A 42,405-nucleotide genomic window follows, 5' to 3' on the forward strand; every position below is an offset into this window, starting at 1 on the left:
GCTCAGGGAGGGGGCTCGGGGCGGGGACGCAGAACGGCCCCCGCGCCGAAGCGCGGGGGCCGTTCAGGGCACGAAGATTAGATCTTCGACGAAGCGTCCTTCAGGACGCTGCGCAGGATGCCGCCGATTTCAGCGAACTCAGCCGGACCGATGGTCAGCGGCGGAGCGAGCTGGATGACGGGGTCTCCCCGGTCGTCAGCGCGGCAGTACAGGCCTGCCTCCCACAGTGCGGGGGAGAGGTAATCGCGGAGGAGTCGGTTCGACTCTTCCTCGTTGAACGTCTCCTTGGTGGCCTTGTCCTTGACGAGCTCGATTCCGAAGAAGTAGCCCTCGCCACGCACGTCACCAACGATGTCGATGTCGAGCAGCTTCTCGAGCTCGGCGCGGAACAGCGGGCTGTTCTCGCGCACGCGGCCGTTGAGGTCCTCTTCCTCGAAGATGTCGAGGTTCTCGAGAGCCGCAGCAGCTGCCGCCGGGTGACCAGCGAAGGTGAAGCCGTGGTAGAAGGTGTTGTCCTCCGAGTTGAAGGGCTCCGACACCTTGTCCGAGACGATCATGGCACCGAGGGGGACGTAGCCCGAGGTGATGCCCTTCGCCGAGGTGATGATGTCGGGCTCGTAGCCGAGTGCCTTCGAAGCGAAGAACTCGCCGACGCGGCCGTAGGCGCAGATGACCTCATCCGAGACGAGCAGCACGTCGTACTGGTCGCAGATCTCGCGGACGCGCTTGAAGTACCCGGGGGGAGGCGGGAAGCAGCCGCCCGAGTTCTGTACGGGCTCGAGGAACACTGCAGCAACGGTCTCGGGACCCTCGAAGAGGATCGCCTCCTCGATGCGGTTTGCAGCCCACTGGCCGAATGCCTCGAGGTCGTTGGACGGAGCGCCCATTTCCTCAGCGCGGTAGAAGTTCGTGTTCGGAACGCGGTGACCACCCGGGGTCAGCGGCTCGTAGAACTTCTTCATGTCGGGGATGCCGGTGATCGCCAGGGCGCCCTGCGGGGTGCCGTGGTATGCCACGGACCGCGAGATCACCTTGTGCTTCATGGGCTGGCCCTTGATCTTCCAGAAGTGCTTCGCCAGCTTGAACGCCGACTCCACAGCCTCGCCACCACCGGTGGTGAAGAAGACCTTGTTCATCTCGCCGGGCGCGTACGAGGAGAGGCGCTCCGAGAGCTCGATCGCTGCCGGGTGGCCGTAGGACCAGATCGGCATGAAGTCGAGCTGCTGCATCTGCTTGGCAGCTGCCTGCACGATGCGCTCGCGGCCGTGGCCGGCGTTGACAACGAACAGACCTGCGAGGCCGTCGATGTACTCCTTGCCAGCAGCATCGTAGATGTGGTGGCCGTTGGCGCGCGTGATGACGGGGATACCGTCGTTCAGCACCTTCCGGTTGGTGAAGTGCGGCCACATGTGGCGCTTGGCCGAAGCCTGCAGCGCTGCGGTGTCAACCGCGGCAGTGGGATCGTATGACATGGTTATCTGGTTCCCCAATCGTATTTCTGTTTGGTGAGTTGGAGGTATACAAACGTCTCCGTCGCCGAGACGCCCTCGACCGCACGAATCTTCTCGTTGAGGAGTTCGATGAGTCCGTCGTCGTCCTCACAAACAACCTCGACGATGATGTCGAAGGAGCCAGCGCTGAGCACGACGTAGCTGATCTCGGGAATGGCGGAGAGTTGATCGGCGACGACACGAGTGTCGCCGGAGACCCGAATACCGAGCATGGCCTGGCGGGTGAAGCCGAGGCGCATGGGATCAGTCACGGCAACAATCTGCATGACCCCGGTATCCGTAAGCTTCTGGACGCGCTGGCGCACGGCGGCCTCGCTGAGGCCGACGGCCTTCCCAATTTCAGCGTACGAACGGCGACCATCGCGCTGAAGTTGCTCGATGATCGCTTTCGACGTGGCGTCGAGAATCTGCGCCGGGCGTTTGTTGCTCACGTCACTGATTCTTGCAGTGTGAACCTGAAAAAGCAAAGGAATCCGAAGTTACGGGCAGGGAAACATGATGTTTTCCCCCTTCTTGGGGATATTTGACGGCGCGGGATCAAAAACCTGGCTTCGATGGCGGACCCGATTTCGTCGCAAAACACGGCAGAGTCAGTTTCGATGACATTCTCGGTGATTGTCGAATATTTCGCAGGATTCCCTGCTTGGGTAACTGTTCCGTGAAGAATTCTGGTTCCAGAGGTTCAGGTCGTTGCGGTGGGGGAGTGTCTGTGCCATTCTCATGATCACCACCCGGCAGAGTCGCCGTTTGTGCGCGTGCCGGTTCACCACTGAGAAACCAAGGGAGATCTCTCATGGTCCGTCGTTCAGAAGACCCGATTGTCCGAAATATCGTGCAGCTGATTCGCGGCGCGCAGATGAACCGCCGCCAGCTACTTCGCGGTGCCGGGGTGGGGGCCGCGGGTGCCGGCGCTCTCGGCCTCGCAGCCTGTGCCCCGAGCTCTGGCGGAGGTGGCGGTGGCGGTGGCGGCGAGGGCGAGGGCATCGTCTGGGGGAACTGGACCTACTACCTCGACTTTGACGAGTCGACGGGTAGTTTCACGTCGCTGGACAACTTCATGGATCAGGCGGGGTTCACCGTCGATTACATCGAGGATATCGACGACAACAACACCTTCTACGGCAAGATCAAGGATCAGCTGAAGCTCGGACAGTTCACCGGCTACGACACGGTCACGTTCACCGATTGGATGAACGGTCGCCTGATCAACGACAAACAGGTGCAGGAGTTTGACTACGCGAATCTCCCCAACGTGGAGGCGAACCTCGTTGACGCGCAGTGGGACGCACTCGATGTGGATCAGGGGCGCAAGTTCACGATTCCGTGGCAGCTGCCGGCATCCGGCTGGGTCTGGAACACGGAGGCGGTGCCGAAAGGAATCAAGACTCTCGAGGACTTCCTCCGCCCGGAGCTGAAGGGCAAGGTTGTGGTGCTGAGCGAGATGCGCGACACCATGGGCATGGTGATGGCGGGCCTTGGTACGGACCCGAACAGTGACTGGGGAGATACCGAGTTCGACGCGGCGCTCGCGTGGCTCGACGACGCACTGAAGAGCGGCCAGATCGGCAATGTGAAGGGCAACAGCTACACCCAGGACCTCATTACCGGCGACGCACTCGCGGCGATGGCGTGGACGGGTGACGTGGTCATGTTGAACGCGGAGAACGACAATCAGTGGACGCTTGAAATCCCGGAGTCCGGCGGCATGATCGCGGCCGACTCGTTTACCGTTCCCAACGGCACGAGCGCCGCGGCGAAGGCGCAGGTCGAGGAGCTCATCAACTACTACTACGACCCCGTGGTGATGGCGGAGGTCGCGAATTACGTGACGTTTGTGCCCCCGGTCAAGGGGACGCAGGAGGAAATGCGCAAGATCAACCCGGAGAACGCGGACAACCCGCTCATCTTCCCGGCCGACAAGGACTGGGAACACCTCCACAACTTCCGTACGCTCACTGCCGAAGAGGACAAGAAGTACTCGACGGCCTTCCAGAATGTGTTGGGACTGTAAACATGGCAGCACACGGCGCCTTTGCCGAGTCCGGTGCCGACCTCGAACTCGTCGGCATCCAGAAACGATTCCCTGGTTTTACCGCCATTGAGCACCTGGACCTCACGATTCCGGCCGGGTCGTTTTTCGCCCTCCTCGGCCCGTCGGGCTGTGGCAAGACGACAACCCTGCGGCTCGTCGCGGGCCTAGAGGATCCCTCCGCGGGCAAGATCCTGATCGGTGGCACAGATGTGAGTGCGCTGAAACCGCACAAGCGCCCGGTCAACACGGTGTTCCAGTCCTATGCGCTGTTCCCGCACATGTCGGTGTTGGAGAACGTCGCGTTCGGCCTGCGCCGCCGCAAGCTGGGCGACCCAGTTGCCAAGGCACACGAGGCGCTGCGCCTCGTCGAGCTGGATCATGTCGCTGATCGGAAGCCAGCTCAGCTCTCGGGCGGCCAGCAGCAGCGTGTGGCGCTCGCACGCGCCGTCGTGAACCGTCCTGCCCTCCTGCTGCTCGACGAGCCGCTCGGTGCGCTGGATCTGAAGCTGCGGCGCCAGATGCAGCAGGAACTGAAGCAGATCCAGCAGGAGGTCGGGCTGACGTTCTTGCACGTCACCCATGATCAGGAGGAGGCCATGACTATGGCCGACACTGTCGCGGTGATGAATAAGGGCCGGATCGAACAGATGGGCGCGCCCGAGGAACTCTACGAGCTGCCACGCACAGTGTTTGTCGCAAACTTCCTGGGGCAGTCCAACCTGTTCCAGGTTGACGTTGTGGGGAGCACCGATCAGGTGATCCACACGGATCTCGCAGGCACCCGACTCTCGGTTCCGCGCAGCCGCAGCGAGCGCGATAGCGGCATCATCACCATCGGGGTGCGGCCGGAGAAGCTCATGCTCACCCGCGAGCAGCCCGCGGCGGATCCGAACCGGAACATCGTCGGCCCCGGCCGAATCACGGACGTGTCCTTTATCGGTGTGAGCACCCAGTACACGGTCCACGTGCCGGGCTCGGATCCCGTGCACGTGTTCGCACAGAACCTGCAGGCGGGCCCTGCGGCCCAGCTTGGCGATGAGGTCTGGCTGAGTTGGTTCACCGAGCACACCTTTGGCCTTGCCGACGACAAGCTCGACACGGGGGCACTGACCACCGAGTTCTCGACGCGGGCCATCGCGACGCAGGCTGCGCTCGCGGAGTAGGGGAGGCGACCATGGCTTTTACTGCCTTTTCCGGCGGCCCGACCAAAGTTGTCGAGCAGGCGCCGCGCAAACGGGGTTGGATTGCGCTGCTGTTGCTCGCACCGGGCATTGCGTACATGCTGCTGTTTTTCGTGGCTCCGTTTGTGCAACTCGCGATCACGTCGCTCCAGGCCCCTGCGGACAGCGGCGGGATCGGCCAGTACGTCGCCGCCGCGCAGTTCTCGAACTACTGGGTTGCGTTGCAGGAGTACTGGCCGCACTTGCTGCGCTCCTTTATCTACGCGATCGTGGCGACACTCATTGGCCTCTGCATCAGCTATCCCGTGGCGTATCTGATCGGTGTGAAAGTACGCTCGCGCCCCATGCTCCAGGGAATCCTCCTGATCCTGGTCGTGGCACCGTTTTTCATCAGCTTCCTGCTGCGCACGCTCGCGTGGAAGTCGATCCTGCCGAGTGAGCTCGTGGGGACGCACTTCTCGGTGATCTTCGGTCTGGTGTACAACTTCATTCCGTTTATGGTGCTGCCGATGTTCTCGTCGCTGCAGGCGCTGGATCTCCGGCTGCTCGAGGCGGGGTCGGATCTGTACGCCTCGCCGGTGACGACGTTCCGGCGGGTCACCCTGCCGCTGTCCATGCCGGGTGTCGTATCGGGTACGCTCCTGAGTTTCATCCCGATGTCGGGTGACTACGTGAACGCGTCACGAGAGTTCTTGGGTGGCACCTCGACCACGATGATCGGCAATGTGATCGAGTCGAACTTCCTGCAAACCCAGAACTATCCGATGGCGGCGACGCTGTCGATCATCCTGATGGTCGTGATTCTCGTGATCGTGGCTACCTATGTGCGCAAGAGCGGGGCGGAGGATCTGCTGTGAAAGGCTTCAGTCTCGGAAAGGCTTTTGTGCCCGTCGTTGCGACGATCGCGCTTGTGTACCTGCTGCTTCCGATCGCACACGTCATCATGTTCTCGTTCAATGATGCGGGTCGGAACAACATCATCTGGCGCGGCTTCACCCTCGACAACTGGCAGAACCCATGCGGGGCTCCGCAGGTGTGCACCGCGTTTGGCAACAGCATCCTTGTCGGAGTGGTGGCGACGGTGATCGCCACCGTGCTCGGCACGATGATCGCGCTCGCGCTTGTCCGGTACCGTTTCAAGTTCCGCTCCACGATCAGCCTCCTGCTGTTTACGCCGATGGCGACCCCCGAGGTCGTTCTGGGCGCGGGTCTTGCCGCGCAGTTCCTGCTCGCGGGCGTGGAGAAGGGGATCGGAACGATAATCCTCGCGCACACGATGTTCTGTATTTCATATGTGGTGGTCGCGGTGAAGGCACGGGTCGCGAGTCTCAATCCCGCGATTGAGGAAGCGGGGCGGGATCTCTACGCGTCCCCCGGTCAGGTGTTCTGGCGGATCACCCTGCCGATGCTGATGCCGGGCATTATCGGTGCGGCACTGCTCAGCTTCGCCCTGTCGTTCGATGACTTCATCATCACGAACTTCAACTCCGGCACCGCGACGACGTTCCCGAAGTTCATCTACGTCTCCGCGCTCAAGGGTGTGCCGGCGCAGGCGAACGTGCTCGCCTCGATCGTCTTCATTGGGGCGCTGCTGCTCGTGATCCTCGTGCAGATTGTCAATATCAATAAGCAGAAACGGCTCGCTCGGCAGTGAGCCCTGGGCGACCCTGGAACGGGTCGACGTATCCAAAACCCGCATCCTCACCGAAGAATCTTCGGTCCGGGGGTGCGGGTTTTGGCGTGGGGGAGGGAAGCAGAGGAAGATGTCTCCCGTGGCGGGGCACGATCCCGTCGAACTGCATGTCGCATCGGGGCGAATACAGGCCCGGTGCGACTCTCGCTGTTGAGGAGAGCACATGACAAAGACGTTGATGCCGGCCGCCAAGCGCGGTGGGTCCCTGAAGCGCAACCTGGGGCTGTGGGCCATTGTTGGCCTCGGGCTCGGATATATGACCCCGACGGTGGTGTTCGACACCTTCGGCATGGTCGCCCGCGACACGAACAACGTGGTGCCGCTCGCGTACCTCGTCGCGTTGATCGTGATGGTGTTCACGGCGGTGAGCTACGGCAAAATGGCGGGCGCGATTCCGAGCGCGGGATCGGCGTACACCTACGTCAAGGAGTCGATCCATCCCAACGTCGGCTTTATGGTGGGCTGGACTTCCTTGATCGACTACATGCTGCTGCCCATGGTCAACTGTCTGATCATCCGCAGTTACCTCGAGGCCGTATTCCCGGGGGCGCCGGGATGGATCTGGGTCGTGCTGTACTGCGTGCTGGTGACCGGCGTGATCTACTTCACGATGCGCGGCACCTCCAACCTCAACATGCTGCTGCTCGTGTTCTCGATCATCGTGATGGCTGTGTTTGTCGTGATGGTATGGGCTCAGCTCGCCGCTGGTGAGGGAAGTGGCGAAATCGCCTCGGTGCAGCCGTTCATTCACGACGGCGTGACGATGGGCGCGGTGCTCATGGGGGCGACGATCGTCTGCTTCTCGTTTATCGGCTTTGACGCCGTGACGATGTACGTCGAAGAGGCGAAGAGCCCGAAGATTGTGCCGCGTGCGATCCTGCTCACCGTGATCCTCGGCGGCGCGATCTTCTTGATCGCTGGCTACTTCACCCAGCAGCGTTTCCCCGACTGGAACGTGTTTGCCCCCGAGGGCGACATGCAGTTTGTCGAGGACAGCACGCTGCCGCTGATCGGTCAGTTCGTCGGTGGGCCGGTGCTGCAAGCGGTGCTCACGGCTGCCGGTTTCGCCGCGACCCTCGCCTCGGGTCTGGCCTCACACGCCTCGGTCTCCCGCATGCTGCTGGTGATGGGCCGCAACGATGTTCTCCCGAAGAAGTTCTTCGGCTACGTCAACCCGAAGACGCACACCCCGACCTTCAACATTGTGCTGACTGGCGTCGTCTGCTTGCTGGCAATCGCGTTCACACTCGAGATGATCGCCGCGTTCATCAACTTCGGCGCGCTCATCGCTTTCACCGCCGTCAACGTGTCGGTAATCGCGTGGTTCGCGATCCGTCAGGGCCGGCGCCGCACGCCGAAGGACATCTTCAAGTTCATCGTGATGCCTGGCATCGGCATGGTGCTGACCGGAATCCTGTGGGCGAATCTGCACCTGGATGCGCTCATCGGTGGTGTCGCGTGGGCGCTGCTTGGATTCATCTATCTGATCGTGATGACGCGCGGCTTCAAGCGCAAGGTCGCGGGCTTCGACGAGAGCCAGCCGGTGACCGGCTATAACAAGGTCCCGGTCGACGACTAATCGAGCAGTACTGGGCGGCGGAGTTCTGCGGAACCCGCCGCCCGCCGTTCGCGGCGTAGCTGCGAATCGAACAGCGGCAGTGTGACCGCGCACAGTGGCCCGATGAGGATCGCGAAGGCGACGGTGCCGAGACCGACGTTTCCGCCCAGGATCCACCCGATCACGAGCACGGTGAGTTCGACGCCGGTGCGGCCGAGCCAGATTGGCGTTCCGAAGCGGGCGTGGATCCCGGTCATGAGGCCGTCGCGGGGGCCGGGGCCGAGCCGGGCGCCGATGTAGATGCCGCTCGCGACGGCGAGCAACAGCATGCCGAAGGTGAAGAACGCGATGCGGAGCCACATCGGCTCGGGCACAGGGAGGAGCCAGAGGCCGAGGTCGATGCCGGGGCCCACGAGCAGGATGTTCAGGACTGTGCCGATGCCGGGACGCTGCCGGAGGGGGATCCACAGGAGCAGTACGGTCAGGCCGATGATGTTCGTCAGGATCCCGATGCTGAGGGGAGTGTGCAGGGACACCCCCTGTGCGAAGACCGTCCAAGGGTCGACGCCAACGGTGGCGCGGATCATGAACGCGTCAGCGATGCCGTAGAGCAGGAGTCCGGGGATGAGTCTGAGGAGTCGAAGGATCACACTGATCAGTCCACCTGAAATTGGCCTGGTGCGCAAAGGGCCAATCTGTCTATAGTGGCCTCATGATTGCCCAGCGACTTTCGGCACGGCGCCTCCATCAGCTCCTCGGGCAGTGGCGCGGGGATGGTCACAGCTACCACGAACTCAGCGAAAGCATCGTGCTGCTTGTGCGCGATGGTGGCATCCCTTCCGGCTCGGTGCTCCCGGCCGAGCGCCCGCTCGCGGAGGAGCTCCGGGTCAGCCGCACCACGGTCGCGGCGGCCTATCAACGCCTGCGCGAGACGGGTGCCGCCGTGTCCCGGCGCGGTTCGGGCACGGTGATCCGTGCTCGGCGTCCCGCGGCCGAATCCGAGTGGGACCCTGCAGCAACCGGAGAAGTGGATCTGTGCCGCGCTGCGCCGAGCCCCTGGAGTGGGCTTCCAGCGCTCGGGCAGCGAGCTCTCGCCGAGCACGCAAGTGCGTTCCAGTTGGAGGGCTATGACACGATCGGTCATCCCGCACTCCGCAGCGCGATCGCGGAGCGGTACACGCGGCGGGGACTCCCCACGGATCCCACAGAGATCATGGTCACACTCGGGGCGCAGCACGCGATCTTCCTGATCGCTCGGGCCCTGCTCCGCCGCGGCGACCGGAGCCTGATCGAGTCTCCCAGCTACCCGCGAGCACGGGAAGCCCTTGCCGCCGCGGGCGCGCTTATTGGTGAACTTCCCGTGGGGCGCTCGGGCTACGATGCCGCGGGCATGCTCCGTATCGCAGCGACGACGGCACCCCGTCTGAGCTATCTGATCCCGGACCAGCACAACCCGACCGGACTCAGCATGCCGCCCGAGCTCCGCGCGCAGCTCATTGCCACACTGACGGCGCAGGGCGGGTATGTCATCGCCGACGAGACAACCGCGGAACTCGCACTCGGGCACCCGGGTCTCGTCACCCCGTTCGCCGTGTCCGCCCCGCACGCCCACCAGCGCGACATGATTCTCACAGTCGGCTCACTCGGAAAAACTGTCTGGGGCGGCCTCCGCGTTGGCTGGGTCCGCGCGACTCCCGATCTGATCGCCCAGCTCGAGTCTGCGCGGCGCGTGGGAGACCTGGGGACGGGAACCTGGGAACAAGTGATGGCGACGCTCGCGCTCGAGGAATACGAGGACATCTTGGCCGCACGCAGCAGCGAGCTCAGCGCGAGCCATCGCGTGCTCCTGGCGGAGGTGCAGGCGCGTTTCCCTGGCTGGCGGCTGTCACAGGCCGCGGGTGGGGTGAGTGTATGGGCGGATCTCGGTGAGGCGTGCAGCTCACGGCTCAGTCGATCCGCCGCACAGCTCGGACTGATCCTGCCCCCGGGGCCGAGGTTTGGAAGCCCCGGCGTCTTCGAGCAGTACCTGCGGGTGCCCTTCACACTGCCCGTCGCAGAGCTCGCGCCCGCGATGGCGCTCCTGGAGCAGGCTTGGGACGGGCGGGGGAATGCGAGGCCAGGGCCGGTGGACCGGGATTCGCCCGTGATCTGATCGGAGCGGGATCAGCTCCCGGGGCAGTAGACTCTGATGATTATGCTCGAACTTGACTTCAGCGCCCGGATCCGCGCGTTGCGCGCCACATACGCCGATATCGCAGCCGTGATGGATCTGCCGCGCCTCGAGCGCGAAATCGTCGAACTCGAAGAGCAGGCGGCGGCCCCGAACCTGTGGGACGACCCGGCGGCCGCGCAGATCGTCACGAGCGGTCTCTCGCACCGCCAAGCCAACGTGAAACGCCTGCGCGCGGTCGAAGCGCGGCTGGATGACCTCGAGGTGCTCGTCGAACTCGCGCTGGAGATGGACGATGAAGAGTCGGGGGCCGAGGCCACGGCTGAGCTCGTGGCCCTGGAAAGCGTGATTCAGAACCTCGAGGTGCAGACCATGCTCTCCGGGGAATATGACGAGCGATCCGCAGTGGTGACGATCCGCTCCGGTGCCGGCGGAGACGACGCGACCGACTTCGCGGAGATGCTGCTGCGGATGTATCTCCGCTGGGCAGAACACCGCGGTTACAAGACAAAGGTGCTCGACACGTCGTATGCGGAGGGCGCGGGCATCAAGTCGGCTACCTTCGAGGTCGACGCGCCGTATGCCTTCGGCACGCTCTCCGTCGAAGCCGGCACGCACCGCCTCGCCCGGATCAGTCCCTTCGGCTCGGCCGACAAGCGGCAGACGAGTTTTGCCGGTGTCGAGGTGATCCCGTTGCTTGAAGAGGCGACCTCGGTTGAGATCCCGGAAACCGACATTCGCGTGGATGTGTACCGCTCCTCCGGCCCCGGCGGCCAGTCCGTGAACACGACCGACTCCGCAGTCCGGCTGACCCACATCCCGACAGGGATTGTGGTGTCGATGCAGAACGAGAAGTCGCAGATCCAGAACCGTGCCGCAGCAATGCGGGTGCTCCAGACGCGCCTGCTCTTGCTGCAGCGTGAGCAGGAAGCCGCGAAGAAAAAAGAGCTCGCGGGAAGCGTTACCGCGAGCTGGGGCGACCAGATTCGTTCGTACTTCCTGTATGGCCAGCAGCTCGTGAAGGACCTGCGCACTGGCTTTGAGTCGACCCAGCCTGACGCGGTGTTCGACGGGGAGATCGATGGTTTCATTGCCGCCGGCATCCGGTGGCGCTCACTCGAGAAAGCGAAGTAGCGCTCAGCGTTTTCGCCGATTCGAAGCCGCGTGTCTCAGCGCGCCTGCAGGCCAGGCTGGGGCGTGGGGCGTAGGGTCGAAGCGTCATGATCCTCTTTGAGAACGTCACCAAAAAGTACCGGGGCACCGCGAAACCCGCGCTCGACGGTATCGACCTGCAGGTCGACCGTGGCGAGTTCGTGTTTATCGTGGGCGCTTCCGGATCCGGCAAATCGAGCTGCCTGCGCCTGATCCTGCGCGAAGACCAGCCGAGCTCGGGGAAGATTCACGTGCTGGGGCAGGACCTCAGCAAGATCTCTTCCCGGAAGGTGCCGTACTTCCGGCGCAACCTGGGCACCGTGTTCCAGGACTTCCGCCTGCTCACGAACAAGACTGTGTACGACAACGTCGCGTTCTCACTGCAGGTCATCGGGAAGTCACGCGGCTTCATCCAGGAAGCGGTCCCGGACACGCTTGAGATGGTCGGCCTCGCGAACAAGGCCAAGCGCTTCCCGCACGAGCTGTCGGGCGGTGAGCAGCAGCGCGTCGCGATCGCGCGCGCGATCGTGAACAAACCGGCGATTTTGCTCGCCGACGAGCCAACCGGAAACCTGGATCCCGCCACGAGCCTGGGCATTATGCAGCTGCTTCGCGCGATCAACGCGGCCGGCACAACAGTGGTGATGGCGACCCACGAGGCCGCGTTCGTGGACATCATGCAGCAGCGCGTCGTCGAGCTCTCCCAGGGTGTTATTGTCCGAGACGAGCAGGGCGGCGGCTACGGCGAGACCGCATCGATTCCCGTCGCGGACCTGTCCGAGGAGGGCGTTCGCGTACTCCGTACCACGGAGGCTGTGGTGCGTGCCGCGCTGGAACCCGAGGAACTTGCCCGCGCGAACGCAGCGGCTAGCGCAGGTGCGGCAGCGGTCGAAGACGGTGCCGGGAGCGCCGCGGCTGTGGCTGCTGCGACCACCGAAGCGCGTGTGGTGAGTGCCGCGGCTGCCGCTGCGGCTGGGGCGGCCGCCGCTGCGGTCACCGAGGCAGCGACGGAGGCTGCGGTCCCCGATGCGGACCCCGCTCCCGAAGCATCGGTGTACGTGGAACCGCGCCCGTTTGGGGAGCACGATCCGGCAATCGACGGCGACGACTGGGACGACACCGTCCGCGCCGACGGGGGACCGCAGGCGAAGCGTATCCCCGGATTCCTGGATCCCGGGCGTCCGATTGACGCAGTGCAGATGTCCGAGACCGGCAGTTTGGCCGAGCACCTCGGCTTGGATCGAAACGACGATGAGCAGACAGATGTGGGGCCCGTACGATGAGAGTGGGACTCGTGCTCGGTGAGGTCTGGAACGGCCTCCGTCGCAACATGTCCGTGGTGATCTCTGTGATCCTCGTGACCTTCGTGTCGCTCACCTTCGTGGGAGCCGCGATCATCATGCAGCTGCAGGTGCAGCAGATGAAGACCTTCTGGTACGACCGCGCCCAGGTGGCGGTCTACCTCTGCACGGACTACGACCAGAGCGCAACATGCGCGGGCACCGACGCGGGGGAGGCCGAGATTGCCGCCGTTGAGGATGCTCTGAAGTCCGAAACGCTCGCCCCGTATGTCGACGACTACTTCTTTGTGGATCACGAAGAGGCCTACACGGAGTTCACGAAGCAGTTCGAGGGCAACCCGATAGTCGATATTACGAAACCGGAACAGCTCAACCAGACGTTCTGGATCAAGCTGACCGATCCGTCAAAATCGGAGATCATTACCGAAACATTTAGCGGTATTCCGGGCGTGCAGAGTGTCTCCGATCAGCGCAGCCTGCTTGACCGAATCTTCCTCTTCCTGGGTGCTGCGAGCTACACGGCCATCGCTATCGCAGGCCTGATGCTCGTTGCCGCGATGTTGCTGATCTCTACGACGATCCGCCTTTCCGCATACTCTCGCCGCCGGGAAATCGGGATTATGCGACTCGTGGGTGCCTCGAACCGTTTCATCCAAACGCCGTTCATTCTCGAGGGCATTATTGCCGCGCTCATTGGTGCGGTGCTCGCGAGCGCCGCATCCGTGTCCATTGTGAAGTTCTTTGTGCAGGGTTTCTTGGCCAAGGAGATCCCGTTTACGAGCTACATCACGGTGGAGCAATCATTGATCGTGCCCCCGGTGCTAATTCTCGTCGGTGTGGTGTTGTCGGCGATCGCCGCGAAGATCGCCATCACGCGCTACCTCCGGGTCTAGTGTGCGTGGCGCGCGGTTGCTCCCGCGCGCCGCTGCGCACTCCGCTAGGCTAGAGCTTTGCGCGCATCCATCGCGCGCACGGCCCACCAGACCCCCTCCGAGAGGATGTGACCATGCCCAAGGAATCCGGCGAAAAGCTGATTGCCTCGAACAAGAAGGCCCGGCATGAGTACCTCATCCTGGATACCTACGAGGCGGGCATGGTGCTCACCGGCAGCGAGGTGAAGTCCTTGCGGATGGGGCGGGCGTCTCTGGTTGATGGCTACGTCTTTATCGAGAACGGGGAGGCCTGGCTCGACGCTGCCTACATTCCCGAGTATCTCAATGGCTCCTGGACCAACCACCGGCCGCGGCGCAAGCGCAAATTGCTCCTGCATCGGCAGCAGATCGACAAGCTCTACCAGAAGACTCGCGAGGGCGGTATGACGATCGTGCCGCTGCGGCTGTACTTCCTCGACGGTCGGGCAAAGGTCGAGATTGCGCTCGCCAAGGGGAAGAAAGAATACGACAAGCGCCAGACGCTGCGCGAAAAGCAGGATTCCCGCGAGGCTGAGCGCGCGATGCGCCAGCGCAACCGCACGGGGGAGTGACACCGTGAGCCGGGTGCGCAAAGCCCCGGAAGAGCGGCGTGCTGAGATCCTCGAAATTGCCGCTCAGACCGCCCTCGATGCAGGGCTTGAGCGGATCACGCTCCGCGAGATCGCGGAGCGCCTCGGGGTGCGGCCGGGGCTGATCGGTCACTACTTTCCCGCGGTGGAGGAGCTCGTCGCCGAAGCATTCGCCCTGGCGGTGTCCGGGGAACGGGACCGGCTGTTTGTGGCTGCGGGAACGCCGCGGGATCGCCTCGCCGCGTTTGTGGCGCGGGTCGAGAGCGAGGAAGCGCGAGTGCTGGGACGGCTGTGGTTGAATGCCCGCCACCTGGCCCGGTTCCAGCCGCGGCTTGCCGACGCGATCGCGCAGCAGGAAACGCTCGACGAGGAACGGCTGAGCGCACTCATCTCCGCCGGGGTGACGGCTGGCGAGTTTGTCGCGGATGCCCCGCGATCCGCTGCGATCCGGATCTGGATGGCAGTGGACGGCTTGGGGGCCTACGCGAACAGTCCGGCGGTGCTCACTGAGCCCGCGTACGGGGGGTTCGTGGCTGACGTGTGCCGCTGGACGCTGGGCCTTGACTGTGCGCTGTGAGCGGAGCGGCGCGGATCCCCGCGTCTGGCACCGAGGCGGTGCGGGTGCTAGAATGAGTGTTCCGGCTCCGGCCGGCTGCATCCGGTTTCGATCGGAGTAACAATTCCAGAGCGCGTAATGTGAATGCCTCGCCGTGCACCGCAGTGTGGTGCATTTGGGGGCCGATCGGATTCGACACGTCGATTTGAGACTGTGAGAAGCGGGTCGAGGACGCGGAGTTATCTCGTTAACGCCCTTCGCAAACCAATAGGTGCCACTTCTAAGCGCACCGACTTCGCTCTCGCTGCCTAAGCACGAGACCGAGTCCGTCAGGCCGGGTGTGCCTCTGCCCCGGTTTCCTGGCGTCATTTAGGGGGCTAGCTCGCACGTTGCGCCTCAGGGCGTGTGGGGACTTTTGCTGAGGCTGGGCCTGTCGCACTAGGTGTTCGTGGCAAAGAGCGAGGCCGAGTAGAACGCTAATACGAACTACACCCGTAGAAGGCATGGAATCGTCGAAGTGGACCGGGGTTCAATTCCCCGCGGCTCCACTAGCTTTTGCATTACGCGCACTGGAAGGAAGTGCCCCGAGTTCACTGAGCTCGGGGCATTTTTTCTGTGTTCATAAATCGAATGCCGCTCGGTTTGCAAACCGAATGCCGCTCGGTTATGGTGAGAGCACCCTTCCGATTGGACTGCAATGGCGCGACCACACACCCCTATCCTCAGTGAGGCCCGGATCCTCGAGGCCGTACGGCGACTCGCCGTTGACGGCGATTTCACCCTCGCGCAGCTCGCGCGCGAACTCGACGTCCGGGTGTCATCGATTTACCATCACGTCGCTTCAAAGGGGGCGATCGTGCATTTGCTGCGGCGCGATTGGATCCTGCGGCTGCGCACCGAACTGGGGGACAGTGCCGGGCGCGAGCGACTCTCCCGGATCGTCCACTCCTACGCCGAGTTCGCGGGGGAGATCCCGGCGCTCGTGCCCATACTGATCACCGAGCCGTTCCAAGATGACGAACTGCGGTGGCTGTACGAAGATCTGGCCCAGACCTTGCACGACATCGGAGTCCCCGACACGCGGCTCCTGCCCCTGATCGGCACGATCGACGCCATAGTCCTGGGTGCGGCCTTCGACCTGCTCGCTCCGCCCTTCCACGCGAGCGAGGTCTCCCCGGAGACTCACCCTCGGCTCACCGCCGCCCTGGCCACGCTGCCGGAGGACGTGGATCGCCGCGAGCACCTCCACAGCACGCTCGACGACCTGCTCGCGGGCTTGCTGCGCGGATACTCTGCGCACACAAGCTCCTGAATCGACTCGCTTTCCCACCGGTAGACCCCCAACGAAGAGGAACTTCCCGTTATGACTCCATCTCTCGGAGCGAGCGGGCGCGCTGGCGCGCCCGCCATGACCGCGCTCATCACCACCTGGGTGTTTGCGCTGCTCCCCGCAAACCTCGTCCCCGCGATTATTGAGAAGCTCGTCTACCAGCTCGGCGTCTCGGTGACGACCGCCGGCCTTGTCGCCACGGGAATGACGCTCGCCAACGCCGCGGCGGTGCTCGGCTCGCGCCGGATCGTGCAGCGCGGCGATAGGGTGCTCGTGGCCCGCATCGGCCTCGCCATCATGATCCTGGCCTTCGGCACCGGTGCCATCTGGCCGGTGGCCGGCGTGAGCATGACCGCGCTCATCGCCGGTGGCGTCGGTTCAGGGCTTGTCATCTCCGCGGCGACAGCGGCGGTGTCCGCCACCCCGAACCCGGATCGGGCCACGAGCCTTGTGATGATCGTGAACCGCTTTCTTGTCGCGGTCGCGTTCCTCACCATTCCGCTCGTTGGCGGGGGAGTGCGCGAGCTGTTCCTGATCCTCGCGATCCCAGGGATCATCGGGTTCGTTGGTGCGCAGTGGCTCCCACGTCTCCCCGAGGAGACCGCGATGGTGTCCGTTGTCGGCACCGCCGCTGCGGCAGCCTCCGCGGGGGACGCCGCCCCGCCGGTGCCGGCGAGTGTGCGAACGGCACAGGTGGCGCGGGCCCAGGAGAGTCCGGTCGAGCAACGCACGCGCCGGATCGGCTGGTTGCTCGCTCTCGGTTTCGGGGCGTGGTCCATCACCGATGACGGCGTGTACGGCCTTGTTGGGGTGATCGTCGGCGAGAGCGACATGCAGGTATCCGAGAGCTTTGTCCCGACGATTTTTGCACTCTCCGTGTTCTGTGGCTTGGGCGGAGCGCTCATTGCTCCGTTTCTGCATCGCTGGTTCGGCCGGACCGCGACGCTGTGCGCGCTGCTCTCGGTGAGCGCTGTGGCGAAGCTGGGCCTCATCGTGCTCGCCACCCCGGTCATGTACGCGGTCTCGAGCGCCGTGTGGGGCTTTGTCTTCGGTGCGATGCTGCCGCTCATTTTCGGGCTCGCCGCCTCCCTCTCCCGCGACGGCGGGGTCAGCGTGCTTGTCAACGGGGTCTACGTGATCGGTGTGGCGCTCGGCCCGTTCGTTGCCACGCAGCTCTTCGACCGCTTCGGCACACCCGTGCTCGCCACCGTCATGACGGTGCTTGCGGCCGTGACCGGTGCCCTCATCGTGTACGCGTCGCGATTTGCGGAGCGCTCGCACCGTCCAGACCAAGCCACCCTCACGAATGGAGTCTCCGCATGACCCACACGCTCATCACCGGAGCCACCGCGTTTCTGCGGGGCGTCCCCGTCGCCGACCGCGGCATCCTCATCGCTGACGGCGTCATCGCTGCGATCGGCGACAGCGCGAGCATCGCCGCGCTCCCGGAGGCGCGCGACGCCGATCACATCGATGCCATGGGCGGTCTGCTGCACGCAAGTTTTGCCGACGCGCACGTACACACAGTGTTCGGAGGGGTGGAGCTTGGCCGGCTCGAGCTGAGCGAGAGCACAAGCGCCGAAGACACGCTCGCCCGCATCGCTGCGTACGCCGCGGCGTACGCAGGGGACTGGATTCTCGGCGGCGGCTGGAGCATGGCACACTTCCCTGGCGGGGCTCCGAGTCGCGCGGAGCTCGACCGTGTGGTGTCGGACCGCCCGGTGTTCCTCGTGAACGCAGACCATCACGGGGCGTGGGCGAACTCCCGGGCTTTCGAACTCGCTGGAATTGATGCGCAGACCCCGGACCCTGCCGACGGCCGTTTCGAGCGACACCCGGATGGGTCTCCCAGCGGTGCTATGCACGAGGGGGCGCAGGAGCTCTTCTCGCACGCGCTCCCACCCACAACTGTGGCAGAGTGCCGGGCCGGACTCCTCCGCGGGCAGGAACTTCTGCATCGCTACGGGGTTACCGCCTGGCAGGAAGCAATCCTTGGTGAGTACGCGGGATATCCCGACGTGACCGAGGCGTATCTCGCGGAAATGGCGCTCGGGATTGACGCGGATGTCTCGGGTGCCTTGTGGGTGGTGCGGGATCTCTCCGATCCGGAATCCCCGGTCGACGCCGATGCGATCGTCGCCGACTTCGAGCGACGGCGTGCGGCCGCAGCGCAGCGGGGCTTCCGTGCCGATACCGCCAAGATCATGGTCGACGGTGTCGCGGAGAACCTGACCGCCGCGATGACCGAACCCTACCTCGATGGCTGTGACTGCGCCGGTGGCGAGGCCAACCGGGGACTCGCGTACTTCAGCGCAGCGGATCTGGCGGAGCTTGTCCCGAAGCTCAACGCACGTGGCTTCCACGCCCACTTCCATGCGATCGGGGACCGGGCCGCACGCATCGCGCTCGACGCTGTGGCTGCGGTCCCGGAAGCGGACCGGGCCGGGGTGCGCAATCACATCGCGCACCTCCAGGTCGTGGACCCGGCAGACCTGCCGCGCTTCGCGGCGCTGGGGGTAACGGCGAATTGCCAGGCGCTCTGGGCGGCGCTCGAACCGCAAATGGTGGAGTTGACGCTTCCCGTGCTGGGGGAGCAGCGTGCGGGGTGGCAGTACCCATTCGGCTCGCTTGAGCGTGCCGGTGCGAACCTCGCATTTGGTTCGGACTGGTCCGTGTCGACGCCCGATCCCTGGCAGGCGATCCACGTCGCGGTGAACCGCCGGGCTCCAGGGGCGACTGATGCGGAGCCGCTGCTACCGGCCGAGGCGTTGAGCCTTGCGACGGCGCTGACCGGCTACACGCGCGGCTCCCATGAACTGCTCGGCACCCCGGGTGGTGCTGGCCGTTTGGAGACTGGCGCGGTGGCGGATCTCGCCCTCACGGACCGCGACCCGTTTGTGGGGCCTGAGTCCGAGATCTGGCGCACGCAGAATGTGCTCACCCTGCGCCGGGGCCGGATCGTGGCGGACCGCCGCGGCGAGTAGCGCGGGTGCTCTCGTCTACGCTTCGACGCCGAAGAGGGTGCGGGCCGCGGCCTGAGCTTCCGCGGCCCGTCCCTCACGGGCGAGCGCCCGCAGTCGCGTCGTGGGCTCGTGCAGCAGCCGGCCCGTGAAGCGGCGGAGCGCTGCCTCCACGTCCTCGGCGCGGGGCTCGGCGGTCCCGCGACGTGCGCGGCACAGCTCGTCCTCGAGAATTGACAGCACGTGACCGCGCAGGTTGGCAAGCGTTGGGCCGATGATTCGCTCCGCCTGGTTGGTGGTGAACTCGGCCGCCGCAGCGTCCACGAGAATGTGCGCCTCGTCCTCTGCGCTGAGCTCGGGAACTGCGGCGTGCACTGAGATTGTTTCGATGTCGAGCAGTTCCACCCCGGGGATATCGGCTACCGCGGCGTCGATGTTCCGCGGCATCCCGAGATCGAGCACAAGACGGGTCCTGTCGGCGGGGTCCGAGAAATCGGCAACTCCGAGGAGCGGGTCCTGGGTGGCGCTGCACGCGATGATCAGCTCTGAGCTTGCGATTGCCGCGGCCAAGTCGCGGGCATGGAGCGCCTCCAGCTCGTGTGATTCGGCGAAGGCCTCGGCTCGGCCCGACGGGGAGTGGACTCGGATGCGCCGCACCCCGCGATCCCGCAGGGCGGCAACTGTCGCGCCAGCATAGGCACCCGTGCCCACGAGCAGCACGTTCGCCTCGTCCCAGGCCGGGATTCGGCGCTCCGCGAGCACGAGTGCGAGCCGCACAAGTGACTGTCCCGCTGAGCGCAGTCCGGTCCGCTCCCGGACCGCTCGGGAGGTTCGGGTGGCGCTCTGGAAGAGCCGCTCGAGGCCGTCAGTGACTGTCTGTTCCGTGCGCGCACGGGTGTGGGCGCGCCGCACCTGGCCCGCGATCTCCTCTTCGCCGAGCGCTGCCGATTCGAGCCCGCTGGTGACGGCAAAGAGATGCCGAGCAGCGTCTGAACCCGCGGTGACCTCCGCGGCCGCGGTCAGTTCGCTGAGTGGGATGTCGGTTGCCTCCGCGAGCTTGCGGAGCGCGGCTTCGCCAAACGCGCGTTCGTCGGTCCCGGGGAGCTGCCCGCCGTCGAGATAGAGTTCAAAGCGGTTGCACGTGGAGAGCAAGACCGAGCCGGATCCCCACGACCGAAACTCCCGTGCGACGGAATCCGTGTGCCGCGTCGCGGCCTCGAGGAGAGGAAACGCCGCGGCGCGGTGGTGAAGGGAGATGCACAACAGCATGTGGTGAGGAGGCTTCCTTGTCGAGTCGGAGGCGGTCCGCGGTGGGACACAAGCATCGTAGCTGACACATCTGATCTTTCACATCAGATGTGTGCGGTAACATCACATCCGATGAACGAGAATACCGCCCCCCGCGCCCACCTGCCTGAGAGTGCCGTGCTTGAGAGTGCGCTGGCCGCCGACCACCCGCTTGTCGACGGACGCACAACTTCGGCGCCGTTGATCCGCGCGCTGCGTGGCGATCGTCCGGATACGACACCGGTGTGGTTCATGCGCCAGGCGGGTCGATCGCTGCCCGAGTATCGCGAGATCCGGGCCCACACACCGATGCTTGACGCCTGCCTCGACCCGGAGCTCGCGAGCGAGATCACGCTGCAGCCGGTGCGCCGCCACGGCGTTGATGCGGCGGTGTTCTTCAGCGACATCGTGGTGCCACCGCTCCTTGCCGGTGTCGACGTCGACCTTGTCGCGGGGCGCGGTCCCGTGTTCGCGGAGCCCGTACGGACCGCCGCAGACGTGGCGCGGTGCCGCGCAGAATTCACCCCGGAGCGCCTGCGCGAGGCGCTCGATCCCGTGCGCGAGGCCGTGCGGCGCACCGTGACCGCACTCGGGGAAACCCCGCTCATTGGCTTCGCCGGTGCCCCGTTCACGCTCGCGGCCTACCTCGTAGAGGGCGGCCCATCCCGCGATCATCTCCGTGCGCGCACCCTCATGCGCTCCGATCCTGAGACTTGGCGAGAGCTGCTCGAATGGGTCGCCGACCTCAGCAGCGTCTTCCTTGAAGCCCAGGTCGAGGCTGGTGCGAGCGCAGTGCAGCTGTTCGACTCGTGGGCCGGATCCCTCAGCGTCGCGGACTACCGTGCGCACGTGGCACCCGCCTCCCAGCGAACCCTGGCGGCAGTGCAGGGAATCGGAGCGGGCAGCGCAGCGTCGCCGACGGTTCCCACGATCCACTTTGCGGTGGGCTCGGGACACCTCATTGAAGAAACCGCGCGCCTGGGCACCTCGGCCCTCGGGGTGGACTGGCGCACGCCGCTCGATGAGGCTTCGCGCCGCTTGGGCGACACACTCCCGCTGCAGGGCAACCTGGACCCCGCTGTGCTGGGTGCCCCTGCCGCCGTGCTTGAGTCTGCGGTCGCTGACGTGATCGCGCGCGGTTCGCGCGCACCCGGCCACGTCTTGAACCTCGGCCACGGTGTACCGCCGGAGGCCGATCCCGCCGTGCTCACCCGAATCGTTGAGCTCGCACATGCATCCTGAACCCACCCGTTCCGATCTCTCCGCACCCCGATCGCACGTCGCGGTCGTGGGTGGTGGGGTGACCGGGCTCGTGGTTGCGCGGGATCTTGCGCGTGCGGGCCTGCGCGTCACCCTCTATGAGGCGGAGACACGGCTGGGTGGGAGAGTCCGCGCGACTGACGTCGCGGGATTGCGGTGCGAGGTTGGCGCTGAGGCGTTCGCCACTCGTGGTGGCGCGGTTGCAGAACTGGTGACCGAGCTGGGGCTGGCGGATCAGATCGTCGCGCCCGCGGCGCTCGGTTCCTGGCTTGTGTCCGCGGCGGACGGCACCGCCGTACCGCTGCCGCCGGCCGGAGCGATGGGGGTTCCCGCCGCGCCCCTCGGTCGCGCTGCCCGGCGCGCGCTGGGGATCCCTGGTGCGGTTCGCGCGGCGATCGATCCGCTTCTGCCGCGGCGGATCGGCGCTGGGAGTGTCACCCTGGCGGAACTCGTCCGGGCACGGATGGGGGCACGCGTGCTGGATCGGCTTGTCCGACCGGTCACACTCGGCGTCTCATCGACCGACCCGGAACGCATCCCGCTCGCGAGTCTCGCGGAGCTTTCTGCCGCTCGCGCCGAGACCCGGTCCCTGACGGCCGCGGCGCGCAGACTTCGGGAGAGTGCCGCGGCGGCCGGCGGTGCGGTGCTGGGGCTCCGCGGCGGCATGTCAGCGCTCGTCGATGCACTCGCCGCTGCGTGTCATGATCTCGGGGTGACGATCAAGCTCGGGACACCAGTCACAAGCGTGACACCCCTGCCAAGCGGCGGACTCGCTCTGCGCGGTGGGGTGTCCGAAGTCCACGCCGATGCCGTGGTGCTCGCGCTGCCCGAGGGACCCATCCGGCAACTGCTGTCAGACGCCAGTGCGGCCCCGGCGCAGAGTACCCCCGTCGAAGTCATTGCGCTCGTGCTCGACGCCGCGCACCCCGCGGTCGCTCAGCTCGCGGCTGCCCCGCGCGGCACCGGAGCACTTGTCTCCGCGCCTGCAAGCCCCGCGCCCGCAAGCTCGGCGCCAGCAAGCTCCAGCCCTGCAGATCCCGACATCGTAGCCGCGCCACGGGCAATCGTCGCGAAGGCCCTGACTCACGTCAGCCAGAAGTGGCCGGGCATTGTGGGGGAGCACCGCGAAGTGTTGCGCCTGTCCTACGGCCGTGCCGGAGACCCTCCGGCGACTGCCGCGCTCGGCGACAAGGCAGCCCTCGAACTCGCGCTGCAGGATGCCTCCCGGATTCTTGGCACCCCGGTGCCCGCCAGCGCAGTACTGGGCTTTGCGCGCCAGCCCTGGCAGATGCCGGTCCGAAGTGCCCGGCCGCCACAGGAGGCCCCGTCCGGGGTGCATCTGATTGGCGACTGGAGCACCGGTGCCGGTTTCGCCGCGCTGATCCCCGCCGCGCGCCAGCTCGCGCAGAGGCTCGCCACAAGCCTTTCCGAATTCACCACACCTCACACCCTCACAGAACAGGCGTAACGTTCATGCTGCACCCCCAGATCCCCGCAGGCCGTGTTTTCCGCGCGGCAGGACCGATCCATACCCGAGCGGGTTTGCTCCGGATTGGCACACGGGGCAGTCGGCTCGCGCTCGCGCAGACCACCACTGTCGCGGAGGCTGTCGCCGCTGCCACAGGGTGTGACGTGGCGCTCGTCGTGATCACCACGCACGGTGATATTTCTCGAGAGTCGCTGTCGCAGCTCGGCGGCACTGGCGTCTTCGTGAGTGCGCTGCGCGAGGCGCTGATCGCGGGGGAGTGCGATCTTGCCGTGCACTCCCTGAAGGATCTGCCGACGGGGCCGTGTGACGGGATCGTCACCGGCGCCATCCCCGAGCGTGCAGACGCCCGCGACGCACTCTGCGCGCGGGACGGCCTCGCGCTTCGCGACCTCCCGACCGGCGCGCATGTGGGCACGGGATCCCCGCGCCGGGCGGCGCAGCTGAGCGCCGCCCGCCCCGATCTGCGGGTGCACGATCTTCGCGGCAATGTCGACACGCGCCTGGGCCGGGTCGGCACCGACCTTGACGCGGTGGTGCTCGCCGCGGCCGGGCTTGACCGCTCGGGACTCAGCGCCGCCATCACGGAGCGTTTTCCGCTCGAGACGGTCCCGACCGCCCCGGGACAGGGTGCGCTGGGAATCGAATGCCGTGCGGCAGACCTCACCGCGGCACCCTACGTCGCCGCGTTCGCCGCGCTTGACGACCCGGACACGCACGCCTGCGCGGTCGCCGAGCGCACCCTGCTCGCGACACTTGAAGCGGGCTGCGCGGCCCCGGTGGGCGCGACTGCCGAGCTGCACGACGGCAGCCTCGTGCTGCGCGCCGCCGTGTACCGGCTGGATGGTGCCGAGCAGCTCACCGTGGAAGTCGCGGCAGGCTGGGAGGCAGGCGACTGGGAGACGCCGGGTGCGCTGGGACGCGAGGCTGCGCGGGATCTGCTCGACCGCGGAGCGGCCGAACTCGCACCCCTCGGCGGTGGGCGGTGACGGCCCAGCTCACCGGACTCCGCATCCTCGTGCCACGCGGCGGTGACGCCGCGGTTCGCGCGGAGGACGCGATCCGTACCCGGGGAGGCGTGCCCGTTCGCGTGCCGCTGATCGCCACAGTGCCGCCCGTCGATCCCGCAGCGTTTGACGCCGCTATTGCCGCCTGGAACGCGGGGGAGTACGAGTGGCTTGCGGTGACAAGCGCCGCCGGCGCGGCGGCTGTCGCGGCGGCGGGGGCGAGCCCCGGGCGCATTGCCGCCGTGGGTCCGGCTACGGTCGCCGCGCTCGCCGCGGGCGGCCTCGCCGCGACAGTGCGCCCGGTGAGCGAGTTCACGGGCACCGCCCTCGGTGCCGCGCTTGCCGCGGAGCTGGGCACCGCGTCGGACACAGTTCCGGATCAGCCCACCCGTATCCTGCTCGCCCTCGCCGAGGGGGCCGGCACCGAACTCGAACGCGCGCTGCAGGATGCCGGCCACCTCGTCACCCGTGTCACGGCCTATCGGACCGTCCCCGCTCCGCGCGATCCCGCGCGTGAGCGCACGGTCGCCACGGGCCACGTCGACGTCATTCTTGTGACGAGCGGATCGGTGGCCCGCGAGGTGGCCGTCCGCTTCCTGCCGTTGCCCGCCGGCGTGCGCCTCGTGGCGATCGGCCCACCCACGGCCCGAGTCCTTGCCGAGCTGGGTCTTACCCCGGACCTTGTCGCCGAGCGTCACACAGTTCCGGGCATGCTCGACGCACTCGCAGCCGCCCATCCCCACAGCTTTCCGCCACACCACACAGGAGAATCCGCATGAGCTTCCACCCCGCGATCCGCCCCCGTCGGCTGCGCCGCACCCCGGCGCTGCGTCGCCTCGCCGCAGAAACCCGGGTGCACCCGGCTGAACTGATCCTCCCCGCCTTCGTGCGAGAGGGACTCACCGAACCGCACCCCATTGCTGCCATGCCCGGGGTGCAGCAGCACTCGCTCGACTCGCTCCGGCGTGCCGCCGCTGAGGCCGCTGAAGCTGGGGTCGGCGGGATCATGCTGTTTGGAATCCCCGAGACGCGGGACGCTACGGGATCCGCCGCTGATGACCCGGACGGGATCCTGAACGTTGCCACCCGCGCGGTGGCCGCGGAGGTCGGCAATGCGCTCGTGGTGCAGACCGATCTGTGCCTTGACGAGTTCACCGATCACGGTCACTGCGGTGTACTTAACGCCGCCGGCGAGGTCGACAACGACGCCACGCTGACGCGCTACGAAGCGATGGCGATCGCACAGGCCGAGGCAGGGTCCGCGCTGCTCGGGTTGTCCGGAATGATGGATGGTCAGGTCGCCGCGGTGCGCGATGCGCTCGACGCGGCAGGGCACTCGGACACCGCGGTGCTCGCCTACTCCGCGAAGTATGCGTCCGCCTTCTACGGGCCATTCCGAGAGGCCGTCGACTCTCAGCTCACCGGCAATCGACGCGGCTACCAGCAGGACCCGGCGAACCGGCGTGAGGGGGTACGGGAGGCGGAACTCGACATCGCTGAGGGCGCCGATGTGGTGATGGTGAAGCCCGCGATGAGCTTCCTCGACGTGCTCTCCGACGTCGCCGAGATCAGCCCGGTACCGGTGTGGGCTTACCAGGTGTCGGGCGAGGCTGCCATGATCGAGGCCGCCGCCGCGAACGGCTGGATCGACAGGCGTGGCGCGATCCTGGAATCAGTGACGGGGATCAAGCGGGCGGGGGCCGATGCAATCCTGAGCTACTTCGCCGTCGAGCTTGCGGGGTGGCTGCGATGAGCCCGGTCTCGACTGCGCGCAGCGCGGCGCTCGCGGCGCGAGCCGCCAACGTGATCCCCGGTGGCGTGAACTCGCCCGTGCGTGCCTACGGATCAGTGGGCGGCACGCCGCGCTTTCTGGTGCAGGGAACGGGCCCGCTCGTGACGGATGTCGATGGCAACGAGTATGTCGACCTCGTGGCCTCGTGGGGCCCCGCGCTGCTCGGTCACGCGCACCCTGAAGTCGTCGAAGCCGTGCAAGCTGCGGCCGCGCGGGGTCTCGGCTTCGGTGCCTCGGTGCCCGAGGAGGCCGAGTTGGCCGAGGAGATCGTGCGGCGTGTGCCGCTGATCGAGCGCGTGCGCCTGGTGTCCACGGGCACCGAAGCCACCATGACCGCGATCCGACTCGCTCGCGGGGCGACGGGCCGGCCACTGATCGTGAAGTTTGCCGGGCACTACCACGGTCACTCAGACGGGCTGCTCGCGGAGGCCGGCTCCGGGCTTGCCACGCTCGCCTTGCCGGGGTCCGCTGGGGTCACCGCCGAAACTGCCGCGCAGACGCTTGTGCTGCCCTACAACGACCTGCCCGCGCTGGAAGCGGCGTTCGCCGAGCACGGTGCGCGCATCGCCGGGGTGATCGCCGAGGCCGCCGCCTGCAACATGGGCGTGCTGCCGCCCGAGCCCGGGTTTACCCGCGGCATGATCGAGCTCGCCCACCGACACGGCGCGCTCGTGATCCTCGATGAGGTGCTCACCGGCTTCCGTGCGGGGCCCGCAGGATACTGGGGGCTGCAGTCAGCAGGGCTTACCGGTGAGGACCTCCCCGCTGCGGTTGTGCCGGATCTCGTGACGTTCGGGAAGGTCGTCGGTGGCGGCCTGCCGCTCGCGGCGCTCGGTGGACGCAAAGAATTGATGGAACTGCTCGCCCCGCTCGGTCCGGTCTACCAGGCGGGCACGCTCTCCGGGAATCCGCTCGCGGTCGCTGCCGGGCTGACAACGCTTCGGCTCGCGGACGCGGCGGCCTATGCCCGGCTCGCCGATGCCGCGGACAGCCTCGCGCTCAGTGTCTCAGAGGCTCTCAGCACTGCCGGGGTCGCACACCGGATCGGACGCGCGGGAACCCTGTTCAGCGTCGTGTTCGGCGACTACGCGGCCGCTCCGCGCACGTACGCCGACATGCAGCGCCAGGAGGTGTTCCGGCACCGGGCGTTTTTCCACGCGATGCTGGAGGGCGGCGTCAACCTGCCGCCCAGCGCGTTCGAAGCCTGGTTCGTGACTGCCGCGCACGATGATGCGGCGCTCGAGCGGGTCGCCGCTGTGCTCCCGGCCGCGGCCGCGGCCGCGGCCGCGGCGCGCGCGTAGCCTGCCTGCCTGCCTGCACACGCGCTCACGCACCTGCCCGCCAGTCACGCGTGCGCAGGAGATCCTTCACCCGCGTCGAATAATCGGGGAAAAATCTCCGCGATCTCCGTGAATCTCCGTGGTGTTGATGACCGGGAGCGGGGGTGAATGGCAGGCCCGGGCAGGCGGGCGCGCGGACAGGCAGCGGCCCCACTAGCGGGCAATGCCGCTAGCGGGCAACACCGCTAGCGGGGCAATACCGCTAGCGGCCCAGGCGAAGGGCGAGGCCGGCCGCGCACTCAAGCACGAGGAGCGCGGCGAGGCGCACGGTGCGGGCGTCGGGGGCATCCGCCGCGGCGTCGACCTCTGCAATGTCGACCCCACGCACGCGCGCATCTGCGGCGAACAGGCGGGCGAATCGTCGCAGTTCGTGCGCCTGGATGCCGCCGGGGATTGAGGCCGGGCAGCCGGGGGCCACGCTCCGGTCGCACACGTCGACGTCGAGATCCACGTGGATCGGTCCGCCACCCGCGCCTGCAATGTCAAGCGCCTCCGCGGCGACCTCGCTGAGGCTGCGCTCGAAAAGCTCGTCGCGGTGGATTACGGTGATGCCGAGGTCCTTCGCCCGCTCCCGGTAGGCGCGCGAGTTCGCGAAGTCCGCGATGCCGATCTGGACGATCCTGCGGGGGTTCAGTCCGGCTTCGACGAGGCGGCGCACCGGGGACCCGTTGCTGCGCCCATCGCGCAGATCGTGGTGGGCGTCGAGCGTAATGAGTCCGGCGTCAGCGAGTCGGTCGCCGGCAACGCCGAGCGCCGCGGGCACCGTGAGCGCGTTGTCGCCGCCGAGCGCGACCACAAGTTCAGCGCGCGCCGCGACCTCGGCGACCCGGGCTGTCGCCGTACCCTCGCCGGCGACGGTGTCGGGATCGGTCACGTCGCCGGCGTCGACGATACGCAGGGCTTCGTCGAGCACAAGCTCGGCCTCCGTGCCGCGTGCTCCGGGGACGCCGGACGCGACGACGTGGCTGGAGTAGCGGCGAAGCGCCTCCCGCACGGCGGTGGGCGTGAGGTGCGCGTGTGTCGGGGACAACGATGTCGCCGAGGTGGGAATACCGATCAGGGCAAGGTCCGCATCGAGTTCACCGAGTGCGGGCCAGGCTCCGGTGCGTGGCCAGGATGGGTCGTGGGAAAGGGCAGCTGTGCTCATACCCTGACGCTAGCAAGCGCGGGCGCAGCGTGACGCGAGCGAGGAATCGCTGCGTCTGGGATCCCAGACGGTTGCGGCGTGTCGGACCGGGCAGGGCAACGCCCAATGCGCTGGAATCGAGGTATGTCACAGAGCACCATCGCGCAGGGCACCGTCGCCACCGAGCGCCCCATCGTCGTCCTGGGGGCCGCGCCCCTCACCATCGCTGACGTCGTCGCCGTCGCTCGCGCGGGTGCCCGCGTCGAACTAGCACCGGCCGCACTCACCGCGCTCGCCGCCAGTCGCGCGGATATCGAGCGACTCGCAAATGACACGCGCCCGCACTACGGGGTCTCGACGGGTTTCGGGGCCCTCGCAAAAGTGCAGATCCCGAGCGAGAAGCGGCAGCAGCTGCAGCGCAGCCTGATCCGCTCGCATGCGGCAGGCACCGGGCCCGAGGTCGAGCGTGAGGTTGTGCGCGCGCTCATGCTGTTGCGCCTGAACACGCTCGCGAGTGGCCGCACGGGTGTCCGGCCGGTGGTCGCGGAGACGTACGCTGCGATCCTGAACGCCGACATCGTGCCCGTGGTGCATGAGTACGGTTCACTCGGCTGCTCCGGCGACCTGAGCCCACTCGCGCACTGCGCCCTCACGCTCATGGGGGAGGGCGAGGTGCGCCCCACGAACGACCCGTACGCTGCCCCGGTTCCTGCAGCCGAAGCCCTTGCTGTCCACGGGATCGAACCGCTCGTGCTCGCAGAGAAGGAGGGCCTTGCCCTCATCAATGGCACCGACGGCATGCTGGGCATGCTCTGCCTGGCCCTGCACGATCTCACCGCTCTGCTGACCGTCGCCGATGTCGCCGCCGCGGCGAGCGTCGAAGCACTGACGGGCACGGACACCGTGTTTGCCGCCGACCTCCAGGCGCTCCGCCCGCATCCAGGGCAGGCCGCGGCCGCGGCGAACATGCGCGCGGTGCTCGCGGGATCCGGGCTTGTGCAGCGCCCCACCGAGGGCGAATTTACGCGCGTGCAAGACGCATATTCCCTCCGCTGCGCACCCCAGGTGCACGGTGCCGCCCGCGATACGGCCGAGCACGCAGCTCGAGTTGCCGCGGCCGAGCTGCGCTCCGCCGTGGACAACCCCGTGGTGCTTCCCGATGGTCGGGTCGAATCGAACGGCAACTTCCACGGCGCTCCCGTCGCCTACGTACTCGACTTCCTCGCGATCGCGGTGGCGGATCTCGCAAGCATGTCAGAGCGCCGCACCGACCGATTCCTCGACGTGTCGCGCAACCACGGGCTGCCCCCGTTCCTCGCGGCCGATGCTGGCCTCGACTCCGGCCTCATGATCGCCCAGTACACGGCCGCGGGCATCGTCTCCGAGCTGAAGCGCCTAGCGGTCCCGGCGAGCGTCGACTCGATCCCCTCCTCGGCGATGCAGGAGGATCACGTGTCGATGGGCTGGCACGCCGGGCGGAAGCTCCGCCGAGCCGTCGACGGACTCACCCGGGTGCTCGGGATCGAGCTGCTCGCCTCAACGCGCGCGCTCGACTTCCGGATCGCCGCGGGGGAGGGCACGCCCAGCCCCGCGACGGGCGCGGTGCACGCGCTCTTCCGAACGCGGATCGCTGCCCCGGACGTCGACGCATTTCTGTCACCCGACCTCACGGCCGCACACGATTTCGTGGCGAGCGGCGCGGTCCTCGACGCCGTGACCGGCGCGGTCGCGGAGCCGCTCGGGTAACGGCCCCTCCCGGATCCCGGGACCCTCATACTCCCTCCGCCGAGGCGGAGGGCTGGGCCGTGCCCCGGCACGACCCGCACTGCAATGGCGCACACGAATGGAGTACGGACTATGACGACCGGCCACCCAGACAGTCCAGCGGAAAGCTTGATGACCCGTGAGATCAGAACGATCGAGCGGGTTCCCGAGCGGGAACGCCACGGACGCCCCTCCAACCAGTTCACACTGTGGTTCGGGGTGAACATGACGATCACCGCGGTGGTCGACGGTGCGCTCGCGGTCACGTTTGGCACCGAGGCGCTCGCCGCCATCATCGGCCTGTTCATCGGAAACCTGCTCGGCGGGATCACGATGGCGCTGCACTCGGCCCAGGGCCCCAGGCTCGGCCTGCCGCAGATGATTTCGAGCCGCGTGCAATTTGGGGTGAAGGGTGCCGCGCTCCCACTGATCCTCTCCGTGCTCATGTACCTCGGCTTCCAGATGACGGGAATCGTGCTCTGCGGGCAGGCAATCAACCTGATCTTCGGGTGGAATATCCCGATCGTCGGGATGATCGTGTTCGGCCTGATGACCACTGTGATTGCCGTGGTGGGCTACCGCCTGATCCACGTGATCGGCCGCATAGCCGCCGTTGTTGGGGCCGTAGGATTCGGCTACGTGGCGATCCGACTCTTCTTGGGCTACGACGTGTCCTCGGCGTTCGGCCAGGTCGAGTTCAGCTCCGCGTCGTTCCTGCTCGCGGTCGCACTCGCTGCCGGCTGGCAGATGACGTTTGCCCCCTACGTGGCCGATTACTCCCGCTACCTGCCCAGTAAGACAACCGTCCGGTCCACCTTCTGGATGACGCTGCTCGGGACCGTGCTCGGCGGGCAGATCGCGATGACGCTGGGCGTGCTGATCGCCGGCACCGTCGGGACGGAGGTGTTCCTGGGGAACCAAGTCGGGACCGTGGGTACGATCGCGGGCGGCGGCATCATTGCCACGCTCATGTATGTGGTGATCGTCGTGAACAAGCTCTCGGTAAACTCGCTGAACGCCTACGGTGGCTTCATGTGCATCCTCACGATCATCACCGGCTGGACCAAGCAACGCCATATCTCGCAGGCGCTGAGGACCGGGATCATCGTCGCGTTTACCCTGCTCGCGCTTGTGTTCGCGATCGTCGCGAACGAGGTTGGATTCCTCGGGGTGTTCAAGAACTTCGTGCTGGCGCTGCTCTCGGTGTTCGTGCCGTGGAGCGTGATCAACCTTGTGGACTACTACCTGATCTCGAAGGAGCGGGTCAATATCCCCGCGCTCTACGAGGACAACGGCCCCTACAAGGACTTCAACTGGATTGCGATTGGGTGCTACTTCTTTGGTGTGCTGGTACAGCTGCCGTTCATGAACCAGGCGCTGTACGAGGGGCCGCTCGCGAAGGCGATGGGCGGGGCGGACATCTCGTGGATTGTCGCGATTGTCGCGACCGCGCTTGTGTACTACCCGCTCGCGAAGCGGACCCAGTATGTTCCGGACGAGCTCATCACCGGAGATGAGGACGCGCATGCCGGTGTCGACTCGCGCAGTGCGGTATCGGGCTAGAGTTCCCCTATGAACGAGGTCAAGGTGCCCGCCGCGGACCAGACGCTGCGCATCATGCGCTTGCTGGCGACCGCGCGCGGGCCCTTGCCCGCCTCGATGATCGCGGCGCAGCTCGAGCTCCCGCGATCGACCGTCTACCACCTGCTGACCACGATGCAGGCGCACGGCTTTGTGATGCACCTGCCAGAGGAGCAGCGCTACGGGCTCGGGATTGCGGCGCTCGAGCTGGGTTCCGCCTATTCACGGCAGGAACCGCTGACCCGGATTGGGCGGCCGCTTGTCGCGGCCCTCGTCGAACGAACCCGCGCGAACGGTCACCTCGCGGCCCCGCACGGCCGCGACATCGTGTATCTCGTCGAGCAGCGCCTGAGTGGCGGGCCAGCGCTTGTGAGCGATGTTGACGTGCGGCTGCCGATGCACCTGACGGCAAGCGGGAGATCGATCCTCGCCGCGCTCCCGAAGGCGCAGGTCCGAGCGCTGTACCCGGATCGCGACGCGTTTGTGCACCGCCACGAGATCGAGGGCGACGCCCGCATCGATCGCTACTCAAAGCTGCGGTCGGTGCTCGATGAGACACAGACGCGCGGGTACGCGGTCGAGCGGGGCGCGGTGACGCAGGGGATTTCCTCGGTGGCCGTGCCTGTGCTCGATCACCGCAGCTGGCCGGTCGCCGCGGTGGCGCTGACGTATCGTGACGAGGACCTTTCTGCGAGCGACGAGGACCGCCTGGTCACGGAGTTGCGCGCCACCGCTGAGCTACTCTCGACGCGTATCCACGGCCGGAGCTCGGGATAGCGGCTTGTCATGTGCCGTCACAGTTTGGCATTCGCTGGCGTTATATTATTGAATGGTGATCATTATGAATGACTCCGCGCACAACGACGCAATTGCGGCCTCCCGAGACGCCCACGCAACCTGGCGTGAGGATCGTGCCGCCGCGGTGACCGGCCCCACCGGCAATCTTTCGCTTGTCGAGACCCGGTGGTTGCCCGCCGGTGAGATCCCCGACACCGAGGCCGAACAGGCAGCTGCGGGTGCGGGGATTACCGTCACCGCACTTGCCCGCACGAACATCGACACCGGGGAGACCGAGCACGGCGTCCGCGTGTGGGATGCCGCATCGCCCGCGATCCGCGCGTTCGACAGGATCACCGCCTTTGATTTCGCCCCGGAGTGGGTGATCACCGCACAGTTCACGCCCGTCGCGGCGGATCGCACGGTCCCGTTTGAACACATCCGCGACAACGGCGGCAGCCGCGATCTCGTGGTGCCGGGCGACATCACCTTCACCCGTGACGGCGTCGACTACCGCTTCGCCGCATTTGACGACGGCGGTACGCTGCTCCTCGTGTTCGGTGATCCCACGAACACCGCGGCGGGGGAGGACGCCACGTACGGGGCGGGCCGGTTCCTGTTTGTGCAGCGCGCCGACGGGGCCGCCTTCGGCGATCCGGGCACGGTGCTCCTCGACTTTAACCGCGCCTTTGTGCCACCCTGCGGCTTTTCCGTGCAGTACAACTGCCCGATGCCGCCGGCGCAGAACCGCTTCCCCGAGCCCGTCCGGGCCGGTGAGAAGCAGGTGCTGTTCAGCGGCGACTTCGACATCTACGCGCTCTGACGTCCGCACGCACGTGATCCCCACTCACTTGATCCCTCACTCACTCAGGAGACTCCCGTGAAGAACCCCTTCGGTCGCGCCCAGCGCACCACCACAGCGATCGCCGCGGTCGCCGCTGCCGCTCTGCTCCTGACCGGCTGCGCCGGTGGTGGTGCCGGTGCTGCGGGCCCGGACGCCGTGATCGCGGTCGGCTCGCTCTACGAGCCTGTGAACCTGTCGAACACCGCGGGCGGCGGGCAGGGCGTCACGGAGGCGCTCACCGGAAACGTCTACGAGGGGCTGTTCAAGCTCACGGACGAGGGTGAGGTTGAGAACCTGCTCGCCGAGGACGTCACGACAAGCGAGGACGGCCTGACAGTGACGGTGACGCTGCGCGACGGTGTCACCTTCCACTCCGGCAAGGCGCTGAGCTCGGCCGATGTGAAGTCGAGCGTCGAGGCGGTCACCGCGGAGGACTCGCAGTCCGCTCGCAAGTCGAGCTTCGCCGTGATCGAGTCGATCGAGACCCCGGATGAGCAGACTGTCGTGTTCCGCCTGAACGACCGCTCGATCTCGTTTGTCTACAACCTCAGCTACGTCTGGATCGTGAACAGCGAGGCGACGGATCTCATGAGCTCTGAGGATGGCACGGGCCCCTACACGCTCGACGAATGGAAGCGCGGCAGCAGCCTCTCGCTCACCCGGTGGGACGACTACTGGGGCGAGCCCGCCACGAACGGTGGCGTCGAGTTCAGCTACTTCACCGACGCGACGGCCCAGAATAACGCGCTCCAGACGGGCAAGCTCGACCTCATCACGAGCGTGCAGAGCCCGGATCTGCTGGATCAGTTCGAGGGCAACGCGGACTACACGATTAGCGCGGGCAACTCCACCACCAAGGAGGTGCTTGCCTTCAATGATCGGGTCGAGCCGTTCTCCGATCCGCTCGTACGCAAAGCGCTCACCTCAGCGATTGATCGTGAGAAGCTGCTCTCCGCAATCTGGGGTGACTATGGCACGCTGATTGGGTCGATGGTGCCGCCGACCGACCCCTGGTACGAAGACCTCACTGAGGTGAACCCGTACGATCCGGAGCTCGCACAGCGCCAGCTCGCGGAGGCGGGCTTCGCAGACGGCTTCGCCTTCACGCTCGACACCCCGAGCTACGATCCGCACCCTGTCGTCGCAGAGTTTGTGCAGTCGGAGCTCGCCAAGGTGGGCGTCACAGTGACGATCAACACGATCAGCGCCGACGAGTGGTACTCGAAGGTGTTCAAGGAGCGCGACTTCGAAGCGACGCTGCAGGAACACGTGAACGACCGCGACGTTGTCTGGTACGGCAACCCGGACTTTTACTGGGGCTACGACAACGCCGATGTGCAGCGCTGGGTGACCGAGGCTGAGCAGGCACCGGATGAGGCCGCACAGACCGAACTCCTGAAGCAGGTCAACCGGCAGATCGCGGAGGACGCGGCAAGTGCCTGGTTGTACCTCTTCCCGCAGATCGTCGTGTCCGCGAGCGACGTCACCGGCTACCCGGTGAACGGCCTGAACTCCCAGTTCTTCGCCTACGACATCGTCAAGGGCTAAACCGCGCCACACAGCACACCGCACACCCTGACCCGCCCGGCACGCGTTCCCCGACGGAACACGCGCCGGGCGGGTCCGCGCGTGGGGGCAGCCCCACGAGAGAATGACAGATATGACTCGGTACCTCGCACGCCGGCTCGGGTTCTTGCTCGGGTCATTCGCGGTCGCCATGATCGTGATCTTCGTGCTGCTCCGGCTCCTGCCGGGGGACCCGGCGAACGCGCTGCTCTCGGTGAACGCCACCCCAGAACAGATCGCGGCCGCCCAGGAGCAGGTCGGCTCGAACCTGCCGCTGTGGCACCAGTTCACCCTGTGGGCCGGGCAGATCCTGCGCTTCGACTTCGGCACCTCGCTCATCAGTCAGCTTCCCGTCGGCCCCGAAATCGCCGCCCGCCTCGTTGTCACCCTGCCGCTGACGGTGCTTGCCTTCCTATTGGCGGTCGTGCTCGCGCTCGTGATCGGGATCACCGCGGCCGTGAAAGCGGATCGCTGGTACGGGACGCTGCTGTCCGGCTTTTCGCAGCTCGGGATCGCGGTGCCCACGTTCTGGGTCGGTATTTTGCTTGTCTGGCTGTTTGCCCTCGGCCTGGGCTGGCTGCCCTCCGGTGGCTTCCCGCGTGGCGACTGGGCCAACCCTGGCGAGGCGCTGACCTCGCTGATCCTCCCGGTGCTGACAATCGCGATCGTGATGAGCGCCTCCCTCGCCCGCTACGTCCGCACCGCGACGCTCGACGTGCTCGGGAGCGACTACCTGCGCACCGCACGGGCGCACGGGGCCGGCTTTGGTGAAGCGCTGATCCGACACGGTCTGCGCAACGGGTCGGTGCCGGTCATCGCGATCTTCGGCATCGAACTGTCCACGGCACTGATCGGCGCGGTCGTTGTGGAAAGCGTGTTCAGTCTCCCAGGGCTGGGAAGCCTGCTGCTCGGCGGGATCACCCAACATGACTACGTCACCATTCAGGGCGTGCTCGTTGTCAGTACCCTGTTTGTCCTGCTTGTTGGCTTCGCCGCCGACGTGGTCCAGCGCATCGTCGACCCGCGGTTGCGCCAGAGTGTTTCGGGGAACCGATGAGTGAAGAGATCCTGACGCCGCCCCGACCTCGCACCTCCCGCGGCACTTCCCGCCGCGCAACGCTCATCCTGGGGCTCGCGCTCACCGGTGCGGTCGTGCTGCTCGCGCTCGTGTCGCTTGTGTGGCTCCCGTACGCCCAGGGGGACACGAGCGGTGGTCGGCTTGAGGCTGCGAGCCCCGCGCACTGGATCGGCACGGACAAACTGGGCCGCGACCTGTTTACCCAGCTCATGATCGGGGCACGAATCGCGCTCAGCGTGGGGGCGGGTTCCGTAGCGATCGCCGCCGTGCTCGGGATCACCCTGGGGCTCGTTGCGGCGTTTGCGCGTCCCTGGTTTGATGACACGCTCTCCGCCTGGCTCGACGTGATGATCGCCTTCCCCGTGCTGTTGCTCGCGATGCTCATCGTCGCGGTGCAGGGGGCCTCGCTCGGCTCGGTGATTCTTGCGATTGGACTGGGTCTGTCCGCGGTGATCGCGCGCCTCACTCGGGTGCTTGCGAAACGAGTGCTCCAGGAACAGTACATCACCGCGGCGCGCACGAGTGGTACGCGCTGGCCCGGGATCGTGTTCGGCCACGTGCTGCCCAACATCGCCCCCATGCTCGCGTCGGCGCTTGCCCTGCAGTTCGGGATCGCCGTGCTCGCCGAAGCGAGCCTCAGCTATCTTGGCCTCGGGGCCCCGCCGCCCAACGCATCGTGGGGGCGCCTCCTGCAGGAGGCGCAGGGCACCGTGCTCACGGCCCCGCTTGGCGCAATCGTGCCGGGCGTCGCGCTTGTTGTGCTCGTGCTCGGTGTCAACTTCATCGCGGACGGCCTACGCGTCTTTACTGATCCCACGACCCGGAGAGCCCGATGACTGCCGCACCCGCTGCCCCTCCCGCGCTCGCTGCCCCTCCTGCGCCCCTGCTCGTCGTGAGGGGCCTCACCGTCACGACGGCCGACGGCACCCCGCTCGTGACTGACGTCTCATTCGAAGTTGCCGCGGGGGAACGCTTCGGGTTGATCGGTGAGTCCGGGTCCGGAAAGTCCGTGACTTCGCTGGCCGTGACCGGGCTGCTCGCTCCGGGACTTACTGCCAGCGGCTCGGTGCGGCTTGCGGGGACCCAGACCGTCGGTGCCGCAGACGCCGTGCTCAGGCCCCTGCGCGGGCCCGTGGCCTCGATCGTGTTCCAGGAGCCGCTGACCGCGCTCGATCCGCTGATGCGCGTCGGCAAGCAGGTGGCCGAGCCGATCCGGCGGCACCGGGGTCTCACCGGGGCCGCGCTCGATACGGCGGTGCGTGACGCGCTCGCCGAGGTCGCCCTCACCGAGCCGCGCATTGCGCGCGCGTACCCGCACGAGCTCTCGGGCGGCCAGCGCCAGCGCATCGCCATCGCGATCGCGCTGGGTGCCGAGCCGCGGCTCCTCATTGCGGACGAGCCGACAACGGCACTCGATGTGACGGTGCAGCAGGACGTGCTCACACTGCTTGATCGGCTCGTCCGCGAGCGCGGCATGGCGTTGCTGTTCATCAGCCATGACCTCGCCGTCGTGTCACAGATCGTGGACCGGATCACCGTCATGCAGCGGGGCCGAGCGGTGGAAACCGGGGCGACTGAGCGGGTCCTGTGGGCCCCCGAACACGAGTACACGCAGCGGCTTGTCGCCAGCGCCCGGGCGCTCGATGCGGCGCTCGATGCGGCACCCAGGCGTTCTTCGGAGGAGACACGATGAGTCTGCTGGAATTGCGCGAGGCGAGCTTCGCCTACGGAAAACGCACGGTTGTGCACGACGCATCACTCAGCGTCGCGGCCGGTGAAACTGTCGGGCTCGTGGGGGAGTCCGGATCCGGCAAGTCCACGATTCTGTCTCTGCTGCTCGGGCTGCGCGCGCCGCAGGCTGGGGAGGTCCGGTTCGACGGCGCAACGCTCCGGCTGCGGGATCGCGCGCAGATGCGGCGCTTCCGCGCCAGCGTGCAGACAGTGTTCCAAGACCCATACTCCTCGCTCGACCCGCGGCAGCGGATCGACCGCATCGTGGGGGAGCCGCTGCGCTCGCTTGGACTTGCCACCGGCACCGCAGCTCGGTCTCGCGTGGCGGCGGCGATTGCGGCTGTCGGTCTGCCCGAGGATACGCTCGAGCGGTACCCGCACGAGTTCTCCGGTGGTCAACGCCAGCGGATCGCCATCGCACGGGCAACAGTGTCGAACCCCCGCGTACTGCTCGCGGATGAGCCGGTAAGCGCGCTCGACGTTACGACGCGCACCCAAGTCATCGATCTCCTCACCGAGCTGCGCGCGGAGCGCGGGTTGGCGTTGATCATGGTGTCGCACGATCTCAGCGCGGTCGCGGCGGTCTGCGAGCGCACCGTCGTCCTCCGAGAGGGGCGCGTCGTCGAGGAAGGGCCCACACGCACGATCCTCACGCACCCCACAACGGAGTACGCCCGGGAGCTCGTGGCTGCGGTGCCGCGGCTGCGGCGGCGCAGCCCGGAGCCCCCGGGCGCAAGCGCTTAGATGGCGCGCTCGCCTGCCCGCCACACGGCCGCGGTGAGCGGCATGCCCGGGCGGTAGGCAAGGTGCGTCGCGGCGGGTGCCTCAAGCAGATGTAGATCGGCCCGGGCCCCGGGCTCGATGACGCCGACGCGGCGCTGGATCGCGCCGCTCGGGTCCCGCCACCCGTCCTCGTGCATGCCAAGGGCGATCGCGCCACCGAGGGTCGCAGCACGCACGGCCTCGGTGATCGTGAGCCCCATCTGCAGCACGGCAGTTGCGACACAGAATGCCATCGAACTCGTATACGAGGTCCCGGGGTTGCCGTTCGAGGCAATGGCCACGGTGACCCCAGCATCGAGGAGCTGCCGAGCCGGGGCCAACGGCATCCGGGTCGAGAGATCGCAGGCGGGCAGCACAGTCGCGACTGTGCCGCGGGTCCCGTCCGCCCATGACTCCGCGAGCGCCGAGATGTCGGCGTCGCTCAAGAACCCGACGTGATCCACGCTCAGGGACCCGTGCTCCACCGCGATCTGCACCCCGGGGCCGTGCCCGAGCTGGTTTCCGTGGACGCGTGTCGCGAGGCCGTGCCGCCGGGCGGCGTCGAGCACTCGCGCCGACGCCGCCCGGTCGAAGGCGCCCTCCTCGCAGAACACGTCCACAGCGCTCACAAACGGGGCGACCGCGTCAAGCATTGATCCCGTCACGAGGTCGAGATACGCGGCCGGGTCTGATCCGGCAGGCACCACGTGCGCTCCGAGGAAGGTCACCGCGTCGGCGTGACGGCCCGCGATCTGGGCCGCGCGCACCTCGTCCGGCGTGGTGAGGCCGTAGCCTGTCTTTGTCTCCAGGGTTGTCGTGCCGCCGCGCCGGGCCTCGGCAACGAGTCGCGTCAGATTCGCTTCAAGCTCCGCGTCCGATGCGGCACGGGTTGCCTCGACAGTGACGTTGATCCCTCCGGCGGCGTACGCCTCGCCGGCCATGCGGGCCTCGAACTCCGCGGTGCGGTCCCCGGCGAATACGAGGTGCGAATGGGAGTCGACCCAGCCGGGCAGGAGCGCCCGCCCGGCTGCGTCGAAGCGCTCGTCCGCCGCTGGTGCGTCGGCAGCCGCACCCACCCATGCGATCACGCCGTCGGCGACGACAACCGCGGCGTCGCGGAGCCGCTCACCCACGTTTGTCGTCAGTTCGCCGATGTTGTCGATCACCAGTGTGTGCGTCATGATGTCGGTTCTCCCATGCCCTCTTCTTACCAGGCTTCGTCGGTGTTGCGGATCGTCGGCGTCATCGGGACGCGGACCCCGCGCTCCGCGGCGACATCAACCGCCCGCTTGTAGCCGGCGTCGACGTGCCGGATCACGCCCATGCCGGGATCGTTGGTGAGCAGGCGCTGCAACTTCTCGGCAGCGAGTGGCGTACCGTCCGCCACGGAGACCTGGCCGGAGTGGATCGAGCGGCCGATGCCCACCCCGCCGCCGTGGTGCAGGGATACCCAGGTCGCGCCCGAGGACGCGGCCGTCAGCGCATTCAGCAGTGGCCAGTCCGCGATCGCATCGGAGCCGTCGGCCATCGCCTCGGTCTCGCGGTACGGGGACGCAACCGAGCCCGAATCGAGGTGATCGCGCCCGATCACGATCGGTGCACTGATCTTGCCCTCGGCGACGAGCTCGTTGAAGCGCACGGCGGCCTTCGCGCGGTCGCCGTAGCCGAGCCAGCAGATGCGGGCGGGCAGTCCCTCAAACTCGACACGCTCCTGTGCGGCGCGGATCCAACGGTGCAGGTGTGCGTTCTCCGGGAAGAGCTCGAGCAGCGCCTCATCGGTGACGCGGATGTCCTCGGGGTCGCCTGAGAGCGCAGCCCAGCGGAACGGGCCGAGGCCCTCGCAGAACAGTGGCCGGATGTAGGCCGGGACAAATCCGGGGAACTCGAAGGCACGGTCGTAGCCGCCCTGGCGTGCCTCATCGCGGATCGAGTTGCCGTAGTCAAAGACCTCGGCACCGGCGTCCTGGAACTCAACCATTGCCTGCACGTGCGCAGCCATTGCGGCGCGGGCGTCACGGGTGAAGCCCTCGGGGTCGGCCTCGGCGCGGGCGAGGCGATCCGCCACGTCGTAGCCGATGGGAAGGTAGGAGAGCGGATCGTGCGCGCTCGTCTGATCCGTCACGATGTCGATGGTGATCTCACCGGCGCGGTGGCGACGCAGGATCTCCGGGAACACCTCGGCGGCGTTGCCCACGAGTCCGACCGACAGACCGCGGCGCTCGTCCTTCGCCTGCTGCACCTTGGCGAGAGCCTCGTCGAGGTCGGTGGTGACCTCGTCAAGATAGCGCTTGCCCGCGCGGCGCTGCAGGTGCGATTCGTCGACGTCCACAATGAGGCAGGCACCGTCGTTGAGAGTGACCGAGAGCGGCTGGGCACCGCCCATGCCGCCGCAGCCGCCGGTGAGGGTGATCGTGCCGGCCAGCGTTCCGTCGAAGCGCTTGCGTGCGATTGCCGCGAAGGTCTCGAAGGTGCCCTGCAGAATGCCCTGGGTGCCGATGTAGATCCATGATCCGGCGGTCATCTGGCCGTACATCATGAGCCCCTCGGCCTCGAGCTTGCGGAACTCGGGCCAGGTCGCCCAGTCGCCCACGAGATTTGAGTTCGCGATCAGCACGCGGGGTGCCCACACGTTGGTGCGGAACACGCCGACGGGCTTGCCCGACTGCACGAGCAGGGTCTCATCCTCTTCGAGATCGCGCAGCGTGTCGACGATCGCGTCGTAGGCTTCCCAGCTGCGTGCGGCGCGGCCGGTACCGCCGTAGACGACGAGGTCATCGGGGCGCTCGGCGACCTCGGGGTCGAGGTTGTTCATCAGCATTCGCAGGGGGGCTTCGGTTTGCCAGCTCTTGGCCGAGATCTCGGTGCCGCGGGGTGCGCGGACGGGACGGGCGCCGGGAAGAGTCATGCTCGGGTCCTTTCGGGAGGGGCGTTGCGACCGTGCAACGCATGACTCCATCCCATCGTGTGCAGCGGGGGCGAACAACGCGGCACGACGGCTCACTGTCCGGTATCCCAGACAGAGTGGCGCGGCTCTCACTCTCTGGGAATCGGGGACGCGGAGGCCGTACGCTGGGGGTATGAGGAGAGTCGCGGTTGTGGTGCTCGAAGGGGCGAAACCCCTGGACGTGGGAATCCCCGCGCAGGTGTTCACCGAGCGCAGCAGCATGCCCTACACCGTAGATGTGTGCGGGGTGCGACCGGGCCTGATTGCGGGCGGGGACGGCCTGTCCTACCACGTGGAGCACGGTCTCGAAGCGCTCGAGCGCGCGGACCTGATCTTCGTCCCCGGCACCCGCAATCCCGACCGCGATCCGCCCCCCGCAGAGCTGACCCAGGCGCTGCGCACCGCGCACGCGCGAGGGGCGCGGCTCGCGGCGATCTCGACCGGTGCATTTGCGCTCGCCGAGACGGGACTGCTCAACGGGAAGCGCGCCACAACCCACTGGCATTACTCGCAGATTCTCGCGGAACGCTACCCCGAGATTCAGGTCGACGAGCGCGTGCTTTTTGTCGATGAGGGGTCCGTGCTCACCTCCGCCGGTGCCGCATCCGGGATCGACCTGTGCCTGCACATCCTGCGAAAGGAGGCCGGGATGGCGGTCGCCAATCATGCCGCACGCCGCCTCGTTGCGGCCCCGTACCGGAGTGGGGGACAGGCCCAGTATTTGCCGCAGGGGGTCCCGGCTCCGCACGGCGAGCGTTTCACGCAGACCCGCGAGTGGGCGCTGCGACACCTCGCCGAGCCGCTCGGCATCGCGCAACTCGCCGCGCACGCGCGGGTGTCATCCCGCACTTTCTCCCGCCGGTTCCTTGACGAGACCGGGTACTCCCCGATGCAGTGGATCATGCGGGCGCGGGTGGACCGCGCGCGCGAACTGCTTGAGGAGACACATCTCGGCGTTGATGAGATTGCCGCCGAGGTTGGGCTCGGCTCGGCCACCAACCTGCGACGCCACTTCCGTGCCGTGCTCGGCACCACGCCGACCGACTACCGCAGCACCTTCTCCCGTCCAAGATCGCTCGGAGTACGCCGCGTCCGATTCGTCCGAACCCGTTAAT

General features: G+C 66.9%; 37 protein-coding genes and 1 other RNA gene. 31 read left to right on the plus strand and 7 right to left on the minus strand.

The window, feature by feature from the left end:
• Positions 1-77 precede the first annotated feature (77 nt).
• Both FM113_RS12005 and FM113_RS12010 read right to left on the minus strand, forming a co-directional pair.
• The gene (locus tag FM113_RS12005) at positions 78-1,472 is read right to left on the minus strand and encodes an aspartate aminotransferase family protein (protein WP_087015010.1); all 1,395 of its coding nucleotides are present in this window, start codon (positions 1,470-1,472) and stop codon (positions 78-80) included.
• Positions 1,473-1,474: 2 nt separating this feature from the next.
• Positions 1,475-1,942 (minus strand): Lrp/AsnC family transcriptional regulator, encoded by a 468-nt coding sequence (locus tag FM113_RS12010; RefSeq protein ID WP_087015011.1) that lies wholly within the window; start codon positions 1,940-1,942, stop codon positions 1,475-1,477.
• Positions 1,943-2,304: 362 nt separating this feature from the next.
• Here FM113_RS12010 and FM113_RS12015 point away from each other — a divergent pair, with 362 nt between their 5' ends.
• The 5 genes from FM113_RS12015 (at position 2,305) to FM113_RS12035 (ending at position 7,996) form a co-directional block, all read left to right on the plus strand.
• A complete protein-coding gene (locus tag FM113_RS12015; RefSeq protein WP_087015013.1) occupies positions 2,305-3,522 on the plus strand; it encodes a PotD/PotF family extracellular solute-binding protein in 1,218 nt (405 codons plus the stop codon).
• Positions 3,523-3,524: 2 nt separating this feature from the next.
• Entirely contained in the window at positions 3,525-4,706 is a 1,182-nt protein-coding gene (locus tag FM113_RS12020; protein ID WP_087015015.1) for an ABC transporter ATP-binding protein, read from the plus strand.
• An 11-nt stretch (positions 4,707-4,717) separates the two neighbouring features.
• Positions 4,718-5,581, plus strand: coding sequence for an ABC transporter permease (locus FM113_RS12025; protein ID WP_087015018.1), 864 nt, complete (start codon positions 4,718-4,720; stop codon positions 5,579-5,581).
• Complete coding sequence (locus tag FM113_RS12030; protein ID WP_087015020.1) at positions 5,578-6,378, plus strand: ABC transporter permease; 801 nt, start codon at positions 5,578-5,580, stop codon at positions 6,376-6,378. Before FM113_RS12025 ends, FM113_RS12030 begins: the two co-directional genes overlap by 4 nt.
• 202 nt (positions 6,379-6,580) lie before the next feature.
• Positions 6,581-7,996, plus strand: a complete 1,416-nt coding sequence (locus FM113_RS12035) for an APC family permease (RefSeq protein WP_176387203.1) — start codon at positions 6,581-6,583, stop codon at positions 7,994-7,996.
• Here FM113_RS12035 and FM113_RS12040 read toward each other — a convergent pair.
• Entirely contained in the window at positions 7,993-8,625 is a 633-nt protein-coding gene (locus tag FM113_RS12040; protein ID WP_087015022.1) for a YitT family protein, read from the minus strand. The two genes, FM113_RS12035 and FM113_RS12040, sit on opposite strands and share 4 nt — an antisense overlap.
• Positions 8,626-8,687: 62 nt before the next feature.
• Here FM113_RS12040 and FM113_RS12045 point away from each other — a divergent pair, with 62 nt between their 5' ends.
• The 10 genes from FM113_RS12045 to FM113_RS12090 all read left to right on the plus strand — a co-directional run bounded on the left by FM113_RS12045 (position 8,688) and on the right by FM113_RS12090 (position 18,969).
• Entirely contained in the window at positions 8,688-10,127 is a 1,440-nt protein-coding gene (locus tag FM113_RS12045; RefSeq protein ID WP_087015024.1) for a PLP-dependent aminotransferase family protein, read from the plus strand.
• A gap of 42 nt (positions 10,128-10,169) precedes the next feature.
• Positions 10,170-11,279: a peptide chain release factor 2 gene (prfB, locus tag FM113_RS12050; RefSeq protein WP_087015081.1), complete on the plus strand. Its 1,110-nt coding sequence runs from the start codon at positions 10,170-10,172 to the stop codon at positions 11,277-11,279.
• Between the two features lie 86 nt (positions 11,280-11,365).
• On the plus strand, positions 11,366-12,580 hold the full coding sequence (gene ftsE / locus FM113_RS12055; protein ID WP_087015026.1) for a cell division ATP-binding protein FtsE: 1,215 nt from the start codon (positions 11,366-11,368) through the stop codon (positions 12,578-12,580).
• Positions 12,577-13,491, plus strand: a complete 915-nt coding sequence (gene ftsX, locus FM113_RS12060) for a permease-like cell division protein FtsX (RefSeq protein ID WP_087015028.1) — start codon at positions 12,577-12,579, stop codon at positions 13,489-13,491. The genes ftsE and ftsX overlap by 4 nt, the downstream gene beginning before the upstream one ends.
• 113 nt (positions 13,492-13,604) lie before the next feature.
• On the plus strand, positions 13,605-14,081 hold the full coding sequence (smpB, locus tag FM113_RS12065; protein ID WP_087015029.1) for an SsrA-binding protein SmpB: 477 nt from the start codon (positions 13,605-13,607) through the stop codon (positions 14,079-14,081).
• Between the two features lie 4 nt (positions 14,082-14,085).
• A complete protein-coding gene (locus FM113_RS12070) occupies positions 14,086-14,676 on the plus strand; it encodes a TetR family transcriptional regulator (protein WP_254908994.1) in 591 nt (196 codons plus the stop codon).
• Between the two features lie 157 nt (positions 14,677-14,833).
• Positions 14,834-15,206, plus strand: a transfer-messenger RNA (tmRNA) gene (gene ssrA, locus FM113_RS12075).
• 146 nt (positions 15,207-15,352) lie between these two features.
• Positions 15,353-15,967 carry a TetR/AcrR family transcriptional regulator gene (locus tag FM113_RS12080; RefSeq protein WP_087015031.1) on the plus strand — a complete coding sequence of 205 codons (615 nt, stop codon included), beginning with the start codon at positions 15,353-15,355 and terminating at the stop codon, positions 15,965-15,967.
• A gap of 51 nt (positions 15,968-16,018) precedes the next feature.
• Positions 16,019-17,308 (plus strand): MFS transporter, encoded by a 1,290-nt coding sequence (locus FM113_RS12085; protein WP_087015034.1) that lies wholly within the window; start codon positions 16,019-16,021, stop codon positions 17,306-17,308.
• Positions 17,305-18,969, plus strand: coding sequence for an amidohydrolase (locus tag FM113_RS12090; protein WP_087015036.1), 1,665 nt, complete (start codon positions 17,305-17,307; stop codon positions 18,967-18,969). The genes FM113_RS12085 and FM113_RS12090 overlap by 4 nt, the downstream gene beginning before the upstream one ends.
• Before the next feature lie 15 nt (positions 18,970-18,984).
• On the opposite strand, the gene FM113_RS12095 is transcribed toward FM113_RS12090, so the two are convergent.
• A complete protein-coding gene (locus tag FM113_RS12095; protein WP_087015038.1) occupies positions 18,985-20,214 on the minus strand; it encodes a glutamyl-tRNA reductase in 1,230 nt (409 codons plus the stop codon).
• A gap of 111 nt (positions 20,215-20,325) precedes the next feature.
• Between FM113_RS12095 and hemE the strand changes: the two genes are divergently transcribed.
• Genes hemE through FM113_RS12125 form a run of 6 tightly spaced genes read left to right on the plus strand, consistent with a single transcriptional unit; the run spans position 20,326 to position 27,078 of the window.
• Positions 20,326-21,474: a uroporphyrinogen decarboxylase gene (gene hemE / locus FM113_RS12100; RefSeq protein WP_087015041.1), complete on the plus strand. Its 1,149-nt coding sequence runs from the start codon at positions 20,326-20,328 to the stop codon at positions 21,472-21,474.
• Positions 21,464-22,960 (plus strand): NAD(P)/FAD-dependent oxidoreductase, encoded by a 1,497-nt coding sequence (locus FM113_RS12105; protein ID WP_087015043.1) that lies wholly within the window; start codon positions 21,464-21,466, stop codon positions 22,958-22,960. The genes hemE and FM113_RS12105 overlap by 11 nt, the downstream gene beginning before the upstream one ends.
• 5 nt (positions 22,961-22,965) lie before the next feature.
• Entirely contained in the window at positions 22,966-23,967 is a 1,002-nt protein-coding gene (gene hemC, locus FM113_RS12110) for a hydroxymethylbilane synthase (RefSeq protein WP_087015045.1), read from the plus strand.
• Positions 23,964-24,764, plus strand: a complete 801-nt coding sequence (locus FM113_RS12115; protein ID WP_176387204.1) for a uroporphyrinogen-III synthase — start codon at positions 23,964-23,966, stop codon at positions 24,762-24,764. The genes hemC and FM113_RS12115 overlap by 4 nt, the downstream gene beginning before the upstream one ends.
• Complete coding sequence (hemB, locus tag FM113_RS12120) at positions 24,761-25,738, plus strand: porphobilinogen synthase (RefSeq protein ID WP_087015049.1); 978 nt, start codon at positions 24,761-24,763, stop codon at positions 25,736-25,738. Before FM113_RS12115 ends, hemB begins: the two co-directional genes overlap by 4 nt.
• Entirely contained in the window at positions 25,735-27,078 is a 1,344-nt protein-coding gene (locus FM113_RS12125; RefSeq protein ID WP_087015085.1) for a glutamate-1-semialdehyde 2,1-aminomutase, read from the plus strand. Before hemB ends, FM113_RS12125 begins: the two co-directional genes overlap by 4 nt.
• 241 nt (positions 27,079-27,319) lie before the next feature.
• Here the strand turns inward: FM113_RS12125 and FM113_RS12130 are convergent, their stop codons facing one another.
• The gene (locus FM113_RS12130) at positions 27,320-28,264 is read right to left on the minus strand and encodes an arginase family protein (RefSeq protein ID WP_087015051.1); all 945 of its coding nucleotides are present in this window, start codon (positions 28,262-28,264) and stop codon (positions 27,320-27,322) included.
• Between the two features lie 123 nt (positions 28,265-28,387).
• Here FM113_RS12130 and hutH point away from each other — a divergent pair, with 123 nt between their 5' ends.
• The 9 genes from hutH (at position 28,388) to FM113_RS12175 (ending at position 38,328) form a co-directional block, all read left to right on the plus strand.
• Complete coding sequence (hutH, locus tag FM113_RS12135) at positions 28,388-29,989, plus strand: histidine ammonia-lyase (protein WP_087015053.1); 1,602 nt, start codon at positions 28,388-28,390, stop codon at positions 29,987-29,989.
• A 111-nt stretch (positions 29,990-30,100) separates the two neighbouring features.
• The gene (locus tag FM113_RS12140) at positions 30,101-31,570 is read left to right on the plus strand and encodes a cytosine permease (protein ID WP_087015055.1); all 1,470 of its coding nucleotides are present in this window, start codon (positions 30,101-30,103) and stop codon (positions 31,568-31,570) included.
• Positions 31,571-31,579: 9 nt separating this feature from the next.
• Complete coding sequence (locus FM113_RS12145; RefSeq protein ID WP_087015057.1) at positions 31,580-32,365, plus strand: IclR family transcriptional regulator; 786 nt, start codon at positions 31,580-31,582, stop codon at positions 32,363-32,365.
• Between the two features lie 52 nt (positions 32,366-32,417).
• Positions 32,418-33,188 carry a DUF1684 domain-containing protein gene (locus tag FM113_RS12150; protein WP_254908995.1) on the plus strand — a complete coding sequence of 257 codons (771 nt, stop codon included), beginning with the start codon at positions 32,418-32,420 and terminating at the stop codon, positions 33,186-33,188.
• Between the two features lie 57 nt (positions 33,189-33,245).
• Complete coding sequence (locus tag FM113_RS12155; protein ID WP_087015061.1) at positions 33,246-34,757, plus strand: ABC transporter substrate-binding protein; 1,512 nt, start codon at positions 33,246-33,248, stop codon at positions 34,755-34,757.
• Between the two features lie 112 nt (positions 34,758-34,869).
• Positions 34,870-35,832, plus strand: coding sequence for an ABC transporter permease (locus FM113_RS12160; protein WP_087015064.1), 963 nt, complete (start codon positions 34,870-34,872; stop codon positions 35,830-35,832).
• Positions 35,829-36,689, plus strand: a complete 861-nt coding sequence (locus tag FM113_RS12165) for an ABC transporter permease (RefSeq protein ID WP_087015066.1) — start codon at positions 35,829-35,831, stop codon at positions 36,687-36,689. The genes FM113_RS12160 and FM113_RS12165 overlap by 4 nt, the downstream gene beginning before the upstream one ends.
• Positions 36,686-37,546: an ABC transporter ATP-binding protein gene (locus FM113_RS12170; protein WP_087015068.1), complete on the plus strand. Its 861-nt coding sequence runs from the start codon at positions 36,686-36,688 to the stop codon at positions 37,544-37,546. The genes FM113_RS12165 and FM113_RS12170 overlap by 4 nt, the downstream gene beginning before the upstream one ends.
• A complete protein-coding gene (locus tag FM113_RS12175) occupies positions 37,543-38,328 on the plus strand; it encodes an ABC transporter ATP-binding protein (RefSeq protein ID WP_087015070.1) in 786 nt (261 codons plus the stop codon). Before FM113_RS12170 ends, FM113_RS12175 begins: the two co-directional genes overlap by 4 nt.
• On the opposite strand, the gene hutI is transcribed toward FM113_RS12175, so the two are convergent.
• On the minus strand, positions 38,325-39,527 hold the full coding sequence (hutI, locus tag FM113_RS12180) for an imidazolonepropionase (protein ID WP_087015072.1): 1,203 nt from the start codon (positions 39,525-39,527) through the stop codon (positions 38,325-38,327). The two genes, FM113_RS12175 and hutI, sit on opposite strands and share 4 nt — an antisense overlap.
• Positions 39,528-39,553: 26 nt before the next feature.
• Entirely contained in the window at positions 39,554-41,251 is a 1,698-nt protein-coding gene (gene hutU, locus FM113_RS12185; RefSeq protein ID WP_087015075.1) for a urocanate hydratase, read from the minus strand.
• A gap of 172 nt (positions 41,252-41,423) precedes the next feature.
• Between hutU and FM113_RS12190 the strand changes: the two genes are divergently transcribed.
• Positions 41,424-42,404, plus strand: a complete 981-nt coding sequence (locus FM113_RS12190) for a GlxA family transcriptional regulator (RefSeq protein WP_087015077.1) — start codon at positions 41,424-41,426, stop codon at positions 42,402-42,404.
• The last annotated feature ends 1 nt before the right edge of the window (position 42,405 follow it).

The organism is Leucobacter sp. 7(1), from assembly GCF_900163635.1.
Lineage (GTDB): Bacteria > Actinomycetota > Actinomycetes > Actinomycetales > Microbacteriaceae > Leucobacter.

Coding starts and splice junctions, on each gene's coding strand:
- FM113_RS12020 (WP_087015015.1), top strand. CDS start 3,525: ATGGCAGCACACGGCGCCTTTGCCGAGTCCGGTGCCGACCTCGAACTC.
- FM113_RS12145 (WP_087015057.1), top strand. CDS start 31,580: ATGAACGAGGTCAAGGTGCCCGCCGCGGACCAGACGCTGCGCATCATG.
- FM113_RS12005 (WP_087015010.1), bottom strand. CDS start 1,472: ATGTCATACGATCCCACTGCCGCGGTTGACACCGCAGCGCTGCAGGCT.
- FM113_RS12045 (WP_087015024.1), top strand. CDS start 8,688: ATGATTGCCCAGCGACTTTCGGCACGGCGCCTCCATCAGCTCCTCGGG.
- hutU (WP_087015075.1), bottom strand. CDS start 41,251: ATGACTCTTCCCGGCGCCCGTCCCGTCCGCGCACCCCGCGGCACCGAG.
- FM113_RS12130 (WP_087015051.1), bottom strand. CDS start 28,264: ATGAGCACAGCTGCCCTTTCCCACGACCCATCCTGGCCACGCACCGGA.
- smpB (WP_087015029.1), top strand. CDS start 13,605: ATGCCCAAGGAATCCGGCGAAAAGCTGATTGCCTCGAACAAGAAGGCC.
- hemC (WP_087015045.1), top strand. CDS start 22,966: ATGCTGCACCCCCAGATCCCCGCAGGCCGTGTTTTCCGCGCGGCAGGA.
- FM113_RS12160 (WP_087015064.1), top strand. CDS start 34,870: ATGACTCGGTACCTCGCACGCCGGCTCGGGTTCTTGCTCGGGTCATTC.
- FM113_RS12140 (WP_087015055.1), top strand. CDS start 30,101: ATGACGACCGGCCACCCAGACAGTCCAGCGGAAAGCTTGATGACCCGT.
- FM113_RS12170 (WP_087015068.1), top strand. CDS start 36,686: ATGACTGCCGCACCCGCTGCCCCTCCCGCGCTCGCTGCCCCTCCTGCG.
- FM113_RS12080 (WP_087015031.1), top strand. CDS start 15,353: ATGGCGCGACCACACACCCCTATCCTCAGTGAGGCCCGGATCCTCGAG.
- prfB (WP_087015081.1), top strand. CDS start 10,170: ATGCTCGAACTTGACTTCAGCGCCCGGATCCGCGCGTTGCGCGCCACA.
- hutI (WP_087015072.1), bottom strand. CDS start 39,527: ATGACGCACACACTGGTGATCGACAACATCGGCGAACTGACGACAAAC.
- ftsE (WP_087015026.1), top strand. CDS start 11,366: ATGATCCTCTTTGAGAACGTCACCAAAAAGTACCGGGGCACCGCGAAA.
- hemB (WP_087015049.1), top strand. CDS start 24,761: ATGAGCTTCCACCCCGCGATCCGCCCCCGTCGGCTGCGCCGCACCCCG.
- ftsX (WP_087015028.1), top strand. CDS start 12,577: ATGAGAGTGGGACTCGTGCTCGGTGAGGTCTGGAACGGCCTCCGTCGC.
- FM113_RS12085 (WP_087015034.1), top strand. CDS start 16,019: ATGACTCCATCTCTCGGAGCGAGCGGGCGCGCTGGCGCGCCCGCCATG.
- FM113_RS12175 (WP_087015070.1), top strand. CDS start 37,543: ATGAGTCTGCTGGAATTGCGCGAGGCGAGCTTCGCCTACGGAAAACGC.
- FM113_RS12015 (WP_087015013.1), top strand. CDS start 2,305: ATGGTCCGTCGTTCAGAAGACCCGATTGTCCGAAATATCGTGCAGCTG.
- FM113_RS12035 (WP_176387203.1), top strand. CDS start 6,581: ATGACAAAGACGTTGATGCCGGCCGCCAAGCGCGGTGGGTCCCTGAAG.
- hutH (WP_087015053.1), top strand. CDS start 28,388: ATGTCACAGAGCACCATCGCGCAGGGCACCGTCGCCACCGAGCGCCCC.
- FM113_RS12025 (WP_087015018.1), top strand. CDS start 4,718: ATGGCTTTTACTGCCTTTTCCGGCGGCCCGACCAAAGTTGTCGAGCAG.
- FM113_RS12125 (WP_087015085.1), top strand. CDS start 25,735: ATGAGCCCGGTCTCGACTGCGCGCAGCGCGGCGCTCGCGGCGCGAGCC.
- FM113_RS12105 (WP_087015043.1), top strand. CDS start 21,464: ATGCATCCTGAACCCACCCGTTCCGATCTCTCCGCACCCCGATCGCAC.
- FM113_RS12150 (WP_254908995.1), top strand. CDS start 32,418: ATGGTGATCATTATGAATGACTCCGCGCACAACGACGCAATTGCGGCC.
- FM113_RS12095 (WP_087015038.1), bottom strand. CDS start 20,214: ATGCTGTTGTGCATCTCCCTTCACCACCGCGCCGCGGCGTTTCCTCTC.
- hemE (WP_087015041.1), top strand. CDS start 20,326: ATGAACGAGAATACCGCCCCCCGCGCCCACCTGCCTGAGAGTGCCGTG.
- FM113_RS12190 (WP_087015077.1), top strand. CDS start 41,424: ATGAGGAGAGTCGCGGTTGTGGTGCTCGAAGGGGCGAAACCCCTGGAC.
- FM113_RS12165 (WP_087015066.1), top strand. CDS start 35,829: ATGAGTGAAGAGATCCTGACGCCGCCCCGACCTCGCACCTCCCGCGGC.
- FM113_RS12090 (WP_087015036.1), top strand. CDS start 17,305: ATGACCCACACGCTCATCACCGGAGCCACCGCGTTTCTGCGGGGCGTC.